The following is a 57333-nucleotide window of genomic DNA, read 5'->3' as shown; positions in this document are numbered from 1 at the left end:
GCCGACATCATCGAGTGCGATTCCCTCGCCAGCGGGATCAACTTCTACATGGGCGCCGATAGTGCCGCGATCAGTTCGGCGATGAGCCAGTACGGCGTGCTCGCGGGCGGGATCGGCGGGGCGATCGGCGGGCTGATGGCCGACGCGATCTTCGGCAGCGCCGAGCGCCGCAAGATCAAGCGCATCAACCTGCGCAACTGCATGTTCTACAAGGGCTATGACCGCTACGGTCTGGAGAAGGACCTGTGGCAGAAGTTCCACTTCGAGGAAGGCCTCAGCCGCGAGAACGCCAAGGACCGCGAGGCTGCCCTGCTCAAGCAGGCGCGCGTCGCCTCCGGCCCGAAACCGCAATACGAGGTGCTCGAACCATGAAGCGCATAGCCACTATTGTTGCGGGGGCGCTGGCGCTTGCGTTCGCCGGCCCTGCCGCAGCCGAAAAGCTCAAGCCCGATGTCGCCGAATACAAGGCGATCGAGCTCAAGAACATCGTCGCGGGCAAGGCCAAGATCGATCCGGCCAAGGCCTATATCTTCATCCGCAGCCCGCAATACCGCGCCAACGGTATCTTCCTGAAGGCCCCCTCGCCCGAGGAAATCGCCAATTACGAAGCGAAGTGGCGCGAGGAGTTTGCCGAGGCGAAGGCGGACTATCCCGGCAAGCTGGCGCGCTACAACGCCGCCAAGGAGGCCGGCCGCCCGCCCAAGGACAAGCCGGTCGAGCCGACCGAGGAAAACTTCGCGATCGACCCGATCGAGATGCGCATGATCGTCGCTTTCGGGCCGCAATTCGTGTTCGACAAGACCGAAGCGCCCGAGAAGAGCTTCAGCTACCTGATCGAGGTCGAGCCGGGCGAATACACCTATTACGGCCCGATGTTCTATCTGCCCGGCACGCCGGTGGGGGGCACCTGCTATTGCATGGGTTCGGTGAAGTTCCCGGCCAAGGCGGGGCAGATCACCTCGCTGGGCGATTTCCTCAGCCAGGGCTGGGCGGACCGCAAGGCGCTGGAGGCCGCGACCGTGGTGCGCGAATTCCTGCCCGACCGTCCGGCCAAGGTCACCGACTGGAGCGTGCCGGAATCGCTCAAGGCCTATACCGTTGCCAAGGCCGAGCTGCGCGCGGCGGGCAAGCGCAACAACTTCCTCAACGCGCTGGTCGGGCGGATGCCGCCGGTGCCGGGCATCCTGGGCTATGACCGCGATGTGCCGGTCGACCTGATCGGGCTGGCGGAGGCAAAGGCCAAGGCCGCCGCAGCCGAGGCCGACGCCGAGGCAGCGGAGACCCCGCCTACTCCAGCCCCAGCGCCTTGAGGTTCATCGTCGCCGCGTTGTAGCTCGCTTCGGCCAGACGCCCGGCGAGCTGCGCGCGGATCGCGCCGATCTGGGCGTTGGCGGCGGTTTCCTCGCGCGCGTTGACGAGGAAGAATTCGCCCGCGCCGAGCCGGAAGCGGGTGCGCTCGGCAGCGACCATCTGGTTGGCTTGCTTGACCTCGGCATCGGCAAGGTTCGCCAGCTTGATCGCCGCGCCGAGGTTGGCGAGGATGTTGCTGACATCGGTGCTGATCTGGTCGGCGATGCGGCGCTGGCGCAGCTCGGTCTCGCGCAGCTCGGCCTCGGCGCGCTGGACCGCCCCTTGCGCGGTGCGGCGCTGCAAGGGCACCGAAAAGGTCAGGCCGACCACGGTGTCGGTGGAATCGAAGCCCGGGCCGCCGGGGCCGATCTGGCCGAAATCGCGCGACAGCTCGACGCTCGCATTGAGCGAGGGCTTGAGGTCGTTCTGCCGCAGCGCGACCTTGTTGGTGGCGCGTTCGAGCGCGATCTTGAAGGTCTGGAGTTCCGGGCGGGACTGGATCACCTCGCTCACCGGCGTCGCCACCAGCGCCTCGGGCGCGGTGACGGGCTTCATGCGTGCGAGGTCGGGCAGCATCTCGCGGGTCGGGATCACCATCTGCCCGTCCGCGCCGCGCAGGTAGTAGCCGAGCGAGTTCGACGCGGTCTGGAAATCGCGCCGCGCCTGTTCCAGCAGGGTACGGCGGCGCAGCAGGTTCTGCTCGTTTTCGGTCAGCGAGATGCGTGCGCGGGCGCCTTCACCGACTTCGCGGGCAAGGCCGACCTGCCGCGCCTCGGCGATCTCGAGCAGTTCCTCGAAGACGTGGATTTCCTGGCCCGCCGCGACCCAGCGCCAATAGGCGCGCAGCGCCTCGTGCTGGACGTTCAGCTGCACCAGCATCACGTCGAGCTTCGCCTGGCTCGCGGCAAGGCGCGTGTCCTCGATCGCGAAGCGGCGGCTGTCGATGTCGCGGTTGCGCAGCAGCGAGAACAGCGCGCCGACCTTCACCTCGCCGAGGTTGTTGGTGTAGTTGTAGTTCTCGTAAGTCGGGAAATCGCCGTTGGAGACGCGGTAGGAGCCGAACACTTCAGCGCCATAGGGCCGCAGCGGCTGGCGCGCCTCGACCTTACCGTAGCCGCCCGAATAGTAGCCGGTCAGGCGGTCATAATACTCGCCCTTGAGCATCAGGTCGAAGGCCCCGTCCGCGCCGAGCTGGTCGGCGCGCGCGGCGGCCTCGCGCTCGAAGGCCTCGAGGATCGAGGGGAAGGTCAGCGCGGACGAGCGCAGCACTTCCTCGGGCGTGAGCGGCCCGGTAGTGAGCGCCACCTCGATCGGATCGCCCACCGGCGCAATGTCCTGCGCCGCCGCAGGAAGCGGGACGAGGGCGGCGGCCAGGGCCAGACCCGGCAGCCACAAGGCAGGCCTGCGGATGCGCGTCACTTGGTCGTCCCGCTGCTCGTCTGCGCCGGCAGCTGCGGCGGGAAGTTGTTGAGCTGGCGCCAGATCTCGTAGCCCACCGGCACGGTCTCCAGCAGCACCCAGGCCTGCACCGCCGCGCCGAAGCGGACGTAGCGTTCCTCGGGCCAGCCATAGCCGTCGAGCTTTTCCTCGGCGATCAGCACGCGGAAGCGGCCGTCGATCTGGGCCGAACGGTCGACTGCGATCACCCGGCCGCCGAAGGTGCCGACCGCGACCGAGGGCCAGCCGGAGAACTGCACCGCGGGCCAGCCTTCGAACTGGATGCGGGTCTGGTCGCCCGGCTGCACCAGCGCGACATCGCGCCCGTCGATGAAGATCTCGATCACCCGCGCCGCGCCGTCGGGCACGAAGGTCGCGAGCACGTCGCCCGCCTTGATGAAGGTTGCCGCGTCGCCCGCGTTGAGGCTCTGGATGAAGCCGTCCCGCGGGGCGCGCACGATCTGCTCGGACTGGCGCGAGATGTTCACGTCGGCGCGGTTGAGATCGGCCTGCGAGGCGGCGACCTTGCCGCGCAGGTCCTCGACCTTGATCTGCGCCAGTTCGTAATCGCGCCGCGCGGCCAGCCCCGCCTCGAACAGCTCGCGCGAGCGGCGCACGTCGATCTCGGCGGTGGCGAGCGCGGACTGGGCGGCCTGCAACTGCAGCTCGATCTGGCGGCGTTCGGCCTGCAGGCGCTCGATCAGCTGGGGATCGATGTCGGAGATGCGGACGATCGGATCGCCCTTCTTCACCGAGCTGCCGTCGCGCACGTACCATTCCTCGATCCGGCCCGGCACCAGCGCGTTGATGTCCTGCTTGCGCTCGTTCGGACTGAGCGTCGTCACCACACCGCTGCCCGAGGTGGTCTGCACCCAGGGGACGTAGATGAGGAAGGCGACCGCAATGACGATCGCGGCGAGGATCATGTAGAATACCACCCGCATCACCTTCGGCGTCCGGATCGACGCGAGGGTGGTGAAGTGCTCCATATCTTCCTTGAGCGTAGCCATGATCAGGCCTCCCCTCCTTGCGCGACGGCGGCGCTGAATTCCTCGAAGCTGGCGAAGACGCGTTGCTGGTGGGCCTCGAGATAGAGGAAGCGGTCAAAGCCGAGGTCGATGCGGCGGTTGGAGAAGTAGATCACGGTCGTATAGGCGGAGTTGCGCAGTTCGGCGACGGCGCGTTCGATGGGTTCGGGATCGAGCAGGTCGAACAACCGGCTCAGCACCAGGATGCGCGGGCGTTCGAGCAGTGCGTTGGCGAGTTTCAGCTGCTGCAGCTCGACCGCCGAGAGCGGGTAGCCGGTCGAGGCGAGCGGGGTGTCGAGCCCCTTCTCCAGCGTCGCCACGGTGCCCGCGAGGCCCACGGTCTCGAGCGCGCCAAGCATCCGCTGGGGCGCGGTTTCGGGGCAGGACAGGGCGAGATATTCGCGGATCGTCATCTCGACGATGCTCGGCCGGTCGAGCACGTGGACGTTCTTGCGCAGGTGGTGCGCCTCGAGCGCCTTCATGTCGATCCCGCCTAGCGTCGCGATGCCCCCTTGCGGCAAGACGTGCATCTTGAGCAGGTTGGTGAACAGCCGCTGCACCCCGTGGTGGCTGGCGGCGGCCATGATGATCGAACCCGAGGGGATCGTGAGATCGAGCTGCGCGTCCTCGTTGCGGGCCTTGCCCTTGACGCCCTTCATCACGATCGTGTGGTCCGGCCCGTCGAAGGGATCAGCGCCCTTGGGCTGTTCCTGCTCGACATCGTAGAACTGCGAGATTTCCTCCACGGCCGCGAACAGGTCGTAGAAATAGCCGAGGTAGCTGCCGAGCTGCGAGACGCCGACGAAGGCGGCCGACAGCACCAGCTCGGCCGCGACCAGCTGGCCAAGGGTGAGCTCGTTCTGGATCACCAGCCAGCCGCCCAGACCCAGCAGCGCGGCGCTGGCGGCGGCATACATCAGCAGGAAGGCGATGGTCTGCGAGAACAGGTGGCGGAAGTGCCGCTTGCGGTCGTTGATGTAGGTGCGGGTGTAATCGTCGGTCTTGTCGAGCGCGTAGTCGATCCGGCGCTGCGACTTGAAGAAGCCGTTGGAGTGGCCGATCGTGTCGAGCCAGGCGGCGGTGGCGTGCTTGGAGTGGCTCACGTCCACCCCCGTGCGCAGCGCCCGCGTGCCCCAGATCAGCCACACCGCCCAGATCATCGCGATCATCACCAGCGTGAAGCCGAGGAAATAGGGGTGGTAGAGACTTACCAGCACGAAGCCCACGGCGATCTGGAGCAGGGTGGTGAAGCCGCCGATCATCAGGATCGGGATCGCGGTCTGGACATAGACCACGTCGAAATAGCGGTTGAACAGCGCGCCCTTCTTGGCGTCGTTGAAGAAGGGGTTCTGCGCGTAGACCGCGATCAGCGAGATTTCCGCCACCATGCGCGCGTGGAAGCGGCGGGCGAAGATCTCCATCAGGTGGACGCGCAGCGCATAGAGCAGCACCGAGAGCACCATCAGGCCGAACAGCGTGAGCGCCAGCACCACCAGCGGCGCGGTCATTGCGGTGTTGGCGATGGTGTTGATCAGCATCTGCACCGAGATCGGCGTCGCCAGCGAAAGGAGGCTGATGCCGATGCCGTAAACGGCCGCCAGCCAGTAGAAATTCGCTTCGGGCTTCAGGATGTCGAAGAAGATCCTGAAGAACTTCACCAGCGAGATCTTGGAGCCGTAACTTTGGCCTTCCCCTGCCATGTCAGCCTTTCCGTTGCGAAACCTGTAGCGACGCGATCCGATGTCCGGCCGACGGCTGCACCGCGCGCCGGGTTGCCTCTATTGCAACTGCAGCGCACCGCAAGCGATCAATGGTCCAGAACTCCGCAGGTTCCACCACGGAGAATATGTGCAAAATCGTGAAGATACAGGATCGTTATGAGTATGAGAGGTAATAAAGTATCCGAACCCCGTTAGCGTGCAAAGCTTGCGGGCGGATGAACCGCAGGCGAAGAAGCGGGAGTTATGCAAGGCGACGATGCGAATAGCGGGCGCGGGGAGCGTGCGGAGCTGCTGATGGTCGGCGGCGGACACGCGCATGTCGCGGTGCTCGCCGACTGGATCCGGCAGGGCGGGCCGCCCGGTGGGGTGCGCGCGGTGCTGCTCACGCCCGAGCGGCACCTGCGCTATTCGGGCATGGTGCCCGGCTGGATCGCGGGGCAGCACGGCCGGGATGAGGGGCTGGTCGATCTGGCCGCATTGGCCGCGCGGGCCGGGGCGGAGTGGGTCGCGGACCGCTGCGCCGCGCTCGATCCCGAAGCGCGGGTGGTGACCTGTGCAGGCGGAGGGCGGATCGCCTTCGGCATCGCCAGCTTCGATACGGGGGGCGAGGGGCGTGCCGCCGCGCTGCTGGGGAGCGACCCTTGCCTCCTCGACGTGCGGCCCATTGGCGCCTTTGTCGATCGCCTTGCCGCCATGCCCGCTCTTGCCCGCGTGGTCGTCGCCGGGGGCGGGGCCGGGGGCGTGGAGCTGGCCTTCGCCTTGCGCAACCGCGCAGGAACTGCCGCGCGCCCAGAGGTCACGCTGGTGACAGGGGCCGGAGGACTGCTCCCCGGCTTCGCGGATGGCGTGCGCGCCCGCGTCACCCGCGCACTCGCCCGGCAGGGGATCGCGGTGGTCGAAGGCGACGCGAGGTTCGAGGGCGGAACGCTGGTGGCGGGGGCGACCTCGCTCGAACCCGCCGACCTTGTCGTCGCCGCCACCGGCAGCGCTGCGCCTGCCTGGGTGCGGGCAAGCGGCCTTGCCGCCGACGAAGCGGGCTTCCTCCTAGTCGACGCGCACCAGCGATCCACCTCGCATCCGCACATCTTCGCCGCCGGGGACGTTGCCGCGCGGATCGACCGGGCGCTGGCCCATGCGGGTGTCCATGCCGTGTTCGCCGGGCCCGTGCTTGCCGCCAATCTGCGCAGCGCCCTTGCCGGAGAGTCGCCGCGAGCGACGTACCACCCGCGCCGCCACAGCCTCTACCTCCTAAATACCGGCGACGGGTCGGCGATCCTCAGCTATGGGCCGCTGAGTGCCGAGGGGCGCTGGGTGCTTGCGCTCAAGCATCGCATCGACAAAGCATGGATCGCGAAATACGCTGGCCTTGCGGCGGCGCTGTAACCATCCGGCAAGCCAGTGCGAAGCCGGCGCAAAGGGGTCCATTTTCTCGTGAAGAAGCTCGCCATCCTCGCCGTTCTGGCCGCGCTGGTCGCCGCCTATTTCACGCTCGGCCTCGGGCAATATCTCTCGCTGGAAGGGATCAAGGGCCTCTCGGCGCAGATCGCCACGTTCCAGCAGGAGAACGCGCTGGCGGTGATCGCGGGGTTCTTCCTCGTCTATGTCCTCGTCACCGGCGCGTCGCTGCCCGGTGCGGCGATCCTGACGCTGGCGGCCGGCGCGCTGTTCGGGGTGCTGTGGGGGACGGTGATCGTCTCCTTCGCCTCCACCATCGGCGCGACGATCGCCTTCCTGTCCTCGCGCTACGTGCTGCGCGATACGATCGAGGCACGCTTCGGCGAGCGGCTGAAGGCGATCAACGCCGGGCTCGAGCGCGACGGGGCGTTCTACCTGTTCAGCCTGCGGATGATCCCGGCTTTCCCGTTCTTCGTGGTCAACCTCGTGATGGGCCTCACCCGCATCCGGACGCTGACCTTCGTCTGGGTGAGCCAGCTCGGGATGTTGCTGGGAACGGCGGCCTATGTGAATGCGGGCACGCAGCTCGCGCGCATCGAGAGCACCAGCGGGCTGCTCTCGCCGGTGCTGATCGGCAGCTTCGTGGCGCTTGGCATCGTGCCCTGGATCGCCAAGGGCATCATCGGCGCGATCCAGCGGCGCAAGGTCTATGCCGGGTTCACCCGCCCCAAAAAGTTCGACCGCAATCTGGTGGTGATCGGCGCGGGCTCGGCGGGGCTGGTGTCCTCGCTGATCGCGGCGACGGTGAAGGCCAAGGTGACGCTGGTCGAGGCGCACGAGATGGGCGGCGATTGCCTCAACACCGGCTGCGTGCCCTCCAAGGCGATCATCAAGAGCGCCAAGGTCGCGAGCCAGATCCGCCATGCGGACAAGTACGGCCTCGCCGCGCAGGAGCCGCAGGTGCCGTTCAAGGCGGTGATGGCGCGGGTGCTCGAAACCATCAAGACCATCGAGCCGCATGACAGCGTCGAGCGCTACGAGGGTCTCGGGGTCGATGTGGTCAAGGGCTATGCGCGGATCATCGACCCGTGGACGGTCGAGATCGCGCGCAATGACGGCGGCACCCAGCGCCTCACCACCCGCAGCATCATCATTGCCAGCGGCGCCGAGCCGGTTGTGCCGGATATCCCGGGGATCGAGGACAGCGGCTATGTCACCAGCGAGACGCTGTGGACCACCTTCGCGCAGCTGGATGAAGCCCCGCGCCGGATCGCGGTGCTGGGCGGCGGGCCGATCGGGTGCGAGCTGTCGCAAGCCTTCGCGCGGCTCGGCAGCGAGGTCACCCAGATCGAGCGCGGCGCGCGGGTGCTGGCCCGCGAGGACGAGGATGTCTCCGCGCTTGCCCGAGCCGCGCTGGAAGAGTCCGGGGTGCGTCTGCTCACCGGCCACAAGGCTGTGCGCATCGAGGGCCGCACGCTGATCGCCGAGGCGGGCGGGACGGAAGTCGAAGTGCCTTTCGCCGCGCTGATCGTCGCCGTGGGCCGCAAGGCGCGGCTGACCGGCTTCGGGCTTGAGGACATCGGCGTCGATACCGCGAAAACCGTCGTCACCGACGAATTCCTTGCGACCAAGTTCCCCAACATCTTCGCGGCAGGCGACGTCGCGGGGCCCTACCAGTTCACCCACACCGCAAGCCATCAGGCGTGGTATGCCAGCGTCAACGCGCTGTTCGGCACCTTCCGCAAGTTCAAGGCCGATTACCGCGTGATCCCGGCGGTCACCTTCCTCGACCCCGAGGTCGCCCGCGTCGGTCTCAACGAGCGCGAGGCGGCGGAGCAGGGCATCGCGGTCGAGGTCACGCGCTACGACCTCGACGATCTCGACCGCGCGATTGCCGAGAGCGAGACGAAGGGCTTTGTGAAAGTGCTCACCCCCGCAGGCGGCAAGGACACGGTGCTGGGCGCGACCATCGTGGGTGCCCACGCGGGCGAGCTTCTCGCCGAATATGTGCTGGCGATGAAGCACGGCATCGGGCTCAACAAGATCCTCGGCACGATCCACGCCTATCCGACGATGGTGGAGGCCAACAAGTTCGCCGCCGGAAACTGGAAGAAGGCGCACAAGCCCGAAGGCCTGCTCAAGTGGGTCGAGCGCTACCACGATTGGCGGCGGGGCTGATCGGGGTGGAGCTGTTCGACCAGCTGCGCGGGATCATCGGCATCGCGGTGCTGATGGGGATCGCCTGGGCCATTTCCGAGAACCGCCGCGGCCATCCCGGCTGGCGCTGGGTCGCGGGCGCGCTCGCGATGCAGGGGCTGCTCGCGCTGCTGATCGTGCGGGTGCCCTTCGTGTGGGCGGCTGTCGGCCTCGTCAACAATGCGGTGAGCGCAGTCGAGGCGGCGACGCTCAAGGGCTCGGGCTACATGTTCGGCTATCTCGGCGGGGCGGAGCTGCCCTTCGTGCTGAAAGAAGGTGCGCAGCCGCCGCTGGTGATCGCCTTCCAGATCCTGCCGCTGGTGATCGTCTTCTCCGCGCTCTCGGCGCTGCTATGGCACTGGGGCGTGCTGCGCTGGATGGTCAACGGCCTGTCGCTGATGCTGCGCCGCTCGCTCGGCGTGAGCGGGGTCGTCGGCCTGTCCGGCGGGGCGAGCGTCTTCCTAGGCGTGGTCGAGGCGCCGCTGGTGACCCGTGCCTATTTCGCCCGCGTCTCGCGCAGCGAGCTGTTCCAGATCATGACCCTGACGATGGCGACCATCTCGGGCGCGATCCTGATCCTCTATGCGACGACGCTGAAGGCGGTGGTGCCCGATGCGACAGGCCACATGATCAGCGCCTCGCTGATCTCGCTCCCCGCCGCGCTACTGATCGCGCGGCTGATGGTGCCTCCGGGCGAGGGCGACACCGCCACCGAGGTCGAGAAGGAAGATCCGGGCCTGCGCTACGAGGGCAGCATCGATGCCATCGTCAAGGGCACGATGGACGGGATGCAGCTGTTCCTCGCGGTGATCGCGGTGATCATCACGGTCTTTGCGCTGGTGGCGCTGGTCGACGGGATGCTGGCCGCGCTGCCTTACGTGGAGGGCGCGCCGCTGACGCTCAAGCGGATGCTGGGCTGGGGGCTGGCGCCCTTCATGTGGCTGCTCGGCGTGCCCTGGGGCGAGGCGCAGGCGGCGGGCGGCCTGATGGGCACCAAGGCGGTGCTTAACGAGTATGTCGCCTATCTCGAACTCGCCGCGCTGCCTGTCGGCACCCTGGGGCCGCGGGCGAGCCTGATCGTCACCTATGCCCTGTGCGGCGTGGCGAACCTTGCGAGCGTGGGCCTGCTGGTCTCGACCATCGGCACGCTCTGCCCCGAACGCCGCGCCGAGGCAGCGGGGTTGGGGATGAAGAGCTGGATCAGTGGCAACCTCGCCAGCGCGATGACGGGGGCGTGGATCGGGCTGGTGACGTGGTGAGGGCGCGCCGGTGCTAGACGCAAAGTTGCGCCCGCTGATCGACCCGCCCTTGAACGCCGTCGGCCGCGCGCTGGCGGGAATGGGCGTCACCGCCAACGCCCTGACCTTCGCCGGCCTCGCGCTCGGCCTTGCCGGAGCCGCCGCCATTGCGCTCGGCCATATCGGCTGGGGCCTGACGCTGATCCTCTCCAACCGGCTGGCGGACGGGCTCGACGGGGCGGTGGCGCGGGCGAAGGGGCCGTCCGACCTCGGCGGCTATTTCGATATCGTCGCCGACTTCGCCTTCTATGTCGCTGTGCCCGTAGGCTTCGGCATCCTCGCGCCCGCCAATACGCTGCCCGCGCTGGTGCTGGTGGCGAGCTTCGTGCTGACGGGGGTGAGCTTCCTCGCCTTCGCCGTCATCGCGGGCAAGCGCGGCGCGACCACCGAGGCGCACGGGAAGAAGAGCTTCTTCTACTCGACAGGACTGGCCGAGGGCACGGAGACCATCGCGGTCTTCATCGCCATGTGCTGCGCGCCGGCATGGTTCGGCACCATCGCCTATGCCTATGCGGGGCTTTGCGTGCTCACCGTGTTCCAGCGGAGCGCGATGGCGGTCTCCACGTTCCGCGACTAGCGCGCTGCGGTCCCCAGCAGCGCTTCGGTCCGCGTGCGCAGATCGTTGATCCGGGTCGCATTCGCCCCGAGGTCGCTCACGCCGACGCGGCTCACCGAGCGGAAGTCGATCTGGGTCTCGCCCACGCGGGCGACCACATCGTCCTTGAAGCCGAACCAGAAGCTCGTCGCCACGCCCTCGACCGTGCCGGCCGCAGCGTCCTGCCGGATGTCGGTGAGGCCCATCGCCTCCATCGCCGCGGCGACCGCCATGAGACCCTGTTCGCGGGTCGCACCGCCAAGCGGCAGCGGGGCCGGACGGTCGGGCATCGCGGTGATGATCTGGGCGTAGGACTTGACCGCCAGCTCCTGCGAGCCGCGGGTCTTGTAGGGCTCGATCTGGCCGAGCGGGGTCTGGTAATCGCCGAGCGGATTGGCCCCCGCCGCCTCGCGCGCGGCCATGGTCGCGGCCGAGAAGACCGGCGGATTGGCGGTATCGGTGGCGATATCGTGGATCGGGTTTGCGCCCGCGGTCGCCTTCAGGCCCGCCATCTTGCCGAAGGCGAGGCCGACGCCGAACAGCGCGACCAGCGCGATCACCAGCAGGCCGGTGCGGCGCGGCTTCTTCACCAGCGCCATGATCAGCGAGACGAAGGCCGCGAGCCCCAGCAGGCCCAGCAGCACCGGTCCGCCCTTGATGATCATCGCGACCAGGCCGAACTCCCAGCTCCATATCCCGATCTTCGTGCCGAGCGCGGCGGCGACGAAATAGAGCGGGACGAACGCCGCGAGGGCGAGGACGATCTTGCTGTGCCAGGGAAGCGTGTTCATGGCGCGCGACCATAGCGCCCGCGCCGGGCATGGCAACATCGAGCCGCGCTGGCGGGCGCATTCCAATCTTTCGCAAGCCTGCCGGAAACCGTTTGCACCTTCACGCGTTAGGTCGCTGCGGTACCTGGGGAGAGGGGCGGCAACATGGTTGAAGTCCCGCTTTTCATGCCCGAGAATCTGGAGTAAGGCCCGCGGGGATGCGGGAGGAACTGAATTGTTCAGAGGACAAACGACATGAAGCGTAATTTCCTGATGGGCGCTGCCGCGCTGGCGGCTCTTGCCACTCTGTCGGCTTGCGGTGGCAAGAAGGCTGAAGATGCGGCTCCGGCTGCGACCGAAGAAGCGGCCGCTCCGGCCGAGACTCCGGCTGCTGCCGAAACCCCGGCCGCTGCTGCGGCTGCTCCGGGCGCCAAGCTCGAATTCGCCAGCTTCACCACCGACGCCGCCGCCGGCGAAAAGGTGTTCGCTGCGTGCCGCACCTGCCACGTGTTCGACGAAGGCGTGAACCGCGTCGGCCCGTCGCTCCACAAGATCGTCGGCCGCAAGTCGGGCTCGGTCCCGGGCTTCAGCTACTCGGACGCCAACAAGAACAGCGGCATCACCTGGAACACCCAGGAACTGTTCGACTACCTCAAGGACCCGAAGGCCTACGTCCCGGGCACCAAGATGGCTTTCCCGGGCGTCAAGGACGACCAGAAGCGCGCCGATCTCGTCGCCTACCTCGTGGCTCAGTCGGCCAAGTAAGCGACGCGCCCTCGGGCACGCAAAAACGGGCGGTGCAGGCAACTGCGCCGCCCTTTTTCTTTGCGCGCCGGCCATGCGTCAGGCCGCGAGCAGGCTCGGGTCGGCGGGGCAGTGCGTGCGCAGGTAATCCTCGTGCGTCGACAGGCTGGCGACCGCGCGGGTGACGAGGGTCTTCACATTGCCGAGGAACTCGGCGAGCTGCGCGGGCGCGATCTGGTCGGCCATCGGATCGTAATCCGCGGGCATCACCCCCTGGCCCAGCATCACCTGCACCCAGCTCGCATCGCGGAACAGGTCATCCACGTCGCGCCCCACGCGCCCCGCGGCGGCGAACAGCGCGATCTTGTGGGTGAGGCTGTCGGGCACCGCCATGTTCTTGCAGTAACGCCAGAACTCCGAATCCTCGCGGGCGGTCTGGTGGTAGTGGAGGATCAGGAAGTCGCGGATCTGCGCGAACTCCGCCTCGCACCGCTGGTTGTATTCCTCGCGCATCGCCGCAGGGTCTCCGGCGCGTGGGAAGAGCTGGATCAGGCGGCTGACGTGCGACTGGATCAGGTGGATCGAGGTGGATTCGAGCGGCTCGAGGAACCCGCTGGAGAGGCCGATCGCGGCGCAATTATGCGCCCAGAAAGTCTCGCGCCGCCCGGTGGTGAAGCGGATCGGGCGCGGATCCCTCAGCGCTTTGGTGTCGAGCCCGGCAAGCAGCGTGTCGGCCGCCGCCTCGTCGGTGGTGAAGCCCGAGGAGTAGACGTGCCCGTTCCCCGTGCGGTGCTGGAGCGGGATGCGCCACTGCCAGCCCGCATCCTTCGCCGTCGCGCGGGTATAGGGCACCAGTGTGGGCAGCCGCTCCGAGGGCACCGCCAGCGCGCGGTCGCAGGGGAGCCATTTCGACCAGTCCTGATAGCCGACGCCCAAGGTCTCCCCCAGCAGTAGCGAGCGGAAGCCGGTGCAGTCGATGAAGAAATCGCCCGCCACCTGCTTGCCGCCCTTGAGGGTGATGCTAGTTATGTCCCCGCTCTCCCCATTGCGCTGGACGCTCTTGACGATGCCCTCGGTGCGGGTCACGCCCTTGCCCTCGGCGTATTCCCGCAGGAACAGGGCGTAGCGGCTGGCATCGAAGTGGTAGGCATAGGCAAGGCCGGTCATGCTGGTGTTGCCGACGCGGTCGAGCTTGCCGAAGCGTGCCTGATCGGCCGCCATCTGGTGGAGCGAATAGTCCCACAGCCCCCTGGGGTCGGCCGCGGTCCCGGCGCTGCGCCGCCAGTAGTGGTGGAAGGCGACATGGCCGAGGTTCATCCCCGTATCGCCGAAGGTGTGCAGGTAGCGCGAGCCCTTGCGGCCCCAGTCGACGAACTCGATCCCCAGCTTGAAGGTGCCCGATGTGGCGCGCAGGAAGGCGTTCTCGTCGAGGCCGAGGATCGCGTTCAGGCGGATGATCTGCGGGATCGTCGCCTCGCCCACGCCGACCGTGCCGATCGCCTCGCTCTCGACCAGCTCGATCTGGAGGCGCGTGCCGAGCAGCCGCGCAAAGGCGGCGGCGGTGATCCATCCGGCGGTGCCCCCGCCGACGATCACGAGCTTGTTTACCTGAGGTCTGTCCATGTCCCGTCCCAGTCTCGCCCCTATCCCGCCGCGGGGCGGAAGAAGGCGTTGATTGTCAGCCGGCCCTCGGCAGGGTCGGCGCTCAGCGGCGCGCAGTTATCGATCACACCGCTGTGAAGGATGTTGCCGCGGTAGAAAATCGCGCGGTTGAAGATGCCCTCGGCCACGTGGACACGCTCGAAATGCGGGGCGCCGTCGGTGGGATAGGCGGCGGGCGGCAGGCCGGTGCGGCCATACTCGGCCTGCACCGCGGCAGCATAGCGCGGGTAGGTGTCGGCGGTGAGCGACTCGAGCCCGGTCGAACGGTGGCGGAAGAAGGCCGTGCCGCCGTGGCCGGTGCGGTGGAGATAGAGCATCATCGCGATCTGCTGCGGGTCGGTGCCGTCGACATGGGGCAGGCGCTGCATCGGCACGAGCTCGGCGGGCGGGGTGGTCACCAGCGAATACCACGCCTGCATCGCCCAGCCCCTGCCACCCGCAGGCGCGCCGAACCACTGGTCGAGCAAGGGAGCAAGCTGCACGAGCCAGGCGGCCTGCACCGCCGGATCGAGCGGCGCGCGCACCCCGGGATATTGCGGCGTGATTTTTGCAAAATTTTGCAAACCGGCCTGCAAAATCGCATGTTCCGGCGCCACGAGAAAATTGTCGAGACTGACAAGATGCTGATCTGACGAGGGAAACTGCTCCTCCCGCCAATCGGCAAGGGCAATTCCCCAGCTTGCAGGGGAGTCGTGTGCGGCGGAGGTGGGCTGGCTGGCCATGCGGGGGAGCCTAACAAACTCCCCGCAGTGCTCCAAGCCGGAAGGACAAACCTATGAAATCACGTCAAAATACAGGGAATTCGGGTCTCCCCAAGGCGCGTTCGACAGGCCGGAACCGCCGTGGCTTAGATGCTGCACTGCGGCAACCCGCAATACTGTGACAATCGCGCAACATTCGCCTCGATGATAGCGCTATCATCATCTCCCATGCCGGCGCCATCGCTCCGCAAACATCTATAATATATGAAAAACACAAGATTTTTGGCCCCTCCCGAAAAGCCTGTGATTTGGCGATTTACCTGAGGTTCAGGTTCCGCTATGAAAAAAACTGCAAAAGCGCTCATTCGAAGGGTGCTTGCGGGAGGGGACTTCTGATGAAAATGAACGGGATCAATGCAAGCGCGCGCCTGCTGTGCGGGGCCGCTACCTTTCTGGCGCTGACCGCCACCGGCGCGCCGGTCATGGCGCAGGATGCGGCCGAAGCCGAGCCGGCGGCCACCACGACCACCGAAGAAGGCGAGGCGATCGTCGTCACCGGTATCCGCGGGTCGATCCAGACCTCGCTCGATGCCAAGCGCAACGCCACCTCGATCGTCGAAGTGATCGCGGCCGAAGACCTCGGTCTGCTCCCCGACCAGTCGATCGCCGACTCGCTTGCCCGCCTCCCCGGCGTGACCGCCCAGCGCGTGCGCGGCCGTTCGCAGCAGGTCTCGATCCGCGGCCTTGGCCCGGACTTCAGCCTTGCCCTCCTCAACGGCCGCGAAGTCGTTTCGGCCGGTAACAACCGCGGCATCGAATTCGACCAGTTCCCCTCGGAACTCGTCGCTTCGGGTGTGGTCTACAAGACCGGTGACGCCCAGCTCGCCGCGATCGGCATCGCCGGTGCGGTCGACCTGCGCACCGTGCGTCCGCTGGATTCGAAGAAGCGCCAGATCACCGTGTCGGGCACCTACTCGATCAACGACAACGGCAAGCTCAACCCCGATTTCGCCGATGACGGCTACCGCTTCTTCGCGAGCTACATCGACCAGAACGATTCGGGCACCGTGGGCTGGTCGCTCGGCGCGACCGTGCAGTCGATCCCGACCCAGTACATCTCGCGCGAGCTGAAGACCAACAACAACGGCCAGGTCTCCCGCACCCCGAGCGGCCTGATCTACCCCTCGGACAACCCGCGTCAGGGCGTGGTCAGCCGCAACTTCGAGCGTACCTCGGTTGCCGGTAGCCTCCAGTTCGAGCCGACCGACACCCTGTCGATCACGCTCGACGGCTTCTACACCAACACCAAGGACAGCGGGATCTTCCGCGGCACCGAAACCCCGATCGCTTCGTGGTCGGGCGCCAGCTTCGTCAGCGCCACCGGCAGCGGTCCCTTCGCCGACAGCGCGACCTATTCGGGCGTCGTTCCCATTCTGCGCACCGACACGCAGGGCGCGGATTCGGACATCTTCGCGCTCGGCCTCAATGTCGACTGGAAGGCCAACGACAACATCGGCTTCGTGCTCGATTACGGCTACTCGGTCCTCGACCGTAACGACATCAACTACGAAAGCTATGCCGGCACCGGCCGTGCCCGTTCGGGTGCGCAGGACCGTCTGACCTTCACCTTCCCCGACAGCGGCGAATACACCATCGCCAGCCAGGTCGATTACACCAACCCCGCCAACTCCCTGCTCACCGATCCGGGCGGCTGGGGCCAGGTCGGCTTCATCAAGGAGCCGCGCATCGATGACGAGCTGCACCAGCTGCGCACCGAAACCTACTGGGAGTTCGACGGCGGCCTGATCGACCGCATCACCCTCGGCTGGCTCTACACCGACCGCGAGAAGAACTTCGACTCGAACGAAAGCTTCCTGCGTCCGACCGCCGCCTTCGGCAACGGTCTGCGGGTGCCGACCAGCGCGATCGTGGGTTCGACCAACACCAAGAGCCTCGGGATGGACATCCTCGCCTACAACCCGGCGAGCTTCCTGACCGACGGCACCTACCGCGTCGAGAAGGCGACCTTCGACACGCAGTGGGTGGTGGCCGAGCAGGTCCACAACTTCTACATCCAGGCCAATATTGACGGCGATCTCGGCTCCGTGCCGGTCCGCGGCAATATCGGCCTGCGTTATGCGGATACCACGCAGCGTTCGACCGGCACGATCACCGGCGGCTTCGTCAACACGGTCGAATATTCCTTCGACAACTGGCTGCCGAGCATGAACCTCTCCTTCGAGGTTTCGCCGGACCTGTTCGTGCGTGTTGCCGCGTCGCAGACGATCACCCGCGCGCGGCTTGACCAGCTCGCGGCCAACCAGAACCTCGATTACAACCGCACCGTCTGCACCGACGGTCCGGACGCCGACCAGATCCCGGATGCGCTGATCCCGGGTGCGTTCCAGCCGCCGCAACGCGTCTGCTACACGCTGGGTGGCGGTAACCCGCGGCTCGAGCCGTACCGGTCGACCAACCTCGACCTGTCGATCGAAAAGTACTTCACCCCGGGCACGGCGATCATCGTCGCGGGCTTCTACAAGGACCTGGGCGACTGGGTGCTCGATCAGACCAACAGCGTGAACCTGACCCGCGAGATCAACCTCGCCGGCTGGCAGGCGCTGCTGAATGCCAACCCGCAGCTGGCGCAGGGCACCTATTCGGGCCCGACCAACTTCGCGAGCGGCAAGATCAAGGGCATCGAGGGCACGCTGCGCCTGAACTACGGCGACCTCACCGAGGCGCTCGACGGGTTCGGCAGCTTCGCCAGCGTCACCTACTCGGATGCGAAGATCACCAACGGCAACGCCTCGATCTCGATCCCGGGCTATTCGGATCTCACCTGGTCGGGTGACATCTTCTACGAAAAGCACGGCTTCCGCGCCAAGCTGGCCGCTCGCTACCGTTCGGGCTTCCTCTCGGAAGTGCAGAACTTCGCGGGCCAGCTCCAGGGTGCCGAAGCGCAGGGTGAAACCATCCTCGACGGCCAGATCGGCTACACCTTCGAGAAGGCTGACGGCTTCCTCAACGGTGTGCAGATCCTCGCGGAAGTGTTCAACCTGACCAACGAGCCCTTCGTGACCCAGAACGACCTGTTCAACGCGGGCGGCCAGCGGGTCGGGACCTTCCCGAGCCGGCACGAAATCTACGGCCGGACGTTCAACTTCACGATCCGCAAGAACTTCTGAGCGGACAAGCGAGCAGTCTTCGGGTCGCACCGAGGTTGCAGCAGGGGGCTCGCCAGCGATGGCGGGCCCCTTCGCTTTTGGGCGCGGACCAGAGCGGGCCAGATGGCAGTTCGCGCGGGGTTAGCGGGTGGCAGACCCCCTCTAGCCGCTGCTAGACCCCCGCCAGACCTCGTCTGGCGCGATGTTTAACGTGAAACATTGGCCCCGCGGGGCGCTGCGGCGGAACTCAGGCCGCGAGCGGCGGCGCGGCGCAGTGCCGGGCGATGAACTCGCCGTGCGACGGCATGGCCGCCACCGCCTCGTCCATCGCCTGCCGGATCTGCTGGAGCCGCTGCGCAACCGGTACCCCGGGGCGCATATGGGCAAGGGCAGGGGCCTTCTCGGGTACGATGCCCTGCCCGAGATAGACCGCGATCCAGCTGGGATTGGCGAACAGCTCCTGCCCGTCGGCCACCAGCGTCCCGTGGGCACGGAAGTGGTCGATCTTGTATTGCAGGCTGTCGGGGATCGGCATGGCGGCGCAGTAGCGCCAGAGCTCGGAATCGTCCCGTTCCATCGCCTTGTAATGGAGGATCAGGAAGTCCCGGATCAGCTCGTATTCCCTTGAAGTCTGGGCATTATATTCGCGCGCGAGCAGGGGCGACATTGCGGCGTCGGGCAGCAGCGCGATGAGGCGCAGGATGCCGTACTGGATGAGGTGGAGGCTGGTCGATTCCAGCGGCTCCATGAACCCGGCCGACAGCCCGATAGCGACGCAGTTCTTCTCCCAGAACCTGCGCCGCTTGCCGGTGACGAACCGCAAGGGGCGCGGATCGGCGAGCGCCTTGCCGTCGAGATTGGCGAGGAGGGTGCTGGCCGCCTCGTCCTCGGAGATGAACTGCGAGCAATGGACATAGCCGTTGCCGGTGCGGTGCTGGAGCGGGATGCGCCACTGCCACCCCGCCTCGCGCGCGGTGGAGCGGGTGTAGGGGGTGAACTCCCCCCGCTCGCAGGGCACCGCCACGGCGCGGTCGCAGGGCAACCAGTGCTGCCAGTTGTCATAGCCCGCCTGCAAAGCCTCTTCGATAAGAAGCCCGCGGAAGCCGCTGCAATCGATGAAGAATTCGCCCGCGATGCGCTCGCCATTGTCGAGCGTCACGGCCTCGATGAACCCGTCCTCGCCCCGCAGCGAAACGTCCACCACCTTGCCCTCGACCCGGCGGACGCCCCGTGCTTCGGCAAAGCGCCGCAGGAAGGCGGCATAGAGTCCGGCGTCGAAGTGGTAGGCATAGTCGAAGGTCGACTGGATCAGCCGCCGGTCGGGCGAGGGGTGGGCGAACTTGCCCGCTTTCGCCATCGCCCAGCACATCGAGAAATCGTCGATCGGGCCTTCGATGCGCCCCTCGAGGCTCTCGCGCATCCAGTGGTGGTAGAAGGGAACGCTATCGAATTCAGCGCCATACTGGCCGAAGGGGTGGAAGTAGCTGTGGCCCTTGCGCCCCCAGTCGACGAATTCGATCCCGAGCTTGTAGCTGCCTTGCGTCTCGCGCACGAAGGTCGCCTCGTCGATCCCGAGGCGCTGGTTGAAGTGGCGGATCGGCGGGATGGTCGCCTCGCCCACGCCGACGGTGCCGATCGCCTCGCTCTCGACGAGGGTGATCGCGCAGGATTTGCCGACGGCATCGCTGAGCGCGGCCGCGGTCATCCAGCCGGCGCTGCCGCCGCCGACGATCACGATGCTTGTCAGAGGTGCCGCCGTATCGCTCATCCCCCGCAACTCTCGCGGATAAGAAGGCTCGTTTCAAGCCGCTGCGAGATCGCCGGCCCATCGCCCTTGTCGATCAGCTTGGAGACCAGCATCCGCCCGGCAAGGTTCGCGTCCTGATCGATGGTCGTGAGCTGCGGCGTGACGAGGCGGGCGGCGGGGATGTTGTCGTAACCGACCACCGAGACGTCCTCCGGCACCCGCAGGCCCGAGCGCGTCAGAGCCCGGATCGCGCCGATGGCGATGAGGTCGGAAGCGGCGAAGATCGCGTCGAAGCGCAGTCCCTGCGCGATGGCGCTGCGGACCGCGGCCTCTCCCGAATGGACTTCGAAATGGGCGGGGACGACGAGGGCATCATCGAGCCCCATGCCCGCCTGCTCCAGCGCCTGCCGGTAGCCGCGGAAGCGCTGTTCGGCTTCGGGCGCTTCGGTGTCGCCGAGGAACATGATGCGCCGCCGTCCGAGCCGCGCGAGGTGCGCCGTGGCCCGTCTGCCGCCTGCAAGGTTGTCCGATCCGATCACGCAATATTGCGCGTCGGGGAACTCCGCGCCCCACACCACGAAGCGGTTGTCGCGCGAGACGAGGTCGTTGAACGCGTGGTGGAGCGAGGACTGCCCGATGAAGATCACGCCGGTCGCGCGGCTCGTGCTCATCGCATAGTCGAGATCGCCGCTGGCGCGGGGGGAAAGGTGGCTGATGATAAGGTCGGCGTTCCGCTCGCGCGCGGCTTCGGCGATCCCGGCGAGCAGTTCGAGGAAGAAGGGGTCGGAAACCCGGCTGTCGCGCGCCTGCGGAGCGGGGACGACCACCGCGAGGGTCGCGTCGGCCCCGATCGGCCCGCTCGGCATGCTCGCGCGGAACTCGTAATCGTGCGCGCGGGCGATCTGCCAGATCTGCTGCTTGGTGCGCCGCTTGACCGAGGGACTGTCGTTCAGGGCGCGGCTGACGGTCGAAATCGACACCCCCGCCTCGCGCGCGATATCCTCGAGCGTGGCGCTGCGCCTTGAGGAGGAGGGCGGGTTGTCCGCCATCAGCCCCCCTGCACCGCCGCCCAGTACCCGGTGCCGGGCGCGAGGGCTTCGGGCACGGTGCCGGGGCCGACATGGCTCTCGGTCGCGATCAGGGTGAGGACGCCCAGACCCTCTGGCGCGGTCCAGTGGCCGGGCGCCTCGCCGAGGTTGAACACGCACAGCACGCTGCCGCTGTCAGCGTGGCGGATGAAGGCGAGGATATCCTCGGGGCTGTCGAGCAGCTCGATCCCGCCGGTCGCCAGCGCCGGATGCTGCCGCCGTGCGGCGAGCAGCGCGCGCGCGAAGCCGAGGGTCGAGGCGGGGTCGGCGGCCTGCTTGTCGACCGCGAAACCGGTGTGCACCGGATCGAGCTTGAGCCAGGTGCGGTTCGCGCTCGAAAAGCCCGCCTGCGGGGCGCTTGCCGCCCAGGGCATCGGGGTGCGCGCGCCGTCACGGCCGAGCGTGTGCGGCCAGTTGGCAATCGCTTCGGGGTCCTGCAGGTCCTCGAAGGCGACCTCGCCCTGCGGCAGGCCGAGCTCCTCGCCCTGATAGATGATCGGGTTGCCGCGCAGCGCCAGCAGCACCAGCAGGTTGAGCCGCGCCATGCGGCCCATGTCGCCATCGAGCGTCCAGCGGGTGACCGCGCGCGGGGCATCGTGGTTCGAGAAGGCCCACGAAGGCCAGCCTTCGCCCGGCTCCCCGCTCCACTGCGAGAGCGACGCGCGCACCAGCGGCGCGGTGAGGCGCGGGGCGTAGAGGAAATCGAAGTTGTAGGCGCTGTCCAGCCGCTTGCCGCCTTCGGTGAAGGCCTTCATCTCGGCGAGCGGCTCCGGCCCGCCGACTTCGGCGACCGTGAAGCGGCCGGGGAACTCGTCGATCGTCTGTCGGATACGCTCGAGGAAGCGGGTGATGTCCGGGTGCGACTGGTTGTACTGCTTGATCTGCATGTCGAAGGGCCGGGTCACCAGCTCCATCGGCGTGCCCGACGGCGGGTTATCGCGCAGCAGCGGGTCATGCATCGAGAAGTTCAGCGCATCGAGCCGGAAGCCGTCCACGCCCCGCGCCAGCCAAAAGCGCGCCACATCGAGCAGCGCGTTCTGCACATCGGGGTTGTGGACGTTCAAATCGGGCTGCGAGGTCAGGAAGTTGTGCAGGTAGTACTGCTTGCGCGGCCCGTCCCATTGCCATGCCGATCCGCCGAACACCGATTGCCAGTTCGACGGGGGCGAGCCGCAGGGCTTGGGGTCGGCCCAGACGTACCAATCCGCCTTGGGATTGGTGCGGTCCTGCCGGCTCTCCTGGAACCACGCGTGCTCGTCCGAGGTGTGCGAATAGACCTGGTCGATGATCACCTTGAGGCCGAGGCGGTGGGCCTTCTCGATCACCCGGTCGAAATCGGCGAAGGTGCCGAAAGAGGGGTCGATCCCGCAGTAATCGGCGACGTCGTAGCCGAAATCCTTCATCGGCGAGGTGAAGAACGGCGAGATCCAGATCCCGTCGACGCCCAGATCTGCGATGTAGTCCAGCCCGTCGGCAATGCCCGCAAGGTCGCCGATCCCGTCGCCGTTGGTGTCACGGAAGGAGCGCGGGTAGATCTGGTAGATGACGGCGCCGCGCCACCAGGCGAGCGTGCCGGCGGCGTCGTCAGCGGTGGCGGCAAGAGCGGTTGCCATTAGTCGTCAGTCTCCAGAATGCAGGCGGCGTAGCCGAAGGCAGGCAGCGAAACCTTGACCGATCCGGGCGCAGCGAGCGCGGACGGACAGGTCCCGACCAGCGGCGCGACGCCGCGGGCCGCGTAGCTGACCTCGATGTTTTGCGAAAGTGGCTTGTCGCCGGTGTTGAACAGGGCGAGCACGCGCTGGCCGCTGGCAGGATCGTGGCGCTCGACCGCGAGGAGGCCGGGGCCAAGCTCGGTAAAGGCGCGCACCGTGGTGAGGCCGCGCCGCAGGGCAGGGCTGGCGGTGCGCGCCTTCGCAAGATCGGCGATCAGGCGGTAGAGCGGATGGGCGGGGTCGAAGTTGCTCTGCGCCGTGGTCGCATCCGAACCGACAAGGTTGTTGTCGTTGTAGAGCGCGACGCGGCTGGGGAACATATCCTCGCGCGCCAGCTGGTCGTTGCCGTCGGAAATGAAGCCCTGCTCGTCGCCGTAATAGACCGTCGGCACGCCGCGCAGCAGGAACATCATCGCATGGCCGAGCTTGACGCGGGCGAGGAGCTTCGCCTCGTCGGCATTGCCACTCATGTCACGCACGAACATCGAGAAACGCCCGAAATCGTGGTTGCCGAGGAAGGTCGGCAGGCCCAGCGCGGTCTTGGCGCCGCCGGGATAGATCGCGTCCTGCTGGAGGAATTCGGCCATCAGGCGCGGGCCGGCCTTGCCGCTCGCCACCAGCTGCGCGGCCTTGGCGAAGCCCATGTCGAGCGCGTAGGGCAGATCGCTTTCGGCCATCACCTGCGCGGCGATGGTGGCGCTGGGTTCCTCGTAGGCGATCTCGCCGAAGATGTGGAAGTGCTTGATCCCCTTCGCTTCGGCGCGCTTCAGGATCGCGGGCACGAAGGCGCGCCAGAACTCGGGGTTTACGTGCTTGGCGGTGTCGATGCGGTAGCCGTCGATCCCGTAATCGTCGATCCACTGGCTGAAGATGTCGATCATCCCGCTGACAACGCGCGGGTTTTCGGTCGCGAGGTCATCGAGCCCCGAGAAGTCGCCATAGAGGCTGCTCTCGCCCACCCAGTGCGAATTGCCGCGGTTGTGGTAGAGCGTGACGTCGTTGAGCCACGCGGGCACCTTCACGTTCTTCTCGGCCGGGGTGACGACCGGGGTGTAGGCGAAAGACGGATCGGTCAGCCCCGCCCAATTGGCGGGATCGGGATTGTCGTCACCCGCAAAGCCTTCGTTGATCGCCTTGCCGCCGGGGCCACCGCGGCGCGAGAAGGGGTATTCGCCCTTGCTGCGATAATCGTACTTGCCTTCGGCATAGTCGATCACATCGGCGGTGTGGTTGATGATGATGTCCATGTAGACCTTCAGCCCGCGCGCATGGGCGGCATCGACGAAGGCCTTGAACTCGGCGTTGGTGCCGAAATGCGGGTCGACCTGGGTGAAATCGGTCACCCAGTAGCCGTGATAGCCCGCGCTCTCCTGCCCGGGCATCCCCTGCACCGGCTTGTTCTTGAAGACCGGCGCGAACCAGATCGCGGTGACGCCCATGCCCTGGATATAGTCGAGGCGGCTCGTCAGCCCCTTGAGATCGCCGCCGTGGTAGAAGCCCTTGGCGGCGGGGTCGAAGCCGTGCTGGAACGGGCCACCCTTCAGGCCACCCTTGTCATTGGCCGGATCGCCGTTCTCGAAACGGTCAGGCAGGACGAAATAGATGATCTCGTCCTCGAGCTGGCGCTCGGCCAGCGGCGGTGCGGCGACGTGGGGCGCGGCGCCCTCAACTGCGACCGGCCCTCCGGCAATAGCGGTGCCCGAAATGCAGGTGCCTGCGCATAGCACAGCCGCAAGGCCTGCGAAGATTCGCGTCATGTCCCAACTCCCTCCGGCCGCGGTTGTGACAGCTTGGGAAAAATTTTGCAAATCTTTGTGACGCGAGCGTGCGTGGCTTGTGCTGGCGCGCAAACTGCTCTTTTCCCTAACAAACCTCAACCGGATAGAGGGGGTTTCGCGATTTTTCCGGTGCGAAACGGCAAAGTTTCTTGCAAATTTTTGCAGGGCGTCCGAGACTGGCATCCGCAGCGCGCAGAGCATCACCGGACGCCAGAGACGGGAGCATAGGCGGCGCTGCAAGCCGCGTCACGTCCGCAAGGGCCGGGCGGCGGGGAGAGGGATGAACGCTACCATGACGCAAGCCGGCCACAAGCCTGCGCTCAACGCTGCGCAGATCTGGAACATGAGCTTCGGGTTCCTCGGAATCCAGATCGGGTTCGAGCTTCAGAACGGCAATGTCAGCCGCATTTTCCAGACACTCGGCGCCGATGTCGGCGAGCTTGCAATCCTGTGGATCGCCGCGCCCATGACCGGGCTGATCGTGCAGCCGATCATCGGGCACCTGTCGGACAAGACCTGGAGCGAGCGTTTCGGCCGCCGCCGTCCGTTCTTCCTGATCGGCGCGCTGCTGGCGAGCCTTGCGCTGTTCGTCATGCCCAATGCCCCGGCTCTGTGGATCGCGGCGGGCCTGCTGTGGGTGATGGACGCCTCGCTCAACATCACGATGGAGCCGTTCCGCGCCTTCGTCGGCGACAATCTGCCCGACCGGCAGCGGACGATGGGCTATGCGATGCAGAGCTTCTTCATTGGCACGGGCGCAGTGATCGCGGGCGCGCTGCCGTGGGTAATGACCAACTGGATGGGCCTCAGCAACGTCGCGCCCGAGGGGCAGATCCCCGAGACGGTGCACTGGTCGTTCTACATCGGCGGCGCGGCGCTGCTGGCGGCGGTGGCGTGGACGGTGTTCACGACGAAGGAGTATTCGCCGGAACAGCTCGCCAGTTTCGAGGCCGCGCGCGCCGATACACCGCGCGACACCGCTGGCGCGGCGGCCCGCACCGCGGCGCAGTTCACCCGTGGTGGAACGCTGTGGGTGATCGCGGGCGCGATCCTCGCCGCGCTGGTCGCCTTCGCCCGCAGCGAGAACGGGGCCGCGATGCTGGGCACGATCGAGATCGCCAAGGACATCTATGTCCTCGCCGCGCTGGTCGCAGGGTTCGGGGTCGTCCAGCTGGTCGCCGGCGCCCTGCGCGGACAGGGCCGCGAGGAGAGCGGCTTCATGGAGGTCGTCACCGATCTCTTCGCCATGCCCCGCACCATGCGTCAGCTGGCCGTGGTGCAGTTCTTCAGCTGGTTCGGCATGTTCGCGCTGTGGATCTACGGCACGCCGGGCGTCACCGAATACCACTTCGGCGCGACCGACACGGTGAGCGCGGCCTATCAGGACGGGGCCGACTGGTGGAGCCTGATGGGATCTGTGAGGAATGGCCTTGCCGCCGCCGCGGCGCTCGGCTTCGTGCTGGTGGCGGCGAAGATTGACCGCTGCCGGCTCCACGCCTTCAACCTGATCGCAGGCTCGGCCGGGTTTGCCGCCATGCTGCTGATCCGCGATCCGGCGCTGCTGTGGATCCCGCAGATCGGCATCGGCATCGCCTGGGCTTCGATCGTCTCGATGCCCTACGCGATCCTCGCGGGCTGCGTGCCGCAGGAAAAAATGGGCATTTACATGGGGGTGTTCAACATCTTCATCGTGGTGCCGCAGCTCCTCGCGGCGACGCTGCTCGGCTTTCTCGTCACCAATCTGTTCGGCGGCGAGGCGATTTACGCGATGGTGATCGCGGCGGTGAGTTTCGTGCTGGCGGCGGTCGCGACGCTGTTCGTGACCGACGGCGAGGGTGCGGGTGCAGGTGCGGCGCTGCAGGCGGAGCAGGCGTGATGCGGCTCGCTCTCGCGCTGCTGGCGGGCACGCTGCTGACGGCACCCGTGCTGGCCCAGGGGCCGGATTACACCCCGCGCGACGTGGTCGCGGTGAAGAACGCCGACTGGACGCGCGATGCGGTGCTCTACCAGCTCAACACCCGCCAGTTCACCCCTGAGGGCACCTTCGCCGCCGCGCAGAAGCAGCTGCCGCGCCTTGCCGCGATGGGGGTCGATATCATCTGGCTGATGCCCGTCCACCCGATCGGCGAGGCGAACCGCAAGGGCTCGCTCGGCAGCCCCTACGCCGTGCGCGACTACCGCGCGGTCAATCCGGAGCTGGGCACCGAGGCCGAATTCCGCGCTTTCGTGGACGAGGCTCACCGGCTCGGCCTCAAGGTGATCCTCGACTGGGTCGCCAACCATTCGGCCTACGACAACCCGCTGACGATCTCGCACCCCGAGTGGTACACCCGCACCCCCGAAGGTGCGATGATGAGCCCCGCGGGCACCGACTGGTCGGACGTCGCCGACTTCGACTACAGCCAGCCGGGCCTCAGGCAATACATGACCGAAAGCCTCGCGTACTGGGTGCGCGAATACGGCATCGACGGGTTCCGCTGCGATGTCGCGGGCTGGGTGCCGACCGATTTCTGGGAGACGGCGCGCGCGCAGCTCGATGCGATCAAGCCCGTCTTCATGCTCGCCGAATGGGAGCAGCGCGATCTCCACAACCACGCCTTCGATGCGACCTACGCGTGGAAGTGGAAAGAGGCGATGCAGAAGCTCGTCAAGAGCGGCGAGGGTGCCGGGCCGATCCGCGGTTATTACAACGAGCAGCAGGAAACCTGGCCGCACTCCGCGATGCGCATGGTCTATACCGAGAACCACGACCAGAATTCGTGGGACGGGGTGGCAGCCGAGATCTACGGGCCTGCCTACGAGGCGGCGATGGCGCTGTCCTTCACCGGATCGGGCTTGCCGCTGATCTACAACGGCCAGGAGGCGGACAACGACCGCCAGCTGAAATTCTTCGAGCGCGATCCGATCGTCTGGAAGGAGGGCCGCCACGCCGCGCTCCTCGCCAGGCTGATCGCCCTCAAGACCGCGAACCCTGCGCTCCACAACGGGCGCTTCGGGGCGGGAATGGTCGAGGTGCCGAGCAGCGAAGCCACCGACGTCTATGCCTTCACGCGGGGGGAGAAGGGCGCGCGGGTCTTCGCCGTCTTCAACCTCTCGCCGCGCCCGCACGCGGTGACCTTCCAGCACGCCCGACACCACGGCAGCTACACCGACGCGCTCACCGGAGCGCCCGCCAGCTTCACGGGGTCCGAGACCCTCGACCTGCCCGCATGGGGCTACCGCATCTACACCGAGACCAAGTGAGGCGCCGCCGAGGCGCGGGAGAGGACGCATGACGAAGCACTGGAAATCCCTCGTGGCACTGGCCGCGATTGCGTGGGCCGCCGCGCCCGCCGCCGCCGAGACCTTCACGCTCGCCTCGCCCGACGGCAAGATCACTGTCACCGTTGCCGACGACGGCGGCCGCGCGACCTATGCCGTCAGCTACAACGGCGAGCAGGTCATCGCGCCCTCGCTGCTCGGGATGCTGTTCGCCGAACACCACGGGTTCGAGCGCGGCATGGCGATCGCTGGATCGACCCGCGCCAGCAGCGACACGACCTGGGAGCAGCCCTGGGGCGAGCGCCGTCTGGTGCGCGACCAGCACAACGAGCTCGCCGTCACCTTCCGCACCGAAACCGATGGCCCCGCGCGCGACATCACCGTCCGCTTCCGCGCCTTCGATACCGGCATCGGCTTCCGCTACGAGCTGAAGCAGCAGCCCGCGCTGCAAGGCGACATCGCCATCGTCGAGGAGCTGACCCAGTTCGGCGTCGGGGACAAGACCACCATGTGGTACACCCCCTCGGACGAGTTCAACCGCAACGAGTATATCTACCGCGTCGCGCCCGCCGGGCAGGTCGACGATGCGCACACGCCCTCGACCTTCCGCACCCCCAATGGCACCTACATGGCGATCCACGAGGCGGCGCTGGTCAATTACTCCTCGATGTCGCTCGACCAGCTGCGTCCGGGCAATTTCCAAGCGAACCTCAGGAACTGGTCGGGCGGGCCCAAGGTCCGCACCAAGGCCCCGTTCAACTCCCCCTGGCGCACGATCCAGATCGCCGACAAGGCGGTGGGGCTCATCAATTCCGACATCGTCCTCAACCTCAACGAGCCCAACAAGCTCGGCGATGTCTCCTATGCCAAGCCCGGCAAGTACATCGGCATCTGGTGGGCGATGCACATCAATGACCGCACATGGGCGAGCAACAAGTACCACGGCGCCACCACCGCCGAGACCAAGCGCTATATCGACTTCGCTGCCAAGCACGGCTTCTCCGGCGTCCTCGTCGAAGGCTGGAACAAGGGCTGGGACGGCGACTGGTTCAACAACGGCGATGTCTTCAGCTTCACCGAGGCCTATCCCGATTACGACATCGACGGCCTCAGCAAATATGCCGCCTCCAAGGGTGTCCAGCTGATCGTTCACCACGAGACGTCCGCCAACCTCACCAATTACGAGAACCAGCTCGAAGCCGGGCTCGATCTCGTCAAGAAAATCGGCTCGCACTATGTGAAGACCGGCTACGTCTCCGACGCGGGCGATGCCGTGTGGGTGGATAGCAAGGGCATCCGCCACTACGAATATTACGACAGCCAGCGGATGATCGACCACCACCTCAAGGTGATCAAGGCCGCCGCCGAGCGCCAGATCGCCATGGACACGCACGAGCCGGTCAAGGACACGGGCCTGCGCCGCACCTACCCCAACTGGATGAGCCGCGAAGGCGCGCGGGGGATGGAGTTCAACGCCTGGGGCACGCCGCCCAACCCGCCGTCGCATGAAGCGATGCTGTCCTTCACCGCGCTGCTGGCGGGGCCTTTCGACTATACCCCGGGCATCTTCGACCTCAGGCCCAACGAGCGCCCGCCGGTCCGCCCCGACATGCCGCGCGGCGACCCGAAGAACCGCCCGCAGACCACGCTGGCGAAGCAGCTTGCGACCTATGTGACGATCTACTCGCCGCTCCAGATGGCCGCGGACCTCCCCGAGAATTACGAGAAGCGCCTCGACGCCTTCCAGTTCATCAAGGACGTGGAGGCCGACTGGGAGCAGTCGATCGCATTGGACGGCGACGTCGGCCAGTGGATCGCGATGGCGCGGCAGGGGAGGAAGTCCAAGGAATGGTTCCTCGGCGCGCTGACCGACGAGAATCCGCGCGACGTGTCGCTGGCGCTGTCGTTCCTCGAACCCGGCAAGAAATACCGCGCCCAGATCTACCGCGACGGGCCGCACGCGCATTGGGACTACAATCCCTATGACATCGTTATCGAGGAGAAGGTGGTCACCGGCGGCGATACCTTTGCGGTCCACCTCGCCGCCTCGGGCGGAGTCGCGGTGCGCTTCATTCCGGTGAAGTAAGGGCAGTCAGGCGGACAAAGCGGACACCGTGTCCGCTTTGTCTCGCTCCTTCTTATAAATATATTTCAGTATGTTACGCATCTTCTACCAAGGCGGACGGACACGGGGGCGCGGGCGCAAAACGCGCCTCTGGTGGCAAACGGCCTCGCAGGCCGGGCGCAACGATGGGAAAGAGCCGGACGGATCGTAGCGGCTGGCGGGCGAGTAGGAAAACGGCGGCCACCGACGGACGATTGGGCACAGGCTCCGTCCGCCCCTGACCCACGGCGCCGCGACCGCGGACGGATTCGCGCTTGACGATGGCGGCATAGGGGCAGAGGTTGCTTGCATTCCTCGTTGGCCGGCGCGGGATCGTGCGACCGGCCGTCGGGGAACAGATATGGGCGGATGGGGATCGTCTGCCGGACCGCTTGGCGTGGCACAGCTGCGCCTCGATTGCCGCCTGTCCTCGTCTCCTGAAGGGGAGAGAGATATGCTGGTTGAGGACACGCAAGAGGCGGAAAGCCCGGCGGATTGGGTCGCCTGCCTTACCTATCAGAGCATCGCCACAGCCACACCGCGCGCGAGCGACATCGAGGTGCTCGTCGGCAGGGCGCGGGCGCGCAACCGCAGCCTCGATGTGACCGGGATGCTGCTGTTCGAGGAGGGCCGCTTTCTCCAGACGATCGAAGGCCCGCCGGCAGCCGTCGCCGCGCTGTGGTCGTCGATCGCGCGGGACGAGCGGCACGACCATATCGAGGTGCTCAGCGAGCACATGGCCGCCTCCCGCCTGTTTTCGGACTGGGACCTGCTGGTCGATGGCCGCTTCGCTCCGTCGGACGACCGCCCTGCCAAAACCGCCATCAGCCCGCCCGCAGTGGCTGCGCACGTGGCGCGTCTGGTCGGACTGGCGCTCAATGCCGATGATCTGGCGCTCAACACGATGATGGCGGGCTTTGCCGAGCAGGGCTGGACGAGCGATGCGATGCTGTCCCTGCTGATCGAACCGGCCGCGCGCGCGCTGGGGGATGCCTGGCTGGACGATCAATGCAGCGAGCTCGATCTGACCATCGGCCTCAGCATGTTGCAGCTGGCGGGCCATGCGGTGCGCTACATCCCCTCGGCCCAGTCGATCCGCAACAGCCGCTATCATGTGCTGCTGGCGACGGCGCCGGGGGAGAAGCATATGCTCGGCACCTCGCTGCTCGCCGACCAGTTCCTTGCCGCCGGCTGGCAGGTCGAGATGGCCTTCCCCGAGAGCGAGGAGGCGCTCACCAACCAGATGAACGCGCGGCACCCCGATGCGGTCGATATCGGCCTGTCGGATGCCATGCCGCGCCAGCACGCGCTCGACCAGTTGCGCAGCACCATCGAGCACAGCCGCCAGATCGTGTCCGAATATCCCACGGTCGTCTCGGTCGGCGGGCGGTTGTTCGCCGAAGCGGCGGCAACCGCGCGCTCGGTGGGGGCGGATCACGCGCGCAAGGGGCTCGCCGGAACCAGCGTGCGCCTTGCTGAACTGGTGCGCCAAAGCCGTGCGGGAACGGGCGCCCGGCCGAATTGACTTGTAATTTTGGAATAATGCGCTAAATAAAAATTGCTTCACGTCGCTTGCGACGGAATTTGATCGGCGCCCCGGGCGTGTTTGAGCCTAGCGCTGTCGCCGGGCACTCAGAATACCGCCGCGGCGGCCACATTTTCCTTTTCATGCAGCATAGCCACGCAGCGGGATTGGCCCGACTGCGCTTCATTCCTATTTTGCAGAGACTTCATGAATTTCATTACGACCGGCGCAATCTTCGAACGCGCCAAGGCGATCCGCGCAGCACTGCCGCAGCATCGCCACCCGAATGTGCCGCAAGAGCCCTATGCCTTCCTTTCCGCCCGCGATCTGCGCGGGCTCGTGGCCGCGATGGTCGATTGATGCGCCGCGGACACGAAAGCCCGGGGGCCGCGTCCCCACCCAGGAGACCGGACATGGATATCAACCACGAATACGCCGCCCACCAGTCGGCCCTGATGCGCGCGGATGGCGCGGCGTCTGCCGAACAGCGCCAGCGCCAGTTTGCCGCCGCCTCGCGCATCGCGGCCCGCATCAGCGCCTTCCAGCACGATCTGGGCGCTGCCGCGTCCTGCGCATGGAGTGCGGCCCACCTCGCTGCGGCGAGGCAGAGCGGCGCGCCGATCATTTGACCCACATGCGCCGCGCTGCATCGCGTGCAGCCCGGCAGGAGATTTCGCGATGAACGGATATAATGCACCCAGTTTCCAGCAGCGGGCCGCGGCCTCGTCGCTGGCCAAGCAAAGGGCGCTGGCAGCCATGAAGGCAGCGCCGCAGCTTAGTGCCGACGAACTGGCCGAGCGCGCGGCCCGCAGCGCGGCGCGCGATGCGCGGGCCGACGCCAAGGCCGCAGCGGCGCGCGAGGCCCGCGAGAGCAAGCAGCGCGTGGCCGAGGAGCAGCGCGCGGCTGCCAGGATGGCGAAGGCGGAGGCCGATAAGCCCCGGAAGACCGACGCCGAACTGAAAGCGGCCCGCGACGCGCGCTACGCTGCCCGCAAGAACCGAAAGTAGGCGAAGCGCCCCGGCTGCCAATAGCCCCGGGGCCGCCCCCAACACAAAGAGGGCGGCCGCCACCCCCATGGCGACCGCCCTCACTCCCGTCCAAGGGAGAGCCGGTATTCTCGTCAGTCGGTAGGGATCAGGCGGCCTTTTCCATCCGCGCCAGTTCGCAATGCGACCAGATCTCGGACAGCGCCTTGATCAGCCGGTCGATGTCGCCATCGGAATGCACCGGCGAGGGCGTGACGCGCAGCCGCTCGGTGCCGACGGGGACGGTCGGGTAGTTGATCGGCTGCACATAGATGCCGTGGTTGTCCATCAGCCAGTCGCTGATCATCTTGCACTTCTTGGCGTCCCCAACCATCACCGGGATGATGTGGCTCGGGTTGTCGAGGTGCGGGATGCCCATGATGTCGAGCGCACGGCGCACCTGCGCGACGCGCTTCTGCTGAAGCTCGCGCTCGGCGCTGCTTACCTTGAGATGGCGGATGCTCGCCGCCGCGCCCGCTGCGATGGCAGGGGGCAGGGCGGTCGAGAAGATGAAGCCGCTCGCGAAGCTCCTCACGAAATCGACGAGGTTGGCGCTCGCCGCGATATAGCCGCCCATCACGCCGTAAGCCTTGCCGAGCGTGCCTTCGATGACCGTGATGCGGTCCATCAGCCCTTCGCGTTCGGCCACCCCGCCGCCGCGCGGGCCGTAGAGGCCGACGGCGTGGACTTCGTCGATATAGCTCATCGCGCCGTGCTTCTCGCACACGTCGAGGATGTCGGCGATGGGGGCGATGTCGCCGTCCATCGAATAGACGCTCTCGAAGGCAACCAGCTTGGGCACTTCGGGGCCGTAGAGCGAGAGCAGCTCGTCCAGGTGCTCCGCGTCATTGTGACGGAACACCTTGTAGGGCGCGCGGCTGTGACGGATGCCTTCGATCATCGAGGCGTGATTGAGCGCGTCCGAGAACACGACGCAGCCCGGGATCTTGCTCGCCAGCGTGCCGAGGCCCGCCCAGTTCGAGACATATCCGCTGGTGAACAGCAGCGCGGCCTCCTTGCCGTGGAGGTCGGCGAGTTCGGCTTCCAGCTCCACATGGTAGTGGTTGGTGCCCGAGATGTTGCGCGTGCCGCCCGCGCCAGCGCCGCATTCGTCGAGGCAGGTGTGCATCGCTTCGAGCACTGCGGGGTGCTGGCCCATGCCGAGATAGTCGTTCGAGCACCACACCGTCACCGCCTGGGTCTCGTCGGCGACGAAGCGGGTGGCGTGGGGGAAGCGGCCGCGGTGGCGCTTGATGTCGGTGAACACCCGGTAGCGGCCGTCGGCGCGCACCGCATCGAGTTCGCCGGCGAAAAAGGCTTCGAAGTCCATGGGGGTTCCCTCTGTCGTCATTATCTTGCTTTCAGTCTCGTTTGGTCGGCGCCGCCGCGCGGCGCTGCGGATAGGCCCAGCCCCACAGCATTCCGTCACGGAAGGGGAGGGCCAGAAACAGGTGTTCGAGCACGCCCAGCAGGGCGAGCGTCGTCAGCAGGCTCGCGCCCACCATCTGCGCGCTGCCCACCGGGGCGGCGAGCGCGAGGCTGGCGAACCATGCGGTCGCAGCGGCGATGGCGGTGACCGAGGCGACCAGCAGCGCGGTCATCCGGCTCGGGCCGAAATAGGTCTTCAGATAGGCGAGCTGGTCGGGCAGCATTTCCGAGCTCGAATTGGGCACGCCCACGAAGAGGTTGACCTTCGAGACCAGCCGCATCGCAAACATCAGCACGAACACGGTCGCGCCGATCTGGTTGGGGGCGTTCCACGAGAGCGAGATCAGCAGCAGCGCGGTGATCGCGAGCGCGACCTCGTGGTGCATCACGGTCGCGGCGGCCTGGCGGAAGCGGGCGACGCCGGTGAGCGAAGGGTCGCTCGGCCCCCGGCGCGGCCCGGCCGAGGCGCCGGTGAGGAACGACAGCTCGTGCCAGCCCCACACCATCAGCGCGCCGATGAAGGACAGGTACACCGCCCAGACCTGCGTCGAGAGCGAGGAGACGAGGATCACCAGCAGCCCGGCAATCCCCGCCACGCTGCCTACAGCCAAGCTGCGCGAGAAGGTGGCGCGCTCGCGGTTGTCCGCCCAGGCAATCAGCCCGGTCGCGACGAACCAGATCGCCACCGTCACGATGAACGGCACAATATGGCCGCTCCAGCTTACCACGCCGGTTGCAGACGGATCGAGCGCGGCAGGGCGTTGGTCTTGGGCCGCTGGAGATACATGCGGGCAAAGGCGAGGCCGGCACCGGCCATGCCCGACGCGCGGCTCAGCAGGCCGCCGATGCCGCCACGGGCCTTGCCTTCCTCGATGCGTTCGGCCGCAAGGCGCAGCTTTTCCATCTGGCGGCGGAAGGCGGGGCTGTCGATGTCGAGTTCGACCGGGAAGACCTGGCGGGCGATCTGGTTGCAGATCGCGAAGACCTTGTAGTCATATTCGGTCGGATCGACGCCGAGCGCCGCGTGGAACACCGGACGATTGTGATCGCGCACATACATCGTCGCGTAGACCGACAGCAGGAAGAAGCGCACCCACAGCTTGTTGGCGCCCTCGAGCAGTTTGGGGTCCGCGCGCAGCAACATGGCGAAAGCCTCGCCGTGGCGGAACTCGTCGTTGCACCATTCCTCGAACCAGTCGAAGATCGGGTGGAACTTGTGCTGCGGGTTCCGCGCCAGATGGCGGAAGATCGTGATGTAGCGCGCGTAGCCGATCTTCTCCGACAGATAGACCGCGTAGAAGATGAACTTCGGCTTGAAGTACGTGTATTTCTTGGTCTTCGTCAGATAGCCGAGGTCGACGCCGATGCCGGCATCCTTGAGGCTTTCGTTGATGAAACCGGCATGGCGGCTCTCGTCGCGTGCGAGCAGGCGGAAGAGCTGCTTCACGTCCGGGTTCTTGGTGCGCCGCGCGATTTCGGCATAGAGCACGCATCCCGAAAACTCGCTGGTCATCGAGCTGACGAGGAAATCGGTGAACTCCTGCCGCAGCGAGGGCTCCAGCCCCTCGATCACGCCCTTGAAGGCATCGGTGTGCTTGAAGTGGAGCTTGTTGGGGTCGCCCACCATGTCCGCGATCAGCTGGTCCCATTCGCCGCGCACGGGCGAGACGTCGATCGCGTCCAGCGCGTCGAAATCGGTGGTGTAGAACCGCGGGGTCAGCATCGTGTCCTGCGTCGCCAGCGCCATCGCCTCTTCGCTGGTCATCGGCTTGTAGGCGTTCATTTGATCCTCCCGGCGTTGAAGCTGACTTCGTAGAGTTCGGCCAGATCGAAATAGGCGGCGGCCTTGGTCAGGGCGCGCATCAGCGGGCTGGCGCGGGTCACCGTGGCGCGGCGTTCGAACACCTGGCGGGTGCCGAACGGGATCTGGATCGGCGCGCCGTGGACGCGCACCTTGTCGCCCGGCTCGATCGCGATGGTATCGGCGAGCTCGACATGGGCATGGAAATGTTCCGAGCTCTGCTCGACGGTGATCGTGCAGGGGGTCTCGAAGGACTGCTTGGCAAGGAAGGCGAGGGCCATCAGCGCACCTCGCCCTTGCCGGGCAGCAGGTTGGCATAGACCGCGCGGTTGTCCGGCCCGAAGGAGCTGACCTCGAGCGAGCGTCCGGTGACCGGATCGGCCAGCGTCAGCCCGCCATTGTCCCACTGGGTGAGGGTGAAGGGCACCTCGGCGCCGATGTTACGGATGCGGCGCTGGTGGACGAGGCTGCGTACGGTCGCGCGGATGAAGCCGCCTTCGCCCGGGCCGAAACGGGCGAGCACTTCGGCGCTGGCGCCGTCCTCGACCCGCACTGTGCCGTCGGCCTCGTCAAAGAAGCGCAGGGTGCGCGCCTCGGCAGCCTTGACCCCGGCGGCGGCGCGCGCCTCGGCGGGCACGGCTTCACGCGGGAGCAGGCCGAAAGTGACCGAAGCGGTCAGCACCAGCGAGGCGGCGATGATCCCACCCATCAGCATCAGCGGCGCCTTGTGGACGGTGACTTCGTCCTTCTCGTACTCGCGAACGATCATGCGGGCGCTCCTTCAAGGCCGGGTTCGCCGCGGTGGATCGCCGGAGCGAGACGACCGGGGGCAGGGGCCGCTGCGGCCTGTCCTGCGGTCTGCCCGCTTGCCGGGGCGGCTTCCTTGATCTCGCTCAAATTGCGCTCGATCGCGCCGAAGCGCGCGCGCTGTTCGGCGATCATCTGCGCGAGGGCAGCGGCATCGGGCACCGCGCGCAGCATCGGCTGGGGCATGGCATAGTGCCACGGGCGCACATGCGGCCACAGCAGCAGCGTGCCGAGCAGGCGTTCACCGGCCAGTTCGAAGGCGATGTCGCCGTGTCCGTCCTTGCTGAGCACCGCGAGATGCGCGGCGTTGATCTGCTTCAGCGGGATGTTGACCCGCGTCTCGATCGCGATGCCGATGCGCATGATCAGGCGGGTGTCGGTCAGGATGTAGAGCGTGCTGCGCGCGCTTGCCCAGGCGAGGACATAGAGGATCGCGGCCAGCGCCGTGCCGAGGATACCGGCGACGATCGCAGCGTCGGGCTTGCCCAGCACCAGCGCGATCACCACGAGGGCGGCCATGTAGAGCCCCGCCATGCGGGCGTGGAAGGCGGTGCGCGCCAGCAGGTCGAGCTGCGGTCGGCCCTTCCACAGCACGCGCTCGTCGGCGGCGGGCGTGCCCATCTTGTCACCGAAGGCCTTGGGGCCATCGTTCTCGAGTGCGGCGTGATCCAGCCCGGCGGGCAGCGGCGTTGCCGCCGCTGCCCCCGTTCCCGTCACGTCCGCGAGGCTGTTCAGAGCCATGCTTCCGACCTTTCAGGGGTTGCATACATGTAGCCCCCGCCGAAGTAGGCCTGGATGCGGTCTTCCTCGTAGCGGGTGATGATCCCGGCGGTTTCCAGCGCAGGGACGTTCTCGAACTGGGCTGCGGTGATCGCGTCGATCTCGACGAATTCGGGCTCGTCGAGGATGACCGGCAGCACCTTGTTGAGCAGGCTGTTGCCGTGCACCACCGCGACCATCATCGGGGCGAGCACCTTCTTGCCGCTGGTGGTCTCGACTTCGAGATAGCGGATGATGTGTTCGGCCTGGTCGACCCAGATGTCGCTGACCTTGCCGACCGTGACGCCATCGGCGGCGACGACGTTCCAGCCGACGAGCTGCGGATCGTTGGGCGCGATGATCAGTTCGTGGCTCTGCGCGATCGGCACGATGCGCGGGCGGCCGTCGAAGGTCAGATCGGGATACTTCGAGCGGTTGGCCCATGCGGCCGGGCCCATGCCGTCGGCCATGGCATCGCCGGTCGGCACGAAGGGCGCTCCGGCAGCGCGGAAGGCCTGGACCGCGGGGACGTTGATATCGTCACGCGCGACGTCCTCGGGCACATAGGTGCCGCGGCCGTTGGGCAGCTGGAAGGTCTTCTTGTCGCCATCGAACAGGCTCCCGGGGTGGATCTTGCCGGTGTCCTCATCCTCGAGCGGATAGCCTTCGCGGCGGCTTTCCTTGTTGAGGTAGAAGACCAGGGCCACGAAGAACCCGAAGAACAGCAGGAAAGCGAGTTCGGCAGCATCGAATGAGCCGACGATATAGGCAGCGTTCATTACACATTCCTCTCATGGAACAATCCGGCTGAGGCGGAGCCGGGGAAGGGACGGGACAGGCGGGCACGGGTAATCATGTCGGAAACTCGGCAAGGCCGAAGGGGCGGGCGCCGGGCGCGTCCTCGTCCTCCGGGGTATCGTGGCGCTGGTAGCCGACCAGCGGACCGATGGCGGCAAGGCCGATCAGCAGCAGGGCGATCTCGAGAATGTAGACCGAGGCATAGCCGGTCGCGCGCATGGCCATGCTGGCTTCGGGGTGGCCGCTGCCGAGCACCGCCGCGATCCCGTCGCGCAGCAGGCCGCCCAGCGCGATGCCAAGCCCGGCGCAGGTCGCCTGCACCGCGCCCCATGCGCCCAGCGCGAGGCCCGCGCTGTCGCCGCGGGCGAGTTTCATCGCCTCCATCAGCGTGCCGACCGAAAACAGCCCGAGCCCGAAGCCGATGCCGAGCGCGCCGGCATAGAGCATCAGCGGCGCTTCGAAGGGTCCGGCGAAGAGCACCAGCAGGAAGGCGTTGATCCCGAACACGAGGCCCGCACCCGCCAGCCGCAGCGGGTCCCATCCGCGCGCCAGTGCCCGCCCGGCAAGCGTGAAGCCGCACAGCGAACCGAGCGCCCAGGCGCCGGTCAGTCCGGTGGTCGCCCCGACCGAAAGCCGCAGGATTTCCCCGCCATAGGGCTCGAGCAGCGCGTCCTGCATGGCAAAGCCCGCCGCCCCGATCCCGATCGCGGTCAGCATCCGCGCGTTGCGGCCGTTCTTCACGAAGCTCTGCCACAACTGCGAGAAGGTCGGCGCATCGGGCTCCGGGCCCTTGGTGAGGACCGGGTTGCGCGCTTCCTGCTTCCAGATCGCGGTGACGTTGAGGATCACCGTCAGCACGCCGCAGCCCTGGATCACCTGCACCAGCTTGGTGGGCGAGAAATCGGCGAGGATCCCGCCGATCACGAAGGCGGCGAACATCATTCCGATCAGCAGGGTGACATAGTGGAGCGCGATGGCGCGCGGGCGCTTGTCGACCGGCGCAAGGTCGGTGACCAGCGCGAGGCCCGCGGTTTGCGTCACATGGAAGCCCGTGCCCGTCAGCAGGAAGGCGACCGCCGCCGCCACCAGCCCGAGCTCGAAGCGGCCCTGAACATCGAGCAGAAGCAGCGCGAAGGGCATGATCGCGAGGCCGCCGAACTGCATCATCGTGTCGAACCAGATATAAGGCACCCGCCGCCAGCCGAGGACCGAGCGGTGGGTATCGGACTTGTGGCCCACCAGCGCGCGGAAGGGCGCGGCGAGCAGCGGCACCGCAATCAGCAGCGCGACCAGCCATGTCGGCGTGCCGAGCTCGACCACCATCACACGGTTGAGGGTGCCGTTTAGCAGCACCGTCGCCATGCCGACGCTCACCTGGAACAGCGACAGCCGCAGCAGGCGCGGCAGGGGCAGATCGTCGCTCGCCGCATCCGCAAACGGGAGCAGCCGGAAAACCAGCTCGGTCCAGTGCGGAGGCTTGAGGCGAGCGGGCGCGTTCATCCGTGCCTCACCAGTTCGAGTGCCTGCGAGGTGTAGAACCCGGAAGAGATGCGCTGCGTGCGGCCGATGCTCCAGCCCTGAAGCCGCGCAAGGCGCTCGCGCAGCTCGCCTTCGGCGACCGGCACGATGGCGGGCGAGCGGTCGGATTTGGGGAAGACTTTGCCCACGGTGTGCATCGCCGCCAGCAGCGTGGTGCGCGGGGCGAAGGTGAAGAGGATCGAACCGGTGGTGCGCTGCGGCAGCTTGGCAAGCGCGGCGACCAGATCCTCGGGTTCGTAGTGGATCAGCGAATCCATCGCCACGACATGGGCGAAGGTGCCCAGCTGCGGATCGAGCATGTCGCCGCTCTTCCGGTGGATGCGCCCGTGGCCGATGAAGGAGGGCGTACGTTCCCGCGCGACCTCGACGAGGCCCGCGGCCACGTCGATCCCGGTCACTTCCGCGCCCCGGCAGGCGGCCGCCACCGCCAGCGATCCGGTGCCGCAGCCGGCATCGAGGATCTGGGTACGCCTGAGGTCGGTCGGCAGCCAGTCAAGCAGGGTCGCGCGCATCGCATCGCGCCCAGCGCGCACCGTGGCGCGAATGCCGGAGACCTTGGTATCGGACGTCAGGTCGATCCACGCCTGGCGCGCGGTGCTGTCGAAATAGGTCGCCAGCGCCTCGCGGCGGTCGTCATATTCGGTCGGGTTGCGGCTCGCCATCACTCGAACCCCAGGAAGTCGAAGATGTCGCGATCCTTCATCGGCTGCGCGTTCGAGGGATCGACCCCCGCCCACAGCATCGCGGCAAGGCGCAGATACTCGTCCTGCGCGGCGACCACTTCGGGATCGTCGCCCATCTCGAACAGGGTGCACTTCTTGAGGCGCGAGCGGCGGATCGCGTCGACATCCTTGAAATGGGCGAGGCGCTGCATCCCGATCTTGTCGCAGAAGCGGTCGATCTCGTCGGTCTCGCGGCTGCGGTTGGCGACCACGCCGGCAAGGCGCACGTCGTAGTTCTTGGACTTGGCCCCGATCGCCGCGACGATGCGGTTCATGGCGAAGATCGAGTCGAAATCGTTCGCCGCCACCACCAGCGCGCGCTCGGCATGTTGCAGGGGCGCGGCAAACCCGCCGCACACTACATCGCCCAGCACGTCGAAGATCACGACGTCGGTTTCTTCCAGAAGATGGTGCTGTTTCAGCAGCTTGACCGTCTGCCCGACAACATAGCCGCCGCAGCCGGTGCCCGCCGGAGGCCCGCCCGCCTCGACGCACATCACGCCGTTATAGCCTTCGAACATGTAGTCTTCGGGCCGCAGCTCTTCCGAATGAAACTCGACCGTCTCGAGCACGTCGATCACCGTCGGCATCAGCTTCTTGGTGAGCGTGAAGGTGCTGTCATGCTTGGGGTCGCAGCCGATCTGGAGCACGCGGTGGCCGAGCTTCGAGAAGGCGGCCGACAGGTTCGACGAGGTGGTCGACTTGCCGATCCCGCCCTTGCCATAGACGGCGAAGACCTTGGCGCCCTTGATCTTGTCGGCCGGATCGAGAGCGACCTGCACCGAGCCCTCGCCATCGGGGGGCGTGAAGCTGGAGCGGGGGTTGTGCAGGTTCATTTCGGTCTATCCCTTGGTCATTCGGCCGGGAACACGCCTTCGAGGCGGTCCTCCAGCTCGTCATTGGCTTCGCGCAGGGCGGCGAGCGTCGCTTCGTCGGGGGCCCACAGGTTGCGGTCGCAGGCTTCGAGCAGCCGTCCGGCCACGCGGCCCGCGCTCTTGGGGTTCAGTTCGGACAGGCGCCGGCGCATGTCGGCATCGAGCACGAAGGTCTCGGAGATCTTCTGGTAGACCCACGGCGCGACCTGCCCGGTGGTGGCCGACCATCCCAGCGTGCTGGTCACATGGCCCTCGATCTGGCGCACGCCTTCGTAGCCGTGCTCCAGCAGGCCTTCGAACCACTTGGGGTTCAGGGTGCGGGTGCGCGCTTCGAGGTCGATCTGTTCGGAAAGCGTGCGCACCTTGGTGCTGCCGCGCGTTGCATCGAGGATATAGACCGGTGTCTCGGCGCCCTTGGCGCGCGCGACCGAGCGGGTCACTCCGCCGAGGCCATCGACATACTGGTCGACGTCGTTGATGCCGAGCTCGATGCTCTCGAGGTTCTGGTAGGTGAAATCGACCGTGCCCAATGCGCTCTGGAGCAGTTCGCGCTGCTGCACGGGCTTGCCGCTGACGCCGTAGGCAAAGCCCTTGTTGCTTTCGAAGGCGTTGGCGAGCTCGTCCGGATCGGCCCAGACGCCGCCCTCGATCATCTGGTTGACGTTGGCGCCATAGGCCCCTTCGGCATTGGAGAAGACGCGCAGGGCAGCGGTTTCGAGATCGCAGCCGTGCTTCTCCATCTGGGCAAGGGTGTGCTTGCGGATGAAGTTCGCTTCCTCGGGCTCGAGCGCGCGGCTGGCGAGCAGCGCGGCTTCGGCGAGCATCCGGGTCTGCATCGGCAGCAGGTCGCGGAAGATGCCCGAAAGGGTCATCACCACGTCGATCCGCGGGCGGCCCAGCTCTTCGAGCGGGATCAGCTCCGCGCCCGCAAGCCGTCCATAGGTGTCGCGGCGGGGGCGGGCGCCCATCAGCGTCATCGCCTGAGCGATCTGGACGCCTTCGGACTTCATGTTGTCCGTGCCCCACAGCACCATCGCGATGCTCTCTGGGAAGGGTTGGCCGCCGTTGACATGGCGGGCGATCAGCTGCTCGGCCTGGTCGCGGCCCATCCGGCAGGCGAAGGCCGAGGGGAGCAGGAAGGGGTCGAAGCCGTGGATGTTGCGGCCCGTGGGCAGCACATCGGGGTTGACCACCACATCGCCGCCCGGCGCGGGCGCGACATAGCCGCCGTCGAGCGCATGGATCAGCGAGCCCATCTCGTCCGAGGAATCGAGCAGGGCGGCAAGGCGCGCGCGGTCAGGCGTGGGGCCATCGTGGCTGCCCGCCTCCATCATCGCATCGAGCATGTCCTCGGCTTCCGCCCCCGAAGGGTTGCGGCCGAAGACGTGGAGCCCGTGCGGGATCAGCGCCTGTTCCATCTCGTAGAGACGCGCGGGGAGTTCACCGATGTCGGCATAGGTGATGTCGAGCGCCTCGCACTGGTCGGCGATCAGCGCGGCGAGATCGGCGCGTTCCTCGGCGTGGGCCTCGTCGTCGATGGTGGTGCGCCAGCGCTCGACGCTTGCCTTCAGTTCCGACAGGCCCTTGTAGAGCCCGGCCTGCGCCAGCGGCGGAGTGAGGTAGCTGATCAGCGTCGCGCCCGAACGGCGCTTGGCCAGCATCCCTTCCGAGGGGTTGTTGGCGGCGTAAAGGTAGAAGTTGGGCACGTCGCCGATCAGGCGGTCCGGCCAGCATTGCCCGCTCATCCCCGCCTGCTTGCCCGGCATGAATTCGAGCGCGCCGTGGGTGCCGAAGTGGAGCACGGCATGCGCGCCGAAATCCTCGCGGATGTAGCGGTAGAAGGCGCTGAAGGCGTGGGTCGGGGCGAAGGTGCCCTCGAACAGCAGGCGCATCGGATCGCCCTCGTAGCCGAAGCCGGGCTGGACGCCGACGAAGACGTTCCCGAAATGCGCGCCCTGAACGAGGATGTGGCCGCCGTCCGACAGCTGCTTGCCGGGAGCGGGCCCCCACGCGGCCTCGATCTCGGCGAGGTGCGGCTCGCGCCGCACGTGCTCGTCGGCGGGGATGCGGTGGGCGACGTTGGCATCGGTGCCGAAGCGTTCGCGGTTGCCCTCGAGCAGCGCAGTGCGCATCGCATCGAGGCTTTCGGGCACGTCGACGCCGTAGCCCTCGGCCTTGAGGCGCTGGAGCGTGGCGTAAAGGCTCTCGTGCACCGCCATGAAGGCCGCCGTGCCGGTCGCGCCGGCATTGGGCGGGAAGTTGAACACGACGATCGCAAGCTTGCGCGCGGCGCGTTCGGACCGCCGCAGGCGGATCAGCCGCAGCGTCTTGGCGGCCAGCGCCTCGGCGCGTTCGGGGCAGGCCTGCATCGGCCGCGCCTTGTGCGATTGCGGGCGCGCGCAGCGGCGCTCGCACCCGCCGCAGCCTGCTCCCGACTGTCCCGCACGTCCGCCGAACACATGCGGGACAGTCGAGCCGTCAAGCTCGGGAAGCGCGACCATCATGGTGGATTCGAGCGGCAGCAGCCCCTGCGGGCGGTGCGCCCAGTCCTCGATGGTCTGGAACTCGATCGCGTGGGCGGCGAGATAGGGCAGGTCGAGCTTGCCCAGCACCTCGCGCGCGGCCTGCGCGTCGGAATAGGCGGGGCCGCCGACCAGGCTGAAACCCGTGAGGTTGACGATCGCGTCGACCGTGGGGCGGCCGTCCGGACCGATGAAGAACTTCTCGATCGCGGGGCGCGCATCGAGGCCGGAGGCAAACACGGGGACGACCTTCAGCCCCGCCGCCTCGAAAGCGGCAATCGCACCGTCGTAATGCGCGCAGTCGCGGCCCAGGAGGTAGGAGCGCAGCAGGATCAGCCCGACCGTGCCCTCGGGGCCGCGGGTGGCGGGCAGCAGGCGCAGGCTCTCGGAGATGCGCTGCTGGGTGGCGGGGTGGTAGACCCCGTTCTCGGGATATTCGAGCGGCGCATCGGCCTTGGTGATCCCGCGGCGGTAGAGGCGCTCGCCCGCCGCATAACGGTCGATCAGGGCGCGGACCATCGCCACCACGTTCTCGTCGGAACCGGCCAGCCAGTATTGCAGGGTGAGGAAATAGGCGCGCACATCCTGTGCGGTGCCGGGGATGAAGCGCAGCAGCTTGGGCAGGCGGCGCAGCATCTTCATCTGCCCCGCGCCCGAATTGCTGCCGGGCTTGCCGGCATTGCCGCGCAGCTTCTTGAGCAGCGCCAGAGGCCCCTTGGCGGGTGCATCCATGCGGTAGCCGCCCATCTTGGTCAGCTTCACCACCTCGCCCGCGCTCATCAGGCAGACCATCGCGTCGCATTCCTCGCGCCGCGCTTCGAGGCTGGGAAGGATGGCGCGGATGTGATCGTCGAGGAACAGCATCGTCGCGATGACGATGTCGGCCCCGGCGATGGCGGTCTTCACCGCTTCGAGATCGGCCGGGTTGCTGCCCCATTCGCTCGCGGCGTGAAGCGAAAGGTCGATGCCTTCCTTCGCCAGGGCTTCCTCGGCCCGGTCGACCGCGCCCTTCAAGTGATTGTCGAGCGTGACGATCACCACCCGGACGGGCGCGCGCGGGTCCAGCGAGGAGGCCGAGGCGACACTACCGTGCATAATGCGCCTTGGCGTCGTAGAGCGTTTCGAGATCGATCTGCCTGCGCCCTTCGGCGGCGGCGAAGTTCTCGGTGTTGCGGCGGGCCTTGCCGCGCACGAAGAAGGGGATTTTCTTCAATTCGCGCTCGGCCTCGGCGGTCCAGAGTGAGCTGACCAATTCACCGTTCGTCTCGAGCGAAGTCGAGAGACTGGAGGGAGGGGCTACGTTGTGTGTCTCGACTTCGCTCGACACGAACGGGACAGGTTCGGGTGCCGCCTTGCGCGGGGAATGCGCCGCGTGATGCGACGCGCCCGCTTCGTCCGAGAATTCGAAATCCTCGCGGAACATGGTGAGGAGGTGCTCTTCCAGCCCCATCACCAGCGGGTGGACCCAGGTGTCGAAGATCACGTTGGCGCCCTCGAAGCCCATCTGGGGCGAGTGGCGCGCGGGGAAATCCTGCACGTGGACCGGAGCGGAGATGACCGCGCAGGGCAGGCCCAAGCGCTTGGCGATGTGCCGCTCCATCTGCGTGCCGAGCACCAGTTCGGGGCAGGCCGCCGCGATCGCATCCTCGACCGCAAGGTGATCGTCGGTGATCAGCGGCTCGACCCCGCAGCGCGCGGCCTCGGCCCTGATTTCGCGGGCGAATTCGCGGTTGTAGCAGCCGAGGCCGCAGACCTCGAAGCCCAGCTCCTCGCGCGCGATCCGGGCGGCGGCGACCGCGTGGGTCGCATCGCCGAAGATGAAGACGCGCTTGGAGGTGAGGTAGGTCGAATCGACCGATCGGCTCCACCACGGGAGCCGTGAAGAGGTGTCGCCGAGGGCAGGCGTGGGATCTGCACCTGCCAGCTCGGCGACGTCGGCAATGAAAGAGCGAGTCGCTCCCACGCCGATAGGGATGGTCCGGACCGCGGGTTGCGCGAAAGTGCGCTCAAGCCACCGGGCGGCCTCATCTGCGATTTCAGGGTAGAGGACGATGTTGAAGTCGGCGGCGCCGATCCTCGCGATGTCCTCCGGGGTGGCGCCCAGCGGGGCGACGAGGTTTACCTCGACATCCAGCAGGGCGAGGATCTTCTTGATCTCGACCAGATCGTCGCGGTGGCGGAAGCCGAGCGCGGTGGGGCCGAGGATGTTGGCGCTTGGCCGGCGGCCCTCACGCGGTTCGCGGTTCACCGTCGTGTCGGCCAGATGCCGCACGATCTGGTAGAAGGTCTCCGCCGCGCCCCAGTTTTCCTTGCGCTGGTAGCTCGGCAGTTCGAGCGGGATCGCCGGGATGGGCAGGCCCATCGCTTCGGCAAGGCCCGCCGGATCGTCCTGAATCAGCTCGGCGGTGCAGGACGCGCCGACGATGATCGCCTGCGGGTTGAACCGCGCCACCGCCTCGCGCGCGGCATCCTGGAAGATCTGCGCGGTGTCCTTGCCGAGATCGCGCGCCTCGAAGGTGGTGTAGGTCACCGGCGGACGCTTGCCGCGCCGCTCGATCATCGTGAACAGCAGGTCCGCATAGGTATCGCCCTGCGGCGCGTGGAGCACGTAGTGGAGCTTCTCCATCGCCGTCGCCACGCGCATCGCGCCGACGTGCGGGGGGCCTTCATAGGTCCAGACGGCGAGCTGCATCGGCCTAGACCTCCAGCAGATCGCGCCGCCGCAAGGGACGGGCAAAGAGTTCGGCAAGATCGGCGGCCTGGTCGAAGCCGTGGATCGGCGAGAAGACGAGTTCGATCGCCCACTTGGTGGTCAGCCCCTCGCCCTCGAGCGGGTTGGCAAGGCCGAGCCCGCAGACGGTGATGTCGGGCCGGTCGGCGCGCACGCGGTCCAGCTGGCGCTCGACATGCTGGCCTTCGGACAGGCGCACGTTGGGGCCGAAGCTTTCGAGCTCGCGCGCCAGATGCGCGCGGTGGAGATAGGGCGTGCCGACCTCGACCAGCTCCATGCCCAGTTCGTCCTGCAGATAGCGGGCGAGGGGGACTTCGAGCTGGCTGTCGGGCAGGAAGCTGATGCGCTTGCCTTCGAGCTGCGGGCGCAGCTTGGAGAGCGCAATGCGCGCGCGCTCGCGGCCCGGGGCGAGCACCTGCTCGGTCAGCGCGGGGTCGACGCCGAATTCGCGGGCGGCGGCGCGCAGCCAGTCGGAGGTGCCTTCGACCCCGAAGGGGAACAGCGCCTCGATCCGCTTCGCGCCGCGCCCTTCGAGCGCCATCGCGGTCTCGCCGAGGAAAGGCTGGGCGAGGAGGTAGCGGGTGTTCGGGCCGACAGCCGGAAGCTCGCGGGCGTTTCTTGCGGGCAGGCAGCCGACGCGGGTGATGCCGAGATCGGCGAAGAGGCGCAGGAACTGGTCCTCGACGATATCGGGGAGTGAGCCGACGATCAGCAGCTCGGGGGCGCTATCTGCGGGCAGGGCCGGCATCACCGGCACCAGCGCGGCAAGGCAGGCGTCCTCGCCCTGCGTGAAGGTCGTCTCGATCCCGCTGCCCGAATAGTTGAGGATCCGCACCCGCGGCATGTGCACAGCGCCGAGGCGCTGGGCGGCCTTGGCGAGATCGAGCTTGATCACTTCCGAGGGGCACGAGCCGACGAGGAACAGCGTGCGGATGTCCGGGCGGCGTTCGAGCAGGCGGTTCACTACCCGGTCAAGCTCGTCCTGCGCATCGACCATGCCGGCAAGGTCACGCTCTTCCATGATCGCGGTGGCAAAGCGCGGCTCGGCGAAGATCATTACGCCCGCGGCCGATTGCAGCAGGTGCGCGCAGGTGCGGCTGCCGACCACCAGGAAGAAGGCGTCCTGCATCTTGCGGTGCAGCCAGATGATGCCGGTCAGCCCGCAGAAGACCTCGCGCTGGCCGCGTTCGCGCAGCACCGGGCGTTGGGTGCCCGCCGCGGGGCGGGCCAGTTCGGCCGCACAGCCATCGAGGATGTCGAGCGCGCTCATGCGGCGACCGCCTGACGCAGAGAGTTGCCCTCGAGGCGCGCCATGCGCAGCTTCCACAGGAACTGCCCGGCATTGATCACGTAGGCCCCGTAGCCCGCCAGCGCGACCAGCAGGCGCTGCTCGGTCGTGCCGATCCCGCGCAGCAGCATCACGAGGTAGATCGTGTGCAGCGCCAGCACGAGCATCGAGAACACGTCTTCCCAGAAGAAGGCGGGGGCGAACAGCCATTTGCCGAACACCACCTTCTCCCAGATCGAACCGGTGATCATGATGGTGTAGAGCACGAGCGTCTTGATCACGATCGAGACGTCGGCGGCAAAGGCGCCTTCACCCGTGGTGAGCGCACGCAGGACAAGGCCGAGGCTGACGAGGAAGACAAGGAACTGCACCGGCGCAAGCACGCCCTGCACGACCGTCCAGATCGACTCGTCCCGCCGCTGCCGCTCTTCCGCGGTGTAAAGTGCGCGGGAATTTTCCCTCTCGTGGCCCGCCCCCTTCACCATGGTTTTCACCGGGGTTCCAGGTTCGACCGGGGATTCGTGATCCGTCCGAGTCATTTGTCGCGTTAGCCTTTTCTCTCAGACTCGGATCATTACGCTTTCCAACTTAAGTGTCAATTGAATTGGACGTTCAGTCTTGTTGACGATTGGACCAACCTAGGTAAGGTCGTTTGCCAGCCTCCCGAAAAAGGCGTAGATAGGAGTCGCTGGCTATTCGGGATCAGGGCCAAGGCTGCCTTGCGGGGCAGTCACTACCTCCTGCGGAAGGTTCGTCCGCACGACCTGGGAGGGTCTGACGAATGGGAGAGTCCAAGGCATCCGGGATGTTCGGTGCGGGGTTGCGAGGGGTGATCACCGCTCCTCTCGAAGCTGTCCGCCGGCGCGCCTCGGCTCACTCGGATCAGCATGATTCGGTCAACACCATCATCGAGAGCGAGATTATCCCCCGCCTTCTGATGGCCCACACCACCGCCGAAAGCCGCGCCCGCCAGCGCCGTTTCCGCACGATTTCGCAGGACGAGGCCTCGCGCTTCGCCATGCTGCCGCTCCGGCTCGAGGCTGCAAGCCTGCTGGCCGAGGTCGATGCCTTCATCGCCAACGGCGCCTCGGTCGAGACGATCTGCCTCGATCTGCTCGCTCCCGCCGCCCGCAAGCTGGGCGAGATGTGGGAGCGTGACGAGTGCGATTTCCTCGATGTTACAATGGGTTTGTGGCGCCTTCAGGAAGTGATGCGCGAAGTCGCCGCGCGCGCGCCGGTCGATCTGGCCGGACTTTCCCTGCCGTACAGCGCGCTGTTCTCGCCCATGCCGGGCGACCACCACAATTTCGGCACACTGATGATCGAGGAAGTCTTCGCCCGCGGCGGCTGGCGCAGCGAGGCGCTGGTCAAGCCCGAGCGGCGCGAGCTGCTCGACCGGCTCGCTCGCCAGCCCTTCGACCTGCTCGGATTGACGCTCGCCCGCGATTGCCCTAGCGCCGCTTTGAGCAATCTCATCAAGGCGGTACGAAATGTCTCCGCCAACCCCAATATCTTCGTGCTTGTCGGCGAGCGAATGATCAACGAAAACCCCGGAATTGCGGTAGAAGTTGGGGCCGATGGCACGGGGGCAGACGCGCTTGCAGCGCTGGAACTTGCAAACTCCCTGGTGAAGACTGCTGCTACCCGTGATCTGAACCTCCGGTAGGTTCGGCACGCCATGCTCACCCGCAAACACTCCATCGAAGGCAAGCACCCGTTCGGTAAAGCGGCCGAGCTGTTCGACACGCTCGATGCCGAAGCCGCGATGAAGCTGGCGATGGTCGCGGGCGACGTCACGCTGGTGCTCGACGATACCGGAACGATCCTCGATGCGGCCTTCGATCCGCGCGAATTCCCGAGCTTTGCAAGCCTCGTCGGCACCAACTGGATCGAGACCGTCACCGACGAATCCCGCCCGAAAATCATGGAGATGCTCGCCGCGGCCCGCAAGGGCGAGGTGCAGCACTGGCGGCAGGTCAACCACCCCTCGCGCGATGGCGATGTGCCGATCCGCTACGCCGTGCTCAGCGTCAACGGGGGCGAGCATCGCATCGCTTTCGGCCGCGACCTGCGCGAGGCGGGCAAGCTCCAGCAGCGCCTGCTGCAGGTCCAGCAATCGCTCGAGCGTGATTACCTGCGTATGCGCCAGCTCGAGGCGCGTTACCGGATGCTGTTCGAGCGATCGACCGAGCCGGTGATGATCGTCGAGGGCGGGACGCTGCGGATCCGCGAGGCGAACCCCGCCGCACATGCCCTCGTGGGCGCCCGACCGGCGAGCCTTGCTGGCAAGAAGTTCCTGACTTTCATCGACAAAACCTCGCATGATGCGGTCCAGTCACTGGTCGGCGCGGCGCTCGTGTCGGACACCGTCAGCCCGGGCCGCATCCGCATCACCCGCGGCCAGCGCGAGGTGATGGCGAGCGTCAACGGCTTCACCCAGGACCGCGGCCAGTTCCTGCTGATCCGCCTCGTCCCCGCGACCGACCGGCCCGCGGGCGAGTTTTCCCCCGTTCTCGCGCTGGTCGACCAGATGCCCGATGCCTTCGTGGTGGCTGACAGCAATCTCGAGATCGTCACCGCCAACGCGGCCTTCGTCGAGATGCTCCAGGCCGCCAGCGTCGACCAGCTGCGCGGGCGGCACCTTTCGGAATCGATCGGCCGTCCGGGGATCGACCTCGACCTGATCGAGGGCCAGATCGACCAGCACGGCTCGGCCCGCAATGTCGCCACGGTGCTGCGCGTCGGCCATGATATCGAAGGCGAACCCGTTGAATTGTCGGCGGTTCGGACCACTGGCGAGGATGGCTATTACGCCTTCGTGATCCGCCCCGTGGGCCGCCGGATGCGCGATCTGCCGCCCAGCGCGCAGGATCTCCCGCGCTCGGTCGAACAGCTCACCGATCTGGTCGGCCGCATGAGCCTCAAGGACATCGTGCGCGAGAGCACCGACCTGATCGAGCGGCTCTGTATCGAGGCGGCGCTGAGTTACACCTCGGACAACCGTGCCTCGGCCGCCGAAATCCTCGGCCTTTCGCGCCAGAGCCTCTATTCGAAGCTCCACCGCTACGGCCTCGGCAACCTCGCCGGCGACGGCGAGTAAGCCTGCGCCTGTAGGGCAAATCGCCCGCCGCGCTCTGCACCCCGCGAACCCGCGCCGAATGCGCCCCTGAACGGGGCTGGACGGGGTCTGGCGGAGGCTAGAGGGGGTCTGGTGCCAGGCTGAAAGCGGCCTGCGACACCATCCCGAAAACCGATCCTAAATCCAACTGTCAATCCGCCTGACATGTGCCGATCTGACATATCCAACAACCTGTTTACGATTTTGAACGTCAAAATCACGGTTTGTCGGAAATATAGTGTCAAAACAATTTGACGCTATTGTCTGTCAGGCATAGCCTTCTCACATGGAGCACTCGGTACCCTCGACTCGCACCGTGCCCACCCCGGCCGCCCGTCCGCGCCTGCGACCGGCCGATGTTCTCGAACTGCTGAAACCGATCACCTGGTTCCCGCCAATGTGGGCCTTCATGTGCGGCGCCGTGTCCTCGGGCGCGGGGCTGGAGGGACGCTGGTGGTTTGTCGCGGGCGGCGTGCTGCTCGCCGGGCCGCTGGTGTGCGGCACCAGCCAGGCGGTGAACGACTGGTTCGACCGCCACGTCGATGCCATCAACGAGCCACATCGCCCGATCCCCTCGGGCCGCATCCCGGGCCGCTGGGGGCTCTATATCGCCATTATCGCGAGCCTCGTTTCGGCGAGCGTCGCCTGGGCGCTGGGGCCGATCGTCTTCGTCGCCGGCCTCGTCGGCCTCGCCTTCGCCTGGGTCTATTCCGCCCCGCCGCTGCGCTTCAAGGCAAACGGCTGGCTCGGCCCGCTGGTATGCGGGCTGACTTACGAGGGGCTCTCGTGGTTTACCGGGGCGACCGTGATGCTGGGCGCGATGCCCTCGGCCCATGTGCTGGCGGTGCTGGTGCTCTATTCGCTCGGCGCGCACGGGATCATGGTCCTCAATGACTTCAAGGCGGTCGAGGGTGACCGCCAGACCGGCCTTACCTCGCTGCCCGTGGTGCTTGGCGTGAGCGGCGCGGCGCGGCTGGCTTGCCTTACGATGGCGGGTGCACAGGTGGTGGTGATCGCGCTGCTGCTGGTCTGGGGTTACGCGCTCTCCGCCGGAGCGGTGGCCGTGGTGCTCGCCGCCCAGATCGCCGCCATGCCGCGGCTGCTGCGCGATCCGGCGAAATACGCGCCGTGGTACAATGGCGTGGGCGTGACGCTCTATGTGCTGGGAATGCTCGCCGCGGCGCTCGGCCTCGGGGGGCACATCTGATGCACGCGCCGCTCGCCTCGTCCGAGACGCGGACCAAGGGCTTCGGCTGGCTCGGCATCGTGCGGATCGGGCTGGTGCAGGCCGCGATCGGCGCGCTGGTGATGCTGACGACGGCGGTGCTCAACCGGCTGATGGTGGTCGAGTTCAAGCTCGCCGCCGCGATCCCGGCGGGGCTGGTCGCATGGCATTACGGCGTGCAGATGGCCCGGCCGCTGTGGGGGCATGGCTCCGACAAGGGCGCTGCCCGCGTGCCGTGGATCATCGGCGGCGTTGCCGTGCTGGCAACCGGCGCGCTGCTGGCGACGCAGGCGACGCTGATGATGGGGAGCAACTTCGCCTTCGCCATCACGCTCGCGGTCTTCGCCTATGCGCTGGTCGGCGTCGGCGTGGGTGCGGGCGGCACCTCGGCTCTGGCGCTGCTCGCCAGCGGCGTCGCGCCCGAGCGCCGCGCGGCGGCCGCGGCGGTGACATGGATCATGATGGTCGGCGGCATCGTCGCCTCGGCGATCACGGTCGGCAAGCTGATCGTGCCTTTCAGCCCTGAGCGCCTGCTCGAGGTCGCGGGCGGGCTTGCGGCGGTGATGATCGCGCTGACGGTGCTGGCGACATGGCGGCTCGAGCGGCAGGCGGGCCACTTCCGCGACGCCGCCGACGATGCGCCTCCGCCCGATTTCCGCGCCGCGCTGGCCGAAATCTGGCACGAGGCGGCCGCGCGCCGCTTCACCATTTTCATCTTCGTCTCGATGATCGCCTTCTCGATGCAGGACCTGATCCTCGAGCCTTTCGCCGGCCTCATCTTCCACATGGCCCCGGGAGAATCGACCGCGACGGTCGGCCAGTTCCACCAGGGCGGCATCCTGATCGGGATGATCGTGGCGGGCATCGGCGGCAGCGCCTTTTCCGCGAGCCGCGCGGGGGGCCTGCGCCCGTGGGTGGTCGGCGGCTGCCTCGCCTCGGGCCTCGGGCTCGGCGCGCTGGGGGTGGCGGCGGTGACGGGGCCGCCGTGGCCCTTCGCGCTCAATCTGTTCGTGCTGGGCTTCGGCAACGGCGTTTTCGCGGTCGCGGCCATAGGCTCGATGATGGGCCTTGCCGGTGCCGGCGAGACCACCCGCGAGGGCGTGCGCATGGGCGTGTGGGGCGCTTCGCAGGCCATCGCCTTCGGGCTTGGCGGCCTGATCGGCGCGGTCGGCCTCGATGTGGCGCGCTGGCTGCTCGGCGATGTCGGCGCGGCCTTCCAGCTGGTCTTCGCGGTCGAGGCGGGGGCCTTCGTCCTTGCCGCGCTGCTGGCGGTGAAAGCCACCGGCGCAGGCGCGATCCGCGCGAGCGCCGCACGGAATTTGGAGAGGGAGCAATTCGCATGAACCAGACAATCTACGACGCGGTCGTGATCGGCGGTGGTCCCTCGGGGGCGACCGCGGCGACGGACCTCGCGCTCGCCGGCCATTCGGTGCTGCTGATCGAGCGCGGCGGGCGGATCAAGCCCTGCGGCGGCGCAGTGCCGCCGCGGCTGCTCGCCGATTTCGACATTCCGCAATCGCTGCTGGTCGCCAAGGCGCGCTCGGCCCGGATGATCGCGCCCTCGGGCCGCGCGGTCGACATGCCGGTGGGCGAGATCGGCTATGTCGGGATGGTCGACCGCGAGGAGTTCGACGAATGGCTGCGCGAGCGGGCGCGGCTTTCGGGCGCGGAGCGGCTCACCGCTACCTTCGAGAAGATCGAGCGTGACGGCGAGCGCCACCCGCTCGTCACCTTCCGCCGCACGCGCGGGGGCCCGATCGAGAGCGTGCGCGCGCGCGTGGTGATCGGCGCGGACGGCGCGCGCTCGGCGGTGGCCAAGCAGTGCCTCCCCGGCGCGGAACGCATCCCCTGCGTCTTCGCCTATCACGAGATCATCAAATCGCCGCCCCGGAACACCGACCAGTTCGATGCCTCGCGCTGCGATGTCTATTACCAGGGCCGCCTCTCGCCCGATTTCTACGCCTGGGTCTTCCCCCACGGCGAGGTCGCGAGCATCGGGGTGGGGAGCGCCAACAAGGGCTTCAGTCTGCGCGGTGCGATCGCCACGATCCGCGACGATCTGGGCCTCGACCGCTGCGAGACCGTGCGCCGCGAAGGCGCGCCGATTCCGCTGAAGCCGCTGAAGCGCTGGGACAATGGCGCCGACGTGATCGTCGCCGGCGATGCTGCCGGGATCGTCGCCCCGGCCTCGGGCGAGGGGATCTATTATGCCATGGTTGGCGGCCGCTATGTCGCCGATGCGGCGGCGGCCTTCCTCAAGACCGGCGAGGCCAGGCAGCTGCGCACCGCCCGCAAGCGCTTCATGAAGGAGCACGGCCGCGTTTTCTGGGTGCTCGGGATGATGCAGTACTTCTGGTACTCGTCCGACAAGCGCCGCGAGCGGTTCGTCACCATGTGCGACGACAAGGACGTGCAGGAGCTGACCTGGCAGGCCTACATGCACAAGAAGCTGGTGCGCGCGAAGCCGATGGCGCACGTCAAGATCTTCCTCAAGGACACCGCGCACCTGTTGGGCTTGCGCCCTGCGCATTGAGGCGCGGCGGGTGATGTTGCACGCAAGGCCATTGCAGGTGGAACCCGCGCGGCATAGGCTCTGGTTCATGAACCGGATGATGATCATTCCGGTGACCGTCGCCACCGTCGCCGCGCTCTGCGTGGCGGCCTTGGGGGCCACGGTGACCGACCTCGGCCCGTGGTACCAGGCGCTGGCGAAGCCTGCGTGGAACCCGCCCGATGTGGTCTTCCCGATGGGCTGGACGGTGATCTATGCGCTGATCACGCTCTCGGCCGTCAGCGCCTGGCGCGCGGCGCGCACCGCGGCGCAGGCCGAGTGGGTGATCGGGCTGTTCGCCCTGAACGGCTTTCTCAATATCAGCTGGTCGATCCTGTTCTTCCGCTTCCAGCGCCCCGACTGGGCGTTCTGGGAGGTGACGCTGCTGTGGCTCTCGATCCTCGTGATCATGATCTATGTCGCGCGCTTCTCGCGCGGGGCGGCGCTGCTGCTGGTGCCCTATCTGGGGTGGGTAAGCTTCGCCGCCGCGCTCAACTGGGCGGTGGTCCAGCTTAACGCCCCCTTCGGCTGAGGCCGGACGGTAAGGGCGGGGCAGGGGACGGGCACAGGCCGTGATCGCACAGCTCTTTTCCAGCGGCCATGCGGCGGACGTGATCCTCGGCGTGCTGGCGATCGAGGCGGCGTGGCTGCATCTGGCCCGGCGCTGGAGCCTTGCGGCGATTGCGGGGCTCCTTGGCCCTGCGGCGCTCATCGTGCTGGGCCTGCGCGCGGCGCTGACGGGGGCGGACTGGTGGTGGATCGCCCTGCCGCTCGCCGCCTCGCTGCCGCTCCACCTGATGGATCTGCGCGGACGGCTGAAGGGCTGAGCGCCCGCCGGGACGGAGCACCTTTCCGCCAACTTCACCACACCCCGCAAAGCAAGACCCGGCCGGACCACCCTTGCGGTCCGACCGGGTCTACCCTGTTGCCTGCGGCGGAGGGGCGGGGCGCCCTTGCGGACGCCCGGCCCCGTGCCGGATCAGTTGCCCGCGGCGGCCTGTGCGGCCCCGGTCGGGTTGTAGTTGATCGTGTCGGGCGCGTAGTGATGTTCCTGCGCCCACAGGTACCAGTTATCGACCACGGTGCCGGTCAGCAGGATGCCGATCCCGCCCGTGAGCGTGGTCAGCACCGCGAACCACCAGGCCCAGCGGTGGATCGACTCGAAGGTCGCGTTGAAGCCCATCACCCAGCGCCAGAACAGCGCACCGCGTTCGGCAGCCGTGCCGCGGTCGGTGATCTGCTCGATCTCGCGCTCCCCGCCGTAGCGGCCGAGAGCCAGAATCGTCGCCCCGTGCATCGCGAACAGCACCGCCGACCCGTAGAGGAAGACGATCGAGAGCGCGTGGAACGGATTGTAGAACAGGTTCCCGTAGGTGAGCGAGAAGTTGTTGGTCCAGTTGAGGTGTTCGAAGATGCCGAAAGGCACGGCTTCGGACCACTGGCCCAGCAGCATCGGGCGGATGAAGCCCAGCACGAGGTAGAGCCAGATGGCGCTCGCGAAGGCCCAGGGAATGTGCATCCCCATGCCCAGAGCCTTGGCGCGGCGGTAGGTGCGGACCCACCACAGCAGGATCGAGACCGTCAGGCTGAAGCCGGCGAGGATCCACCAGCCGCCCTTGTCCAGCGGGACGAAGGGGCTGAAGCCATATTCCGGAGCCGGGGGCGCCAGATAGAGCCAGAAGAACTCGCGCATGAAGGTCTGCGGGCTCCAGCCGGCCTGGGCCCAGAAGTTGAGCCCGATGATCATGATCGCCAGCGTTCCGAAGGCGAGGCTGATCACCCCGGTGGTGCCGAGATAGATCGGGCCGAACTGGGCCTGACCGATCTTGCCCATCCAGTAGCTGTAACCGGTAAGGGGAATGCGTGTATCTTCCTCAGGAGCCAGCGGCACACCCATTTCGGGTGGCCCCTTGACCTGCACCTGCGTGAAGATGTTCTGATAAGTCGCCATGGTTCAGGTGCTCCTTACGACCAGATCGGGATCTTCTTCCAGAAATCCCAGAATTCGATCCAGCTGCCGACATACAGAGTGCCGGAGATGACGATGCAGACGGCGCTCCAGAACCCGGCGTTGAGCGCCAGGAAGAGCCCCACCCGGTGGATGCCGAGCGTGCCGACCGAATAGCCGATGAAGTCACGGAAATAGGTGTCTTCGTATTCGGGCGACTTGACGTCGGTGCCCCCGCTCGGATTGACCGCCGACAGCACCAGGCCGCCATGCAGCGCGAGCGCGAGACAGTTCGTGAAGAAGAACGTGATCGCGAGCATGTGCACGGGGTTGTAGTGGAAGTTGCCGAAGGCGTAGCCGACGTTCGAGACCCACTCGAGGTGCGTCCAGATACCGTAGGGGAAGCCGTTGCCCCACGCGCCCATCCACAGCGGACGGATCACGTTGAGCGTGACATAGGCGAAAACCGCGACGCTGAAGGCGATCGGCACATGGTAGGCCATGCCGAGCTTGCGCGAGATTTCCGCTTGCCGCCCCACCCATGACCCGAAGGCCACGACTGCGCAGCAGGTGATGATCTGCCAGTATCCGCCATTCTTCAGCGGAGCCAGGCTCAGGCCGTATTCGACCGGCGGCGGGTTGATCGAGATCAGCCAGGGGTTGAGGGTCGGGCCCTGTGTAGCGGCGGCGAAGATCAGCATGGTGCCCAGAAGGGCGCTGATCGCTGCTGTCACTCCAAAGAATCCGACATAAAACGGCCCGACCCAGAAGTCGAAAAGGTCGCCGCCGATCAATGTGCCACCGCGGACGCGGTATTTCCGCTCGAAACTAAGGAGCGCCATAGGTCCATCCTCCCCGCCACGAGGGCGGGTTGCTTAAGGTTGTTCGACGAGTGTTAGGAGGCAGGCAGGCGAAC

Annotated in this window: 48 protein-coding genes (1 of these 48 only partly in view); 22 read left to right on the top strand and 26 right to left on the bottom strand. The window is 67.1% G+C overall.

What is annotated here, in order from left to right:
• On the top strand, positions 1–372 hold the 3' portion of the coding sequence (locus tag BZF57_RS08525) for a hypothetical protein (protein ID WP_143738426.1). 225 nt of this gene lie to the left of the window's left edge; the window shows 372 of its 597 coding nt (coding positions 226–597); the start codon falls outside the window, past its left edge; it ends in the stop codon at positions 370–372.
• On the top strand, positions 369–1310 hold the full coding sequence (locus tag BZF57_RS08520; RefSeq protein ID WP_086736731.1) for a hypothetical protein: 942 nt from the start codon (positions 369–371) through the stop codon (positions 1308–1310). The genes BZF57_RS08525 and BZF57_RS08520 overlap by 4 nt, the downstream gene beginning before the upstream one ends.
• On the opposite strand, the gene BZF57_RS08515 is transcribed toward BZF57_RS08520, so the two are convergent.
• From BZF57_RS08515 to BZF57_RS08505, 3 genes are read right to left on the bottom strand one after another with little or no spacing between them, the layout of a single operon-like run.
• Entirely contained in the window at positions 1288–2769 is a 1482-nt protein-coding gene (locus BZF57_RS08515; RefSeq protein WP_086736729.1) for a TolC family protein, read from the bottom strand. The genes BZF57_RS08520 and BZF57_RS08515 overlap by 23 nt on opposite strands.
• Entirely contained in the window at positions 2766–3797 is a 1032-nt protein-coding gene (locus BZF57_RS08510; RefSeq protein WP_169712942.1) for an HlyD family secretion protein, read from the bottom strand. The genes BZF57_RS08515 and BZF57_RS08510 overlap by 4 nt, the downstream gene beginning before the upstream one ends.
• Before the next feature lie 2 nt (positions 3798–3799).
• Positions 3800–5515, bottom strand: a complete 1716-nt coding sequence (locus BZF57_RS08505) for an ABC transporter transmembrane domain-containing protein (protein ID WP_086736725.1) — start codon at positions 5513–5515, stop codon at positions 3800–3802.
• A 264-nt stretch (positions 5516–5779) separates the two neighbouring features.
• On the opposite strand from BZF57_RS08505, the gene BZF57_RS08500 reads away from it, so the two are divergent.
• Genes BZF57_RS08500 through BZF57_RS08485 form a run of 4 tightly spaced genes read left to right on the top strand, consistent with a single transcriptional unit; the run spans position 5780 to position 11002 of the window.
• A complete protein-coding gene (locus tag BZF57_RS08500; protein ID WP_086736723.1) occupies positions 5780–6919 on the top strand; it encodes an FAD-dependent oxidoreductase in 1140 nt (379 codons plus the stop codon).
• A 48-nt stretch (positions 6920–6967) separates the two neighbouring features.
• Complete coding sequence (locus BZF57_RS08495) at positions 6968–9109, top strand: FAD-dependent oxidoreductase (protein WP_086736721.1); 2142 nt, start codon at positions 6968–6970, stop codon at positions 9107–9109.
• The gene (locus tag BZF57_RS08490; protein ID WP_240505905.1) at positions 9073–10386 is read left to right on the top strand and encodes a NupC/NupG family nucleoside CNT transporter; all 1314 of its coding nucleotides are present in this window, start codon (positions 9073–9075) and stop codon (positions 10384–10386) included. Before BZF57_RS08495 ends, BZF57_RS08490 begins: the two co-directional genes overlap by 37 nt.
• A 10-nt stretch (positions 10387–10396) precedes the next feature.
• Positions 10397–11002, top strand: a complete 606-nt coding sequence (locus tag BZF57_RS08485; RefSeq protein WP_086736719.1) for a CDP-alcohol phosphatidyltransferase family protein — start codon at positions 10397–10399, stop codon at positions 11000–11002.
• On the opposite strand, the gene BZF57_RS08480 is transcribed toward BZF57_RS08485, so the two are convergent.
• A complete protein-coding gene (locus BZF57_RS08480; RefSeq protein WP_086736717.1) occupies positions 10999–11811 on the bottom strand; it encodes a DUF1499 domain-containing protein in 813 nt (270 codons plus the stop codon). The genes BZF57_RS08485 and BZF57_RS08480 overlap by 4 nt on opposite strands.
• Before the next feature lie 234 nt (positions 11812–12045).
• Between BZF57_RS08480 and BZF57_RS08475 the strand changes: the two genes are divergently transcribed.
• Positions 12046–12555: a c-type cytochrome gene (locus BZF57_RS08475; RefSeq protein ID WP_240505904.1), complete on the top strand. Its 510-nt coding sequence runs from the start codon at positions 12046–12048 to the stop codon at positions 12553–12555.
• A 78-nt stretch (positions 12556–12633) separates the two neighbouring features.
• On the opposite strand, the gene BZF57_RS08470 is transcribed toward BZF57_RS08475, so the two are convergent.
• Both BZF57_RS08470 and BZF57_RS08465 read right to left on the bottom strand, forming a co-directional pair.
• A complete protein-coding gene (locus BZF57_RS08470) occupies positions 12634–14157 on the bottom strand; it encodes a tryptophan halogenase family protein (protein ID WP_086736715.1) in 1524 nt (507 codons plus the stop codon).
• Positions 14158–14177: 20 nt separating this feature from the next.
• Positions 14178–14867, bottom strand: coding sequence for a DUF6445 family protein (locus tag BZF57_RS08465; RefSeq protein ID WP_086737120.1), 690 nt, complete (start codon positions 14865–14867; stop codon positions 14178–14180).
• A gap of 431 nt (positions 14868–15298) precedes the next feature.
• Between BZF57_RS08465 and BZF57_RS08460 the strand changes: the two genes are divergently transcribed.
• Entirely contained in the window at positions 15299–18085 is a 2787-nt protein-coding gene (locus tag BZF57_RS08460) for a TonB-dependent receptor (RefSeq protein WP_086736713.1), read from the top strand.
• A gap of 226 nt (positions 18086–18311) precedes the next feature.
• On the opposite strand, the gene BZF57_RS08455 is transcribed toward BZF57_RS08460, so the two are convergent.
• The 4 genes from BZF57_RS08455 to BZF57_RS08440 are packed head-to-tail and all read right to left on the bottom strand — an operon-like array spanning position 18312 to position 24368.
• Positions 18312–19832: a tryptophan halogenase family protein gene (locus BZF57_RS08455; protein ID WP_086736711.1), complete on the bottom strand. Its 1521-nt coding sequence runs from the start codon at positions 19830–19832 to the stop codon at positions 18312–18314.
• Entirely contained in the window at positions 19829–20860 is a 1032-nt protein-coding gene (locus BZF57_RS08450; protein WP_086736709.1) for a LacI family DNA-binding transcriptional regulator, read from the bottom strand. Before BZF57_RS08450 ends, BZF57_RS08455 begins: the two co-directional genes overlap by 4 nt.
• The gene (locus BZF57_RS08445) at positions 20860–22512 is read right to left on the bottom strand and encodes an alpha-amylase family glycosyl hydrolase (RefSeq protein ID WP_086736707.1); all 1653 of its coding nucleotides are present in this window, start codon (positions 22510–22512) and stop codon (positions 20860–20862) included. The genes BZF57_RS08450 and BZF57_RS08445 overlap by 1 nt, the downstream gene beginning before the upstream one ends.
• Entirely contained in the window at positions 22512–24368 is a 1857-nt protein-coding gene (locus BZF57_RS08440) for an alpha-amylase family glycosyl hydrolase (RefSeq protein ID WP_086736705.1), read from the bottom strand. The genes BZF57_RS08445 and BZF57_RS08440 overlap by 1 nt, the downstream gene beginning before the upstream one ends.
• A 301-nt stretch (positions 24369–24669) precedes the next feature.
• Here BZF57_RS08440 and BZF57_RS08435 point away from each other — a divergent pair, with 301 nt between their 5' ends.
• From BZF57_RS08435 to BZF57_RS08410, 7 genes are all read left to right on the top strand, one after another.
• Complete coding sequence (locus tag BZF57_RS08435) at positions 24670–26265, top strand: MFS transporter (protein ID WP_240505903.1); 1596 nt, start codon at positions 24670–24672, stop codon at positions 26263–26265.
• Positions 26265–27632: an alpha-amylase family glycosyl hydrolase gene (locus BZF57_RS08430; protein ID WP_086736701.1), complete on the top strand. Its 1368-nt coding sequence runs from the start codon at positions 26265–26267 to the stop codon at positions 27630–27632. Before BZF57_RS08435 ends, BZF57_RS08430 begins: the two co-directional genes overlap by 1 nt.
• A 28-nt stretch (positions 27633–27660) precedes the next feature.
• Positions 27661–29736, top strand: coding sequence for a glycoside hydrolase family 97 protein (locus BZF57_RS08425; RefSeq protein WP_086736698.1), 2076 nt, complete (start codon positions 27661–27663; stop codon positions 29734–29736).
• A gap of 472 nt (positions 29737–30208) precedes the next feature.
• Positions 30209–31279, top strand: coding sequence for a BLUF domain-containing protein (locus BZF57_RS08420; protein ID WP_162290966.1), 1071 nt, complete (start codon positions 30209–30211; stop codon positions 31277–31279).
• Between the two features lie 207 nt (positions 31280–31486).
• Complete coding sequence (locus tag BZF57_RS21090; RefSeq protein ID WP_156076243.1) at positions 31487–31639, top strand: hypothetical protein; 153 nt, start codon at positions 31487–31489, stop codon at positions 31637–31639.
• Positions 31640–31692: 53 nt separating this feature from the next.
• Entirely contained in the window at positions 31693–31908 is a 216-nt protein-coding gene (locus BZF57_RS08415) for a hypothetical protein (RefSeq protein WP_086736694.1), read from the top strand.
• 49 nt (positions 31909–31957) lie between these two features.
• Complete coding sequence (locus tag BZF57_RS08410) at positions 31958–32287, top strand: DUF6481 family protein (RefSeq protein WP_086736692.1); 330 nt, start codon at positions 31958–31960, stop codon at positions 32285–32287.
• A 127-nt stretch (positions 32288–32414) separates the two neighbouring features.
• On the opposite strand, the gene hemA is transcribed toward BZF57_RS08410, so the two are convergent.
• The 14 genes from hemA to bchF form a co-directional block, all read right to left on the bottom strand.
• Positions 32415–33635, bottom strand: coding sequence for a 5-aminolevulinate synthase (gene hemA / locus BZF57_RS08405; protein WP_086736690.1), 1221 nt, complete (start codon positions 33633–33635; stop codon positions 32415–32417).
• 31 nt (positions 33636–33666) lie between these two features.
• Positions 33667–34437 (bottom strand): putative photosynthetic complex assembly protein PuhE, encoded by a 771-nt coding sequence (gene puhE / locus BZF57_RS08400; protein ID WP_240505902.1) that lies wholly within the window; start codon positions 34435–34437, stop codon positions 33667–33669.
• 17 nt (positions 34438–34454) lie between these two features.
• The gene (gene acsF / locus BZF57_RS08395) at positions 34455–35516 is read right to left on the bottom strand and encodes a magnesium-protoporphyrin IX monomethyl ester (oxidative) cyclase (protein ID WP_086736686.1); all 1062 of its coding nucleotides are present in this window, start codon (positions 35514–35516) and stop codon (positions 34455–34457) included.
• Positions 35513–35815: a hypothetical protein gene (locus tag BZF57_RS08390; protein ID WP_086736684.1), complete on the bottom strand. Its 303-nt coding sequence runs from the start codon at positions 35813–35815 to the stop codon at positions 35513–35515. Before BZF57_RS08390 ends, acsF begins: the two co-directional genes overlap by 4 nt.
• Positions 35815–36303, bottom strand: a complete 489-nt coding sequence (gene puhC, locus BZF57_RS08385) for a photosynthetic complex assembly protein PuhC (RefSeq protein ID WP_086736682.1) — start codon at positions 36301–36303, stop codon at positions 35815–35817. Before puhC ends, BZF57_RS08390 begins: the two co-directional genes overlap by 1 nt.
• Positions 36300–37082 (bottom strand): photosynthetic complex putative assembly protein PuhB, encoded by a 783-nt coding sequence (gene puhB, locus BZF57_RS08380; protein WP_086736680.1) that lies wholly within the window; start codon positions 37080–37082, stop codon positions 36300–36302. The genes puhC and puhB overlap by 4 nt, the downstream gene beginning before the upstream one ends.
• Positions 37073–37879, bottom strand: coding sequence for a photosynthetic reaction center subunit H (puhA, locus tag BZF57_RS08375; RefSeq protein ID WP_086736678.1), 807 nt, complete (start codon positions 37877–37879; stop codon positions 37073–37075). Before puhA ends, puhB begins: the two co-directional genes overlap by 10 nt.
• 73 nt (positions 37880–37952) lie before the next feature.
• Positions 37953–39398, bottom strand: a complete 1446-nt coding sequence (locus BZF57_RS08370; protein ID WP_086736676.1) for a BCD family MFS transporter — start codon at positions 39396–39398, stop codon at positions 37953–37955.
• Positions 39395–40099: a magnesium protoporphyrin IX methyltransferase gene (gene bchM, locus BZF57_RS08365; protein WP_086736674.1), complete on the bottom strand. Its 705-nt coding sequence runs from the start codon at positions 40097–40099 to the stop codon at positions 39395–39397. The genes BZF57_RS08370 and bchM overlap by 4 nt, the downstream gene beginning before the upstream one ends.
• Complete coding sequence (gene bchL, locus BZF57_RS08360; protein ID WP_086736672.1) at positions 40099–40995, bottom strand: ferredoxin:protochlorophyllide reductase (ATP-dependent) iron-sulfur ATP-binding protein; 897 nt, start codon at positions 40993–40995, stop codon at positions 40099–40101. Before bchL ends, bchM begins: the two co-directional genes overlap by 1 nt.
• Positions 40996–41012: 17 nt before the next feature.
• Positions 41013–44651, bottom strand: coding sequence for a magnesium chelatase subunit H (locus BZF57_RS08355; RefSeq protein WP_086736670.1), 3639 nt, complete (start codon positions 44649–44651; stop codon positions 41013–41015).
• A complete protein-coding gene (bchB, locus tag BZF57_RS08350; protein WP_086736668.1) occupies positions 44641–46248 on the bottom strand; it encodes a ferredoxin:protochlorophyllide reductase (ATP-dependent) subunit B in 1608 nt (535 codons plus the stop codon). The genes BZF57_RS08355 and bchB overlap by 11 nt, the downstream gene beginning before the upstream one ends.
• A 4-nt stretch (positions 46249–46252) precedes the next feature.
• The gene (locus tag BZF57_RS08345) at positions 46253–47557 is read right to left on the bottom strand and encodes a ferredoxin:protochlorophyllide reductase (ATP-dependent) subunit N (RefSeq protein ID WP_240505901.1); all 1305 of its coding nucleotides are present in this window, start codon (positions 47555–47557) and stop codon (positions 46253–46255) included.
• Complete coding sequence (gene bchF / locus BZF57_RS08340) at positions 47554–48060, bottom strand: 2-vinyl bacteriochlorophyllide hydratase (protein ID WP_086736666.1); 507 nt, start codon at positions 48058–48060, stop codon at positions 47554–47556. The genes BZF57_RS08345 and bchF overlap by 4 nt, the downstream gene beginning before the upstream one ends.
• 296 nt (positions 48061–48356) lie before the next feature.
• Between bchF and BZF57_RS08335 the strand changes: the two genes are divergently transcribed.
• The 7 genes from BZF57_RS08335 to BZF57_RS08305 all read left to right on the top strand — a co-directional run bounded on the left by BZF57_RS08335 (position 48357) and on the right by BZF57_RS08305 (position 55296).
• Positions 48357–49241, top strand: coding sequence for a cobalamin B12-binding domain-containing protein (locus tag BZF57_RS08335; protein WP_240505900.1), 885 nt, complete (start codon positions 48357–48359; stop codon positions 49239–49241).
• Positions 49242–49253: 12 nt separating this feature from the next.
• Positions 49254–50675, top strand: coding sequence for a transcriptional regulator PpsR (ppsR, locus tag BZF57_RS08330; protein WP_086736661.1), 1422 nt, complete (start codon positions 49254–49256; stop codon positions 50673–50675).
• A gap of 304 nt (positions 50676–50979) precedes the next feature.
• Positions 50980–51900, top strand: a complete 921-nt coding sequence (gene chlG, locus BZF57_RS08325) for a chlorophyll synthase ChlG (RefSeq protein WP_086736659.1) — start codon at positions 50980–50982, stop codon at positions 51898–51900.
• Positions 51900–53261, top strand: coding sequence for a BCD family MFS transporter (locus BZF57_RS08320; RefSeq protein ID WP_086736657.1), 1362 nt, complete (start codon positions 51900–51902; stop codon positions 53259–53261). Before chlG ends, BZF57_RS08320 begins: the two co-directional genes overlap by 1 nt.
• Complete coding sequence (locus BZF57_RS08315) at positions 53258–54451, top strand: geranylgeranyl diphosphate reductase (protein ID WP_086736655.1); 1194 nt, start codon at positions 53258–53260, stop codon at positions 54449–54451. The genes BZF57_RS08320 and BZF57_RS08315 overlap by 4 nt, the downstream gene beginning before the upstream one ends.
• A gap of 67 nt (positions 54452–54518) precedes the next feature.
• Entirely contained in the window at positions 54519–55001 is a 483-nt protein-coding gene (locus BZF57_RS08310) for a TspO/MBR family protein (protein ID WP_206073226.1), read from the top strand.
• A 40-nt stretch (positions 55002–55041) separates the two neighbouring features.
• On the top strand, positions 55042–55296 hold the full coding sequence (locus BZF57_RS08305) for a hypothetical protein (protein ID WP_143738424.1): 255 nt from the start codon (positions 55042–55044) through the stop codon (positions 55294–55296).
• A 152-nt stretch (positions 55297–55448) separates the two neighbouring features.
• On the opposite strand, the gene pufM is transcribed toward BZF57_RS08305, so the two are convergent.
• The gene (gene pufM, locus BZF57_RS08300) at positions 55449–56420 is read right to left on the bottom strand and encodes a photosynthetic reaction center subunit M (RefSeq protein ID WP_086736653.1); all 972 of its coding nucleotides are present in this window, start codon (positions 56418–56420) and stop codon (positions 55449–55451) included.
• 14 nt (positions 56421–56434) lie between these two features.
• Positions 56435–57259, bottom strand: a complete 825-nt coding sequence (gene pufL / locus BZF57_RS08295) for a photosynthetic reaction center subunit L (protein WP_086736651.1) — start codon at positions 57257–57259, stop codon at positions 56435–56437.
• Positions 57260–57333 lie beyond the last annotated feature (74 nt).

It is taken from the genome of Erythrobacter colymbi, assembly GCF_002155685.1.
In the GTDB taxonomy this organism is placed as follows: domain Bacteria; phylum Pseudomonadota; class Alphaproteobacteria; order Sphingomonadales; family Sphingomonadaceae; genus Erythrobacter; species Erythrobacter colymbi.
The sequence above is the reverse complement of the archived record's forward strand: the minus strand, read 5'-3'. Positions and strand labels throughout refer to the sequence as shown.

Coding starts and splice junctions, on each gene's coding strand:
- BZF57_RS08390 (WP_086736684.1), bottom strand. CDS start 35,815: ATGGCCCTCGCCTTCCTTGCCAAGCAGTCCTTCGAGACCCCCTGCACG.
- pufM (WP_086736653.1), bottom strand. CDS start 56,420: ATGGCGACTTATCAGAACATCTTCACGCAGGTGCAGGTCAAGGGGCCA.
- BZF57_RS08335 (WP_240505900.1), top strand. CDS start 48,357: ATGGGAGAGTCCAAGGCATCCGGGATGTTCGGTGCGGGGTTGCGAGGG.
- BZF57_RS08440 (WP_086736705.1), bottom strand. CDS start 24,368: ATGACGCGAATCTTCGCAGGCCTTGCGGCTGTGCTATGCGCAGGCACC.
- BZF57_RS08455 (WP_086736711.1), bottom strand. CDS start 19,832: ATGAGCGATACGGCGGCACCTCTGACAAGCATCGTGATCGTCGGCGGC.
- BZF57_RS08410 (WP_086736692.1), top strand. CDS start 31,958: ATGAACGGATATAATGCACCCAGTTTCCAGCAGCGGGCCGCGGCCTCG.
- BZF57_RS08480 (WP_086736717.1), bottom strand. CDS start 11,811: ATGAACACGCTTCCCTGGCACAGCAAGATCGTCCTCGCCCTCGCGGCG.
- BZF57_RS08435 (WP_240505903.1), top strand. CDS start 24,670: ATGAACGCTACCATGACGCAAGCCGGCCACAAGCCTGCGCTCAACGCT.
- BZF57_RS08420 (WP_162290966.1), top strand. CDS start 30,209: ATGCTGGTTGAGGACACGCAAGAGGCGGAAAGCCCGGCGGATTGGGTC.
- BZF57_RS08460 (WP_086736713.1), top strand. CDS start 15,299: ATGAACGGGATCAATGCAAGCGCGCGCCTGCTGTGCGGGGCCGCTACC.
- bchL (WP_086736672.1), bottom strand. CDS start 40,995: ATGAACCTGCACAACCCCCGCTCCAGCTTCACGCCCCCCGATGGCGAG.
- BZF57_RS08510 (WP_169712942.1), bottom strand. CDS start 3,797: ATGGCTACGCTCAAGGAAGATATGGAGCACTTCACCACCCTCGCGTCG.
- BZF57_RS08310 (WP_206073226.1), top strand. CDS start 54,519: ATGAACCGGATGATGATCATTCCGGTGACCGTCGCCACCGTCGCCGCG.
- BZF57_RS08475 (WP_240505904.1), top strand. CDS start 12,046: ATGAAGCGTAATTTCCTGATGGGCGCTGCCGCGCTGGCGGCTCTTGCC.
- BZF57_RS21090 (WP_156076243.1), top strand. CDS start 31,487: ATGAATTTCATTACGACCGGCGCAATCTTCGAACGCGCCAAGGCGATC.
- puhB (WP_086736680.1), bottom strand. CDS start 37,082: ATGGCTCTGAACAGCCTCGCGGACGTGACGGGAACGGGGGCAGCGGCG.
- bchB (WP_086736668.1), bottom strand. CDS start 46,248: ATGCAGCTCGCCGTCTGGACCTATGAAGGCCCCCCGCACGTCGGCGCG.
- BZF57_RS08470 (WP_086736715.1), bottom strand. CDS start 14,157: ATGGACAGACCTCAGGTAAACAAGCTCGTGATCGTCGGCGGGGGCACC.
- BZF57_RS08425 (WP_086736698.1), top strand. CDS start 27,661: ATGACGAAGCACTGGAAATCCCTCGTGGCACTGGCCGCGATTGCGTGG.
- BZF57_RS08430 (WP_086736701.1), top strand. CDS start 26,265: ATGCGGCTCGCTCTCGCGCTGCTGGCGGGCACGCTGCTGACGGCACCC.
- BZF57_RS08320 (WP_086736657.1), top strand. CDS start 51,900: ATGCACGCGCCGCTCGCCTCGTCCGAGACGCGGACCAAGGGCTTCGGC.
- chlG (WP_086736659.1), top strand. CDS start 50,980: ATGGAGCACTCGGTACCCTCGACTCGCACCGTGCCCACCCCGGCCGCC.
- BZF57_RS08415 (WP_086736694.1), top strand. CDS start 31,693: ATGGATATCAACCACGAATACGCCGCCCACCAGTCGGCCCTGATGCGC.
- BZF57_RS08445 (WP_086736707.1), bottom strand. CDS start 22,512: ATGGCAACCGCTCTTGCCGCCACCGCTGACGACGCCGCCGGCACGCTC.
- ppsR (WP_086736661.1), top strand. CDS start 49,254: ATGCTCACCCGCAAACACTCCATCGAAGGCAAGCACCCGTTCGGTAAA.
- pufL (WP_086736651.1), bottom strand. CDS start 57,259: ATGGCGCTCCTTAGTTTCGAGCGGAAATACCGCGTCCGCGGTGGCACA.
- hemA (WP_086736690.1), bottom strand. CDS start 33,635: ATGGACTTCGAAGCCTTTTTCGCCGGCGAACTCGATGCGGTGCGCGCC.
- puhA (WP_086736678.1), bottom strand. CDS start 37,879: ATGAACGCTGCCTATATCGTCGGCTCATTCGATGCTGCCGAACTCGCT.
- BZF57_RS08500 (WP_086736723.1), top strand. CDS start 5,780: ATGCAAGGCGACGATGCGAATAGCGGGCGCGGGGAGCGTGCGGAGCTG.
- BZF57_RS08450 (WP_086736709.1), bottom strand. CDS start 20,860: ATGGCGGACAACCCGCCCTCCTCCTCAAGGCGCAGCGCCACGCTCGAG.
- bchM (WP_086736674.1), bottom strand. CDS start 40,099: ATGGCGAGCCGCAACCCGACCGAATATGACGACCGCCGCGAGGCGCTG.
- BZF57_RS08355 (WP_086736670.1), bottom strand. CDS start 44,651: ATGCACGGTAGTGTCGCCTCGGCCTCCTCGCTGGACCCGCGCGCGCCC.
- BZF57_RS08315 (WP_086736655.1), top strand. CDS start 53,258: ATGAACCAGACAATCTACGACGCGGTCGTGATCGGCGGTGGTCCCTCG.
- BZF57_RS08345 (WP_240505901.1), bottom strand. CDS start 47,557: ATGAGCGCGCTCGACATCCTCGATGGCTGTGCGGCCGAACTGGCCCGC.
- BZF57_RS08505 (WP_086736725.1), bottom strand. CDS start 5,515: ATGGCAGGGGAAGGCCAAAGTTACGGCTCCAAGATCTCGCTGGTGAAG.
- BZF57_RS08520 (WP_086736731.1), top strand. CDS start 369: ATGAAGCGCATAGCCACTATTGTTGCGGGGGCGCTGGCGCTTGCGTTC.
- BZF57_RS08370 (WP_086736676.1), bottom strand. CDS start 39,398: ATGAACGCGCCCGCTCGCCTCAAGCCTCCGCACTGGACCGAGCTGGTT.
- acsF (WP_086736686.1), bottom strand. CDS start 35,516: ATGAACGCCTACAAGCCGATGACCAGCGAAGAGGCGATGGCGCTGGCG.
- bchF (WP_086736666.1), bottom strand. CDS start 48,060: ATGGTGAAGGGGGCGGGCCACGAGAGGGAAAATTCCCGCGCACTTTAC.
- puhC (WP_086736682.1), bottom strand. CDS start 36,303: ATGATCGTTCGCGAGTACGAGAAGGACGAAGTCACCGTCCACAAGGCG.